Source organism: Myxococcus sp. CA033 (assembly GCF_013336625.1).
In the GTDB taxonomy this organism is placed as follows: Bacteria; Myxococcota; Myxococcia; order Myxococcales; family Myxococcaceae; genus Myxococcus; species Myxococcus llanfairpwllgwyngyllgogerychwyrndrobwllllantysiliogogogochensis.
This window is the reverse complement of the sequence record NZ_JABUMU010000001.1, coordinates 173,015-229,682: the sequence shown is the minus strand read 5'-3', so window position 1 is coordinate 229,682 and position 56,668 is coordinate 173,015. Positions and strand designations below refer to the sequence as shown.

The following is a 56,668-nucleotide window of genomic DNA, read 5'->3' as shown; positions in this document are numbered from 1 at the left end:
CGGACGAGGCGCTGTGGGCGGTGCCCCTGCGTCCCGCCTGGCCCTGCGCCACCGGGGCGGCTTCGGACGCGCGAGGCTGCTGACGTCAGGCCGCGCGCCGGCTGGCGGGCGTGGGCCGCACGTCGCCGAAGTTGGGCGCGGGCAGGACGATGGTGGGGGCAAGCCCCGGCGAGAGCAGGTGCGAGGTCAGGAGCGAGGAGGGGTGGAAGTTGATGAACGCCCCCTCCACCGCGGAGTGCCCGGCGAAGAGCTTCTCCACCACCATGGACGAGTACTGCGAAAGCGAGTCCTCGCGCGTGTTGCCGTTGAGCACCACTTCCCAGCCCATGTGCTCGGCGAAGCGGCGCACGCCGGGGATGGCGGACAGGAGCGGCGTGTAGCTCTCCGTGGCCACGCCGTTCTCGCTGACGACGAACACCTCGCGCGAGGTGGCCACCGCCAGCGACATGTTGCCGCGCGTGTGGCCCGGCGTGCTGAGGATGGCCGCGCCCACGCCCAGCCACGTGTCCCCGTCGAGCAGCACCACGCGGTCGGCGGGGATGTCGGAGCCACCGGGGACGAACCACACCGCCTGCATGGGGTGCAGGTCCTTCACCATCTCCCACTCCGCGCGCTGCACCAGCAGCTTCGCCCGGGGGAAGTACGCCGACACGCCGTCGCCCCCCAGCCACCCGCGCAGGTCCTGGATGTGCAGATGGTCGAAGGCCAGGTAGTCCACGTCCGCGGGCGTCAGCCCCAGCGAGGCCAGGTGGCTCTGCACCGTGCCGTGCCGGGTGGACATGAGCTTGTCGGAGACGAAGCCGCCGTAGCGCTCGCGCAGCGCGTGGTAGAACGGCGCGGCCACGCCCCGCTCGTAGTCGGACGGGTTGAAGAGCAGCGTGCGTCGCTCGCCCTTCGCGTCGACGAACTGCACCACCTGCATGCGGTTGGTCATCATCACGTACGGCGCGGGTGACAGCGCCGCCCCGCTGAAGGCGAACTGCGCGGGATAGGGAAACGTGACGAGCTCGCAGGTGGCCACCGCCGCCACGGGACCTTCCTGGACGAAGCGCTCGCGGGCCTCGAGCGCCGCGCGGCGCAGCCTCTGCAGACGCAGGCCTGGCAGGGGCTCGGAGTGGGCCTCGGCGAGGAAGGGCAGGGGGCGGAACGCGGGGCTCTGGCTCATGGATTCACCGTGACAGCGAGAGGTCGAAGACCGGCGCGACGAACGGAGCGCACGGGCCATGTTCTCCGGCCCGGCGGCGGGGATGCCAGGCAACGTCGGCGTGTTTCACTCGAGCGTCCGCCAGTCCACACGCCTGCCCAGGCACCAGGGAACGTGGCGTCGAAGCCCGTCATGACGGTGGGTGCTCCCTGGCCTGCTGGGCGTCCCCGAGTCCAGCCCGAGGATGTGGGCGACACGCGCGGCCTTCCTGTATAGGGTCCCATGGTCATGGCGAGGAAGTCCGACACTCTCTCCGAAGAGGTCCTCCCGGAGGACGTCCGGCTCGAGGCCTCCCTGCGTCCGCGCTCGTTCCACGAGTACGTGGGACAGGGGCTCGTCGTCGAGAAGCTCAAGGTGTACGTGCAGGCGGCTCGCAGTCGGGGCGAGGCCCTGGACCACTGCCTGTTCTCCGGCCCTCCGGGCCTGGGCAAGACGTCGCTGGCGCACATCATCGCCAACGAACTGGGCGTGGGCATCCACGTGACGAGCGGTCCCGCGCTGGAGCGCAAGGGCGACCTGGCGGGCCTGCTCACCAACCTGAACGAACGCGACGTCCTCTTCATCGACGAAATCCACCGGCTCAACGCGGCGGTGGAGGAGTACCTCTACCCGGCGATGGAGGACTTCCGGCTGGACATCACCATCGACACGGGGCCGGCCGCCCGGGCGATGAAGATTGATCTGCCGCCCTTCACGCTCATTGGCGCGACGACGCGCACGGGCCTGCTCACCTCGCCCTTGCGTGACAGGTTCCAGATTCAGGAGCGGCTGGAGTACTACGACGCCGCGTCCCTGGAACTCATCCTCCACCGCTCCGCGCGCATCCTCGGCATCCCCCTGGAGAAGGAGGCCGCCCACGAGGTGGCCACCCGCTCGCGCGGCACGCCCCGCATCGTCAACCGGCTCCTGCGCCGGCTGCGCGACTTCGCGGAGGTGGAGGGCAACGGGAAAATCACGCTGGAGCTGGCGAAGAAGTCCCTGGACCGGCTGGGCGTGGACGCCAGCGGCCTGGACTCCATGGACCGCAAAATCCTGCTCACCATCCTGGACAAGTTCGGCGGCGGTCCTGTGGGCGTGGAGACCATCGCCGCCAGCGTGGGCGAACAACGCGATACCATCGAGGACGTGTACGAGCCCTTCCTGATGCAGGAGGGCTTTCTGCAGCGCACGCCCCGGGGCCGGATGGCCACCCACCGCACCTACCAGTATTTCAAGAAGCAGCCACCGCCCACGCCCCAGGGCAGCCTCTTCTGAAACCCGCGAGCCATGAGCCAGGCCACCTCCCCCGCGTCTCCCGCTTCCGGACCCACCACCCTCCGCGTCGCGCGTGACTTCTACGCGGACCTGATGCGGGCCTCCCAGACGTCGCGCGCGGGCTTCCTCGCCGAGCGCGAGCGCTGGCTTCGCGGCGTCCCCGTGGACGGCCGGGAGGAGCTGCTCTTCGAATTCGAGATGCTCCTACGCGCGGTGGAGCGCTACCTCAACCTCACCGCCGTGGTGGACGCCAAGGACCGGCCGCTCGTCACCCGCGACTTCCACGAGGAGCTGGTGGACGTGCGCGACGCCATGGACCGCGCCATCCGTGTCGCACGTCACCTCCAGGACCCGGACAGCGACCAGAAGATGGTCTTCCGCAAGTACGTGGAGACCCAGCTCGCGGATGACCGGGTGCGTCGCGCACTCATCGAGGAGGAGCTGGACCAGGAGACGCCGTCGGAGAGCCTCTTCGTGCTGCGCGAGGACCTGGACGCGCTGCGCAACCTGCTGGACCACCTGCTCCAGCTGCCCACCGCGCGGCTCAACCTCTTCCAGGACCTGGGCAAGCTGGCCCTGAAGGAAATCGTCCTCAACCGCTACTTCCGGCCCTTCCGGCCGTTGGAGTTCCGCGTCGAGTACGACCGGCTGCGCTCGGTGCGCCTGTTGGATCTGCTCGTGGGGATGCCGGAAGAGCAGCGCGCCGGCTTCTCCACCGCGTTCCTGGGGCTGTTCCGGCTGCTGCACTACCTGGCCTACGTGGACGCGGAAGGCACGCCGCCCGTGCCCCGGCGGGTGCGCGTGCTGCTGGCGCTGGTGCGCAGCGAGACGCACGCCTTGGCCACGTGGCTGCACGCGGAACTGTCGCCCAAGGCGGGCTCCAAGGCGCTCCAGGCCGCGGCCCTGCGGACGGCGCGGGATTTGGCCAAGGAGTCAGAGCGCATCGGCCGCGAGGTGCTGGCCCACGTGGACAAGGAGCCGGACGCGCCCGCGCGCGCCACCGCCGCCTTCAGGTCGCTGTTGCGCACCCAGGTCGTCGCGCTGGTGGAGGCCCTGGCCCCCAATGGCGGCCTGTCCGACGACGTCTTCGACGCGCTGGTGAGCCCCCAGGACGCCGCGCTGCGGCTGCGCAAGGACCTGTGGGTGTACGCCCAGCTGTGCCGCTCCGCGGAGGGGTTCCTGCGCGCGGAGGACGTGCCCGCCGCGGAGCGCTCCCTGGACGCGCTGAAGACCTTCCTCGCGTACTTCCACGACGGCGGCTACCAGCTGCTGCGCTACTCGGACTACGACGCCTTCGACCGCTTCACCGCGCTCCTGGTGGAGCTGCCCTGGCCGCCCGAGGGCCCCGGCATCCGCAGCCGGCTCGCCGAGGACCTGCGCCGCTTCAGCCAGACGCTGGAGTCCACCTTCCACTCCGTCAGCCGCCGCACCCTCCTCCAGGGCAGGGGGTTCGACCGCCAGGAAGCCGAGGCGCTCCGCGATCGCTTTGTCGCGGTCCCGACTCGCTGACCCTCACGTGGGGGGAGAAAATCGACCCACGCCCACTCGCCCCGTATGACGCAACCCCCCACGGGGTGTGCTCGTACGGGGCGTGTTTGCTTCCAGCCAGTTCCTTGCGCTATGGACGCCCCCGTGTTGCATGGAAGACACGCTTCGTTGCGAAGCGCGTCACGGGGCAGGGCGGCGGGTGAGGCGGTGAAGAATTCCCGGACACCAATGTCACGGTTTCGGGTGAATTCACCAACCCTCGGACGGGGGGAGGGTGGCTGGCCACGATGGGCACCCACCGCGATGTCAGAAAAAATCCAACCGTTCCAAGGGGTTCGAGTCATTCGACCCCCCCACCACGGAAGGCGGGATGTCACGCTGTCGTGGCATGCCACTTGCTGAATCTGCGCGTCGCGTCAGACCACTGTTGAACGATTCCGGCGCCATCTGGCCAGATGACCGTTCGGAAGTCCCGCAGCACGAGCAGCCACGAGGCGACACCGACATGCCCCCGTCTTCCTACAACCAGCGCACCCTCTCGAAGACCGCCAGCCTCCAGGGCATCGGGCTCCACTCGGGCGCGAAGGTGACGCTCACGCTGCGTCCGGCGCCCGCGGGGCACGGCATCGTCTTCGTGCGCACGGACCTGCCTCGCCCGGTGAGCATCCCCGCGTTGGCGGAGTACGTGGTGGACACGGCGCTGGCGACGACGCTGGGCCGCGACGGCGTGAAGGTGGCGACGGTGGAGCACTTCATGTCCGCCATGGCGGGCCTGGGCATCGACAACGCCCGGGTGGAGCTGGACGGCCCCGAAGTGCCCATCATGGACGGCAGCGCCGCTCCCTTCGCGGCCCTCATCCAGGATGCGGGCATCCGCGAGCTGGACGCGCCCAAGGAGCTGCTCGTCATCCGCAAGCCCGTGTCCGTGGTGGATGGCGACAAGCAGGCCTCGCTCACCCCCTCGCGCCACTTCCGCATCAGCTGCACCATCGACTTCGAGCACCCCGTCATCCAGGGTCAGGCGTTTGATTTGGATTTCAGCGACCGGGACTTCTCCCGGGAGATTTCCCGCGCGCGCACGTTTGGCTTCCTGCGTGACGTGGAGAAGCTGAAGAAGCTGGGCCTGGCTCGCGGCGGCTCGCTGGACAACGCCATCGTCGTGGACGAGGTGTCCATCCTCAACCCGGAAGGGCTGCGCTTCACCGACGAGTTCGTGCGTCACAAGATCCTCGACGCCATCGGTGACGTGTCTCTGTTCGGCCGTCCCGTCATTGGCCACCTCACGGCCTACAAGACGGGCCACGCGCTCAATCACAAGCTGGTTCGCAAGGTCCTTTCAGACCCGAGCTGCTATGAGATTGTCCCCGCGCGTCGTCGCGACGTGGAAGGCTTGGAGCTGGGCCTGCCAGGATTGGCCGGCGCGCTGGAGCTGGAGCCGCTCGTCGCCTGATGTTGGTTTGGCATTTCCTTGCAGGTCGGGGCTGGCTCGACTAAGTCGCGGGCTCATGCCCATGCGTCCAACCAACGTCATCCTCGCCGCGCTGCTGGCGGCTTCGTTCACCGCCGGTTGCAACAAGGAGAAGGCGCCGGTCACCGCGCAGGCTCCCGCCGCCGCCCAGGCCCCCGCGGGTGAGCCCACCCCGGACACCGTGGTCGCCACCTTCGGTGACGGCCAGAAGATCACCTACAAGGAGCTCAACGACCGCGTCCAGGAGCCGATCGCCAACCTGGAGAAGCAGAAGTTCCAGCTTCGCAAGCGCGGCCTCGAGGGCATGGTGACGGAGAAGCTGGTCGATGCGGAGGCCAAGAAGCGCGGCATCACGCAGGACCAGTTCCTCAAGGCGGAGATCGACGACAAGGTTCCCGCGCCGACCGAGGAGAAGATCAAGGAAGTCTTCGACGGCGCCAAGGGCCAGCTGCCGCCCGGCTCGACGTTCGAGCAGATGAAGCCGCAGATCCTCGACTTCCTCACGCAGCAGCCCAAGCAGGAGCGCGCCCAGGCCCTCTTCGCGGAGCTGCGCAAGAACGCCAACGTGCAGATCACCCTGCCGGAGCCGCCGCGTGCTCCCGCCGAGCGCAAGACGGTCTCCGCCGTCGGCCCGTCGAAGGGCCCGGACAACGCGCCCATCACCATCGTCGAGTTCAGCGACTTCCAGTGTCCGTTCTGCAGCCGCGCCATTGGCGCGGTGGACCAGGTGATGAAGGAGTACGACGGGAAGATCAAGCTGGTGTTCCGTCAGTTCCCCCTGGACTTCCACAAGGAGGCGCAGAAGGCCGCCGAGGCGTCGCTGTGCGCCAATGACCAGGGCAAGTTCTGGGAGATGCACGACAAGCTGTTCGCCAGCCAGTCCGCGCTCCAGCTGGAGAACCTCAAGAAGTACGCGGGCGAGCTGAAGCTGGACCAGGCCAAGTTCGACAAGTGCCTGGACTCCGGTGAGAAGGCCGCCACCGTGAAGAGCGACATGGCGGACGCGCAGAAGGTCGGCGTCAGCGGCACGCCGGCGTTCTTCATCAACGGCATCATGCTGTCGGGTGCGCAGCCCGTCGAAGAGTTCAAGAGCATCATCGACGCCGAGCTGAAGCCGACGGCGCAGAAGTAATCACGCGGTTCGGAGGGCACGGGCGGTGGCCCAGAAACCCAAGGCCACGCCCCGTGTCGGTGGTGAGGCGACTTCGCTGGATTTGGAGAAGTCGCTCGCCGCTGGCCTGTCCTCCTCCCGTCCCCTCTCGGCCTGGTTCCATGGGCCGGAGGGGATGGTGCTCCTCCAGGAGCCCATGGGCTTCGCTGGCTTCCTGGCCGGCACGCTCGGGACGCTCTCGGTGGAGGAAGTCTTCGCCCACGTCCTGACGGGGATTCGCAGCGGGTTGCTCGCCGTGCAGCACGGCGCCGTCCGCCGCACGGTGTCCTTCCGGGACGGGCAGGTCGTCTTCGCCACGTCCACGGAGCGCTGGGAGCGGCTGGGCGCGGTGCTGGTGCGGCTGGGGCTGGTGACGCAGGCACAGCTCACGCAGGCGCTCTCACGCGTGATGCCGTCGCGGCGCATCGGCCAGGTGCTCACCTCCGAGGGACTCGTGTCCGAGGCCCATCTCTACAGCGCCATGACGTACGTGGTGCGGGAGGTGGTGCTGAGCCTCTTCGAGTTGACGGAGGGCAGCTTCCTCTTCGTCGAGGGCCCCGCGCCCATGGCGGACGTGGTGAAGCTGCCGGAGCGCACGCGTGATTTGGTGCTCACCGGAATCAAGCGCTCGGAGGAGCTGTCGCGGTGGCGGCGGCGCTATCCGGAGGACATGCGCGCGGAGACCGGGCCGAAGGGGCCTCGCCCGGGTGAGGAGCGCCTCTTCCGGCTGCTGGGCGCGGGCACGACGCTGGGCGAGCTGCGCACGGTGCGCGAGAGCGGACACCACGCGTTCTTCGCGTGGCTGGAGGAGTGCGTGCAGGGCGGCCACCTGACGGTGCGACCCGCCACGCCTCCCGCGCCGCCCGTGCCCGCCGTGGAGGGCATGGCGTGGGAGCTCTTGTCCGCGGAGGAGCGCTACAACCTGCTCTTGTCCCTCATCCACCGCGCGCTGCGCGACGCGGGGGAGGACGTGGACCTGCTGCGTGGCTTCCTCGATGCGCCGCCGTCGGGGCTCGAGGACGCGTATGCCGGCGTGGTGTTGAGCGCGGAGGGCCGGGTGGATGTGGCGCGGCTGCGCGCCAACCTGTCCGGTGGTGGCGAGGCGGTGGCGCGGGCGCTGACGCTGGAGGCGCTGGACGCCATCGTGTCGTACGCGTTGTTCTCCGCGCGAAACGTCCTGCCGTCCGAGGTGGCCGAGCGCTTGTCCAACACCTACCGCACCCTGCAGGGAGGGCTGGCCTAGCAGGCGGCACATGCCCACGTTCGCGGCCACGGCGTTCGTGGTCGGGGGACGATGGTCATGGGTGTGTTGCGGAAGCTGGCGTGGGGGTTCCTGGTCGTGAGCGCGGGGTGTAGCGGCTCGCGTCAGGCCGTGAAGGCGGACGCGGCGCAGCCTGGAACGGGCGGCTCGGGACAGGGACAGGTGGAGGCGATGAAGGCCTCCGTGTCTGGACCGTACGTGGACGAGGAGCTGGGGTTCGAAATCATCCGGCCCAGTGACGACTGGCAGTTGGACGCGACGAACGAGCGCACGCCGGAGGGGCTCGCGATTCCGGTGGTGCTGCGTCACCCTCCGTCAGGTGCGCAGGTGGTGCTCCAGGTGGCGCCCGCGGTGGCCACGCCCACCCAGTTCGCCGAGCGGCTCACGGAGGGACTGCGACAGCAGCCGGGCTTCATCACCACGGACCCCGTGCCCCTGGCACTGTCCGATACGGCGGTGGGCTTCAACTTCCAGGTGGGTGACAACGTGCATGGCCGAGTGGCCGTGCGCGAGGGCCAGGAAGGCCGGGTGCTGATGATGCTGGCCACGTGGCCGGCTCAGGCCGTGGCGGGCGACATCCAGAACGTGGATGCGCTCATCGCTGGCATCCGCCCGCTGCCGAATCGCAAGGCCGTCCCGAGCAAGGTGCCGCAGGCCGTTAGGCCCTGAGCCGGAGGGCCGGTGCTCGGCCACTGGCTCCGAGCGGAACCCTCGGCCCGATACGCGCGGCCAGGGTCCTCTCCTAGAGAAAGGGACGCGGGCCTCGTCCGCGCCCTTGCTCGGCCAGGGTCCTCTCCCAGGGAAGGGGGACGCGGGCCTTGTCCGCGCCCTCTCGCGGCCCGTCGTCGGTGGACGGGCCGCGGAGGCGTGCTGCTCAGCTCCGCGCGGACTTCCGGGCGCCGCGAGCCGCGCGAGCAGGCTTCGCGGGGGCCTCGGCGGCCTCGGTGGCCTGCGTCTCCGTGCGCAGCCGCACCCACTCCACCAGGGTGCGGACGCCCACGCCGGTGGCGCCCTTGGCGTTGTAGCCGCGCTCCTTGGGGCTGTTGGACGGACCGGCGATATCCAGGTGCACCCACGGCGTCTCGCCGACGAACTCCTTGAGGAACAGGGCGGCGTTGATGGAGCCACCCCAGCGCTCGCCGGAGTTCTTCATGTCGGCGACCTCGGAGCGCAGCGCGTCCTTTTGCAGCTCGCTCACCGGCAGGCGCCACATCTCCTCGCCGGCGGTGCGCGCGGCCTGGAGGACCTCGTTCACCGTGCCGTCGTTGTCACCGAATGCGCCGACGATGTAGTTGCCCAGCGCGACGATGCACGCGCCCGTGAGCGTCGCCAGGTCGATGACCGCGGACGGCTGGTGCTCGCAGGCCCAGGTGAGCATGTCACCCAGGACGAGGCGGCCCTCGGCGTCCGTGTTGGTGATTTCGACTGTCTTGCCCAGCCGCGACGTGAGGATGTCGCCCGGCTTGTACGCATTGCCCGCCGGCATGTTCTCGCACGCGCCGATGAAGGCGTGCACGGGGAAGGGCGGCTTGATGGAGGCGATGACCTGCATGGCGCCCAGGACGGCCGCCGAGCCCGCCATGTCCGTCTTCATGTCCACCATGCCCTCGGTGGGCTTGAGCGACAGGCCTCCCGAGTCGAAGGTGATGGCCTTGCCCACCAGCGCCAGCGGCGGGCGCTTCGCGTCGCGCGCGTTCTTCGGCGTGTAGACGACGTGGATGAGCCGCGGCTCCTCGGTGCTCCCGGCCGTGACGCCCAGGAACATGCCCATGTCGAGCTTCTCGATTTCGCGCTTGCCGCCAATCGTGATCTTCAGCCCGTGCTCCCGCGCGGACTTCCGGGCGGCCTCGGCCAGCACCGTGGGCGTCACCGCGTTGGGCGGCTCGTTCACCAGGTCGCGGGCCCAGTTGGAGGCCTCGGCCACGCGCTTGCCCAGGGCCAGGGCGTCCTCCACGTCGCGCGACTTCTCCGTGCCCTCGGGCAGCGCCAGCGCCACCTTGGTGGGCTTGGGCGTGCCCTTCTCCTCGCGCGCGGAGGACTTGTACTTGTCGAAGCGGTAGGCGCCCAGCTCCAGGCCCTCCACCACCGCGCGCACCGCGTCCGCGGGCGCCTTCGTGGCGGGCAGCGCCACGACGAGCGACGTCACCTTGAGCCGCTGGGCCGTCTTCGCCGCGCGACCCGCCGCCAGCCGCAGGACTTCCGGGTGGAAGCGCGCGCGGTTGCCCAGGCCCAGGAGCAACACGCGGCCCGCCGTCGTCCGGCCGAGCGTGTGCATCACCAGGGACTGGTCGGCCTTCGCCTTGAAGCCCTCCTGGGTGGCGGCCCCGCGCAGACGGCCTTCCAGGGACTTGTCCGCCGAAGCCAGACTGGCCGGGGCGCCCTCACCCAGCTCGCCCTCGAAGAGCGGAATGACGAGCAGGTCGCCATTCGCGAGGGTGGCGTCGCCGGAGACGAAGGTGAAATTCATGGGCCGATGAACTCCTGAACGGGAGAGGGGAAATACGGAAGGGCGCGGACTGTAACGCCCACCCTGTTGCACGCAAAGCGTTGGATTTCATTCGAGCGTTGCATTGCAGCAGGGGCCTGGGTAGCAGTCAGGCAATGCCCACCTTGCTGATGCATCTGACCGCCATCGAACGGTTGGCCGCCAACCCCGGAGAGCTGCCGGCGGACTGGGTGCGCGCTCTCTCCGAAGACCTGGCCTACGCGCGCTTCGGAGTGGCGCTGCCGGACCTGCCGCTGTGCGAGGGCGTCCGAGGGGGCCTCTCCGCGTTCCTGCCCGAGCGGGAGATGCCCCTGTTCGCGAGGCTGTATCACGAGCGCGCGCCGGTGGGCTTCGGGCTGAAGATGGCGGAACTGGTGGCCACGGGCGCGCTGGTGGGCACCGAGCCAGGGCTGGCCCTGCTCGCCGGCTACTTCACGCACCTGTGCCTGGACCGACGGCTGCACCCGGTGGTGGACAACCTGGTGGTGCGGCATCGGCGTCGCGGCGAGCGGGCCCTGGCGGCGCACCGTGACATCGAGTGGGCCCAGACGCTCTTCTACCTGCGCGAACTGCACGGCGTGGACCTGCTGGGCACGCCCCGGCTGCGCGAGAAGTGTCAGGTGGTGAAGAGTCCTGGCTTCCCGTGGCGAGGCATCGGCCGGGGCATCTACGAACTGGTGCGGCTGTCCTCGCAGGAGCGCGTGGGGCAGGCGCCGTCCAAGGCGGAGGTGGATGGCTGGGTGCGCGGCCTCTATGTCTCCGGCCTGTTCCTCTCCAGCCCCATGGGGCGCACGCGCGCGCTGCCCGCCTTCGCCCACTTGTCCTTCCAGGAGCTGTACCGCAACGACACGTTCGACTTCTCCCAGGAGGTCGAAGGTGCGCTGGAGTCGGCGCGTGGAGTCCTTCGGAGGTTGCACGGCTACATGGCGAGGGGCACCTTCACACCTCGTACGCGTGCCCGCTTCCTGGAGGCTTTCCCAGAGGGAAACCTGGGCGTACGCGCCGCATAGCGCGCCGCGCATCGCCCTGAAGTGCTGGGCTCTTTCGCGCGCAGAGCAACCGTCCTGCCGAGCCTGTCTCCTAGAGGGGAATGGCGCTGGGCGCGGCGATGGCCCGCTCCTATTCTCGTGAAGGAATGACGGTTCTTCTCCTCATGGTGGTGGGCGGGCTCGCGGGAGCACTGGGTGCGATGCTGGGCATCGGAGGTGGCATCGTCCTGGTGCCCGCGCTGGTGCTGGGCTTCGGGTTGCCGCTGGAGGAGGCGGTTCCGGCCAGCTTGATGTGCGTGGTCGCCAACTCGTGCGCCGCCGCGGCTGGCTACGTCGACAACCACCTGAGTGATATCCGTCTGGGCCTGACGCTGGAGCTGGCCACGGTGCTCGGCGCCATCGCCGGAGGACTGGTGGCGGCGCTCATCGCACCGGCGATGGTGGCGGTGGTGTTCGGCCTGTTCACGCTCTATGTCGCGCTGCAGATGATGCTGCTGCGCTCGCCTCGAGGTGAGCCCGCGACGCTGGACGACTACCAGCCGACGAACTACCCGCTGGGCATTTCCGGCTCGTTCGTGGCGGGTGGCCTCTCCGCGCTCCTGGGCGTGGGCGGTGGGCCGCTGAAGGTGCCGTTGATGAGCTACGGCATGCGGGTGCCCTTCAAGGTGGCCAGCGCCACCAGCAACCTGATGATTGGCGTGACGGGCGCGGCCAGCGTGGCCGCCTACGCGCTGCGCGGACACCTGAAGCTGGCCCTGGTGTCTCCGCTGGTGGTGGGTGTGCTGGCCGGCGCGTATTTCGGGAGCCGGCTGATGCCGAAGGTGCCCACGGCCGTGCTCAAGAAACTCTTCGCATTGGTGCTGCTGTCGGTGGCGGGGCAGATGTTGTGGAAGGGAGGGGCGGGACTGTGGCCGAGCGTGTGGGAGTGAGTGAAGGGGACCCGGACGGCGCCGAACCGCCGCGGGTCTCGGCGGCGATGATGGCGGACCCGGCGGCACTGGGTTCCAACACGATGGTGGCGACCCCGGCGCAACAAGCCGAGGCGCCCGAGCTGGAGGCGGAGCCCGTCACCGCGGGCCTCGCCGAGGCACCGTCCCAAGGCGTCACGCGCGTCCGGGACAGGACGCTCGCGGGAGACCGGTGGATTGCCCGGGTGTTGCGCGTGGGCGCGGTGCTGAGCGGCGGCATGTTCGTGCTGTCGCTGGGCCTGGAGGCGCTGCCAGGCACGGAGAGCACGCACGTGGCCATTGACCAACTGCGCAAGGCCGCGGCGTCGCTGCTGCTGGTGACGCCGGTGGCGCGGCTGGGCGTGGCGGGCACGCTGCTGGGACTGCGCGGTGAATGGCGGTACGCCGTCATCGCCGCGGGAGTGCTGGGGCTCCTGGCCCTGGCGGTGGGCGCCGGCATCCAAGCGTGATGCGGCGCCCGGGGCAGGGCGGTGGGTGGGCGCCTCAGGCGCCTCGCGCGGCGAAGTGGGCGAGGATGTTGCGCACCTTGGCGACCTCGTCCGCGCGGCCCTGCTCCTCGTAGAGCGGCAGCACCGCTTCGAGCTGGGAGCGCGCCGCGGGCAGGTCCTGCGAGTAGTAGCAGGACAGGCCCAAATCCCACCGGGCGCGGGCCTCGTACACGTGGTCGTGCAGCTCCTGGTACAGCTCCACCGCGCGCAAGAGGTGCGTGCGCGCGCCCTCGTGGTCGCCGAGCAGTCCCTCGGACTCGCCCAAGAGCAGGTGGCCCAGCGCGAGTGCCTCCGCGTCGTCGCCCTTCTCCAGCAGGGGAAGGGCTTCCAGGAAGCGCTTGCGAGCCGGCTCGTACTCGGCCTTCTCCATGCGGATGTCGCCGATGTCCAGCAGCAGCCGCGCGGTGCGCTCCGTGTTGCGCGTCTGGCGGTAGAGGATGAGGGCCTCCTGGTACTTCTCCTCGGCGGCCTCCGGCTGTCCCAGCGCGCGCAGGGACTCACCGATGCAGGCGCGGGACAGGGCCTCTCCGTCGCGGTCCTTCGTCTCGTTGAAGAGCCGGGCGGCCTGGGCGATGAGCTCCACCGCGCCCCGGTGGTCCTCGAAGTTCGCCTTCACCACGCCCAGTCCGAAGCAGGCCTGGGCCTGGCCCGGCTTGTAGCCGGCCTCCTGGAACATCGCGAGGGCCTCCTCGTAGCACTGGCGGCTGGCGGCATGGTCTTCCAACATGCCGTGCAGCTCCGCCAGGCTCACCAGCCCCTGGCCCACCTGGGTGGGCGAGCCGGTGATGCGCAGGGTGGCCAGTTCGTTCTTCTGCTTCTGGAGCGCCTGGAGGAAGTGGGCGCGTTCGGTGTCGTCGGGCGGGTGCATGCTCACGCGTCGCCACCCTTGCGGCGCCGGGCCGCCTTGTCCAACGAATCGTGCTTCTCGCTCCGGTCAGTGCCATTGACGTCCGGGGGGACGGCGGCGCCCGCGGGGGGCGGGGCGTGGTGCCGGTCCTTCTCCACCTTGTCGGCCTGCTCGTAGCCGAGCAGCGGGGAGAAGAAGCAGTCCTTCTTGGTGTACTCGTCAAAGGAGAAGGCGAAGCGGTAGCTGGCCGCCGCGCGCTGGTTGCAGTCGGTGCGCTCGCAGAAGCGGCAGGAGATGCCGGAGGGGATGGCATCCTTGCGCAGGTCATTGGTGGGCAGGCCATAGGCCAGGTATTTGGCGTTCTCCGCGTGGGTGCCCAGGCCGATGGAGTACGCGGTGCCCTTGACGATGGAGCCCTCGGTGGGCTGGAGCTGCACCTTGGCGAAGCAGAAGTACGTCGTGCCGTCCGGCATGATGGAGTACTGCCGGGTGAGCTGCGACGGGTTGAGGAAGGCCAGGTGCACGGCCCACTTGCCACAGCTCCCGCCGCCGCTGGCGAAGCGGATGCCGGTGCCGCTGTAGCGCTTGGAGATGTTGCCGGCGATGTCCGAGCGCAGGAAGTGGAAGGGGATGCCCGGGCGCTTGGGGTCCGACAGGTTGCACAGCCGGTGGGCCACCGTCTCGTAGGTGGAGCCGAAGATGCTCGACAAGAGCTCCACGTCGTAGCGCGTGCGCTGCACTTCCTTGAAGAAGTCCCCGTACGGCAGCATCAGCGCGCCGGCGAAGTAGTTGGCCAGGTTCACCTTGATGAGCCGCGTCGTCTCCCCGTGCCGGGTGCGCCCCGCGCCGAGGATGCGCTCCACCAGCTTTTCCTTGTCCAACATCAACAGGCCAATGGACGCGGCGATCTGGAACTTCAGCGGCTGCTCGGTGAGGTCCGGGGACAGGGTGAGCGTCTGCTCCTCCGGGTCCAACCGGCGCACCACGGACGAACCGCTGGGCGAGGCGTCGATGAGCACGCGGTAGCCGAAGCGCTTCTCCAACAGCTGCATCAACTGGCCGCTGGTGAGCTGGCGCTCGATGCTGATGTCCCGCCGCAGCTCCTCGGCCTGCTCCTCCAGCTCCGGGAAGTAGTTGCGGTGCGTCTCCAGGAAATCGCTCACCTCGTCGAAGGGTGAGTAGTCGAAGCGCACACCCGGCACGGTGCCGTTGCCCGCGCTGCCGCCCTGCGTCCGCGTGCGCTCCTCCACGTTGAGCTGCGCGAGCACGTTCTCCAACTGCGTGCGCGTGTTCTTGTAGAGGTTGAAGAGCGCGGCCACGGTGCCCGCGAGCTTCGGCTCCGCGGACAGCGACTGGAGCGACTCCGGGTCGATGTCCAGGCTCTTGAGCAGCGGCTCGTCCAGCAGCTTCGCGAGCGCTTCGTCCACGCGCCCCTCGCCCAGCGTGGACATGAACTGCTCGGGGTCCTGATCGAAATACCGCAGCGCCTTCCAGAGCAGCGGGAAGGGCATCACCCGCTTGCCCTTTTCGATGAGGTTCAAATACGCGGGGGAGACCCCCAAGTCCTTCGCCGCGTCCGCCTGCTTGATGTTGCGGGCGAGTCGCAGGCCCCGGAGCTTCAGGCCCACGTTGGCGTTCAGTGCGTTGTCGTTCATGGCTGAGTCGGGTCCCGTCGGAGTGCGCCTGGCCTCTTGCGCCCTCGCCCCTCTGAACCACTCTGCAAATCGATTTACCGATTTGCAATCAACGTTTTTCTTGAGGCCGCTCCCTGTGTGGCGGGCGACGGAACGGTCGTCGTCCACAGGGCGATTGGCCCCTGAGTATGTGCAACCACATGTAATCGCTGCGCTTTATCCGCGCGCGGATGTGCGTTCCGGGCAGTGTTCGACGCACGTTGTCAAAAGTTTACTGCCGCGGCGCGCCAAGCCCGCTTCACGTGCTGGTAAACCCGCATTCACGGTTTACAGAGCAGAGCCGGCGCCGGTTCAGGCGATCAACCGGTGGAAGATGAGGGAGACGTTGGTGCCGCCGAAGCCGAACGAGTTGCTCATCACCGCGTCGACGTGGGCCTCGCGCGCGGTGTTGGGGACGCAGTCCAGGGTGATGAGCGGGTCCTGGTGCTGGAGGTTGATGGTGGGCGGCAGCACGCCTCGGGTGAGGGCGAGCACGCTGATGACGGCCTCGGCGGCGCCCGCCGCTCCGTTCATGTGGCCCGTCATGGACTTGGTGGAGGAGACGGCCACGGTGCTGGCGGCGTCGCCGAAGATTCGGGCGATTCCTTGAGTCTCCATCAGGTCGCCGACGTCGGTGGAGGTGCCGTGCGCATTCACGTAGCCGATGTCCGACGGGGAAAGCCCCGCGTCCTTGAGGGCGGCACGCATGCTGCGCTGGGCGCCCTCGTGCTCGGGGGCGGGCGTGGTGATGTGGTACGCGTCGGAGCTGGCGCCGTAGCCGGTCAGCTCCGCGAGGATGCGCGCGCCGCGGGCCTTCGCGTGCTCCAACTCCTCGAGGATGAGCATGCCCGCGCCCTCGGCGAGCACGAAGCCGTCGCGGTCCTTGTCGAAGGGGCGGCTTGCGGCCTGGGGCGCGTCGTTGCGCAGGGACAATGCGCGCATGGCCGCGAAGCCGCCGACGCCGAGCAGGGAGATGGGCGCCTCTGCGCCTCCGGCCACCGCCACGTCGAACTCTCCGCGCTGGATGCCGCGCATCGCCTCGCCGATGGCGTGCGCGCTGGTGGAGCACGCGGAGTTGGGGGCCCAGGACGGGCCCTTGAGTCCATGGCGCAGGCTCACGTAGCCGGGCGCCATGTTGATGATCATCTGGAGGATGAAGAACGGGCTGATGCGGTCCGGGCCCTTCTCCAACGTGCGGCGGTGGGTCTCCTCCAGGCTTGCGATGCCGCCGATGCCGGAGCCGATGATGGTGGCGATGCGCTCGGCGTTCTCCGGCGTCACCTTCAGGCCGGAGTCCTCCAGCGCCATGTCCGCCGCCACCACGGCGAAGTGGGCGAAGCGGTCCATGCGCCGCGACTCACGCCGTTCGATGTAGTCGTCGACCTTGAAGTCCTTCACCTCGCCCGCGATTTGACAGTCGAGCGCGCTGGCGTCGAACAGGGTGATGGGCCCCACGCCGCTCTGGCCTCGCACGAGCGCCTCCCAGCTCTTCTCCACGCCCGTTCCCACGGGGCTGATGAGCCCCATTCCCGTCACCACGACGCGCCGCTTCTGCATCCGCCGCTCCCTTGGATGGCACGCCAGGAAGACGAACGGCCCGGCCGCTCGTGCGCCTTCCTTTTCGTGGCGTGCGCTGCATGGCCCTTTGTATTATGGGCATCATCCCATCTGGCAAGCCTGATTGTCAGCAATACGGAATATCTGGAATCCGGATGATGGTGTCCACCACTGCATGAGGGAGGAGCGAGGCCCATGAGCGACGGGAAGGCCGAGACGCGCACGAGGACGGTGACGTGGAGAGATCCTCGGGAGGGCGTGGCGGCGGCGAAGTCGCTGTCGGGACTGGAGTACCTGCGCGCCATCGTCCGGGGCGAGGTGCCTGGGGCGCCCATCGCGGCGTTGATGGGCTTCGCGCCGGTGGAGGTGTCGGAGGGGAGGGCGGTGTTCGTGGTGGAGCCAGGGGAGCACCACTACAACCCGATTGGCACCGTGCACGGGGGCCTGGCGGCCACGCTGCTGGACTCGGCGCTCGGGTGCGCGGTGCACTCCACGCTGCCGGTGGGGGCGGGCTACACCACGCTGGAGTTGCACGTGAACATGGTGCGCGCCATCTCCCATGACACCGGTCTGCTGACGTGTACGGGTGAGGTCATCCACGTGGGAGGCCGCGTGGCGACGGCGCAGGCCCGGTTGACGGACGCGGACGGCAAGCTGTACGCGCACGGCACCACGACGTGCATGGTGTTCCGGCCCCCGGTTCCGGGCGGCCGGGAGTAGAGGGCGCGACGATGCGGTACGCACCCGAGCACAAGCAGGCCACTCGCGAGCGAATCCTCACGGCGGCGCAGACGCTCTTCCGGAAGGAGGGCTTCGCGGGCGCGAGCGTGGAGCGCGTCATGCGGGCCGCGGGCCTGACGGTGGGAGGCTTCTATGCCCACTTCGCCTCGAAGGAGACCCTGCTCGAGGAGTCCGTGCGCGTGTTCTTCCGGAACCAGCAGGTGCGCTGGTTCGGCGGACTGGAGAAACTGCGCGGCGCGGAGTTCCTCGACCTCTTCGTGCGGCGCTACCTCAACCCCCACATCCGCGACAACATGGAGACGGGCTGCATCATGCCGTCGGTGCTGTCGGACCTGACGCGCGGCACACCGGAGGCCCGCGAGGCGCTCGCGCAGGGCCTGGAGACCCTGGCGGAGGAGCTGGGGGACCATGTCCCGGGTGGAGAGGGCGTCACCGACCGACAACGGGCGCTCGCCACGGTGGCGCTGCTGTTCGGCGCGATGACGCTCGCGCGGGTGACGAAGCACCTGCCGCTCTCGGATGAAATCCTGGAGGCCGCGCGAGCCTTCCTGCTGGCGGGGGGCGCGCCGCCTCCGAAAAAGCGACACTGAGGGCGCGGGGGCGCGCGTGGTGCTCGCCTCCCATCACCTTGCCTTCGGGCCGGGGTGGAGGTGGCGATGTCCTTCGCGCGCGGCCGTCCGATGCTGTGGGGGCTCGCCCTCGTGGCGCTGTCCTGCCTGGGTGTTCCGCGCCCGCGCCCCGCGAAGGACCCGGCGGCGCTGCGCTACAACATCACCTACGTGCGCGAGCCCACGCACGCGCTCGATGTCGAGGTGGTGCTGGTGCGAGGCACGCCGCGCGCGTTCCGCTTCACCCAGCCGGGCGGCGTGCACACCGTGAGCGCGTTCCGCGAGGACGGCGAGCGGCTCGAGTTGAGCGTGAGGGATGGACAGGTCCTCCTGCCCTCGAACATCCGCTTCCTGCGCTATCGCTATGAGCTGGATGCGCGCATCGGCGCGCGTGGACCCGACCTGTTCTCGGGAGGGGGAGAGGGCGACGCGCGGCACATCGCCGGACGTGCGTACCTCATCCGCCCCAACCACGCGCCGCCCGACCTTCACGTGGAGCTGGTCGTCGAGGGCACGGAGGCGCTGCTCCCGTGGCAGCCCGATGACACCGGCCTGTATCGGCTGCGCGCCGAGGACCTGGTGGACTCCGGGTTCCATGGCTTCGGGGGGCGCCGCTGTCAGGTGGTGTCGCCGGATGCGGTGCTGGACGTGGCGGTGCTCGGCCACTTCACCTCGGTGGACGACACCCAGGTCTGTGCCTGGTTGAAGCAGGCCGCGGAGGAGGTGCGCACCGTGCGCCGCGCGTTTCCGTATCCGCGCGTCACCGTGCGGGTCATCCCCGTGCCCGGACGCGAAGGTCCGAGCCTCTTCGGCATGGTGCTCTGGAGCTCCCCGCCCAGCATCTCCCTGCTCGTGGGCCAGGACGCGAGCGCGGCCTCCTTCGAACGGGACTGGGTGGTGCTCCACGAGATGCTCCACCTGACGCATCCCGCGTTCCTGCCGCGCGTGCCCTGGCTGTCCGAGGGCCTGGCCACCTACTTCACGGAGCTGGCCCGCGCGCGTTCGGGACGGCAGAGCGCCGAGCGCGCATGGGAGGAACTGGTGGACGGCTTCGCGCGAGCTCGTCGCGTGGCGGGAGCCCGCACGATGGAAGAGGTCGTCACCGACGGTGACTTCGCGCTCGGCACCTATTGGACGGGCGCGCTCTTCGCGCTGCATCTCGATGTGGAAATCCGCCGTGTCACTGGAAACCGGCGCCACCTGGAGGATGTGTTGGAGTTGCTCGCGGAGCGGGGGCCCACTTCCACGTTCGGTGCTTTTGGCGTGGCGGTGGACGCCGTCGCGGGGCAGCCGCTGTTCGACGCGTTGCTCGCGCGGCACCTGCGGCGCGTGGCTTTTGCGGAGCAGGAAGGTCTGCTAGAAGCGCTGGGTGTGACGGCGGGAGCCGAGGGCATCGAGCTGGTGTCTGCCCGGGACAGCTCGTTGCGTGAGGCGATGGAGGGTCGGCGTATCCGCGATGTGTCGCGGTGAGTGGCGCGGCTCGCGGGATGTAACCGGTGGGCAGGATGTTGCGTACCGGATGCATCCGCGAACCCCTGACATCCGTAAATGAGGTCCGCCACATCCAGAGCCCCGTGGGTGCCTGTCGCGCTCCTGGGGTCTGGGGCTTCATGTAGTTCAACCTGTAGTTCCCCCTCAACGCAGCACCGAAAGGAAGCAACACCATGAACGCGAAGGCTCTTGCGGCGATCGTCGGCACCCTGTCCCTGGCCTCCCTCGCCACCGGCTGTGCGTCCACCAAGTCCGCGGAGGCCACGCCGGCCGCCGCCGAGAAGGGCGCCGAGGGCTCCTGTGGCGCGGCGAAGGCCGACGGCAAGGGCGCCGAGGCGGGCTGCGGCGCGCAGAAGCAGGAGGGCACTGCCCCCGCCGCGACCCCTGAGAAGGGCGCCGAGCACGGCTGCGGCGCTGGCGGTTGCAACGGCCAGAAGAAGTAGTCCTCGGCGCACCGGGGGCAGGTGACGACACCTGCCTCCTCGCGCCGACTTCCGGGCGGTGGGAAGAGCACCTCCCGCCGCCCGGTTCATTTGTCTCCCAGGAGGTGGCTGGCCGTGGTGGCGACGTACGCGCGAAGACACGGGCTTCAGCCCCTGGGCGTGGGCATTGGCCTGCGCAGGAGCTTCTACGAGGAGCTGCCGCGCACCGAGCGGGCGCTCGACTGGGTGGAGATCATCCCGGAGAACTTCCTGTCGCTCGGAGGCCGCCCGCAGCGCGCGTTGGACGCGTGCAGGGAGCGCTGGCCGGTGTTGCCGCATGGCGTGGGGCTCGATATCGGCGGGCCGGATGCGCTGGACGTGGACTACGTCACGGGGCTCGCGGCGCTGGTGAAGCGCGTGGACGCGCCGTTCTTCTCGGACCACCTGTGCTACTCGCGGCTGGGCGGCGTGTACCTGCATGACCTGCTGCCGCTGCCCTTCACCGAAGCCGTCGTCGAGCACGTGGTGCCCCGCGTGCGTGAAGTCGTGGCGCGCGTGGGCCGGCCGTTCCTGCTGGAGAACCCGAGCTACTACGCGAACATGCCCGGCGGCACGCTGTCCGAGGCCGACTTCCTGCGGCACGTGGTGGAGGAGGCCGACTGCGGGCTGCTGCTGGACGTGAACAACGTCTACGTCAACGCGCGCAACCACGGCTACGACGCACGCGCCTTCATGGACGCGCTGCCGCTGGAGCGCGTGGCGCAGATCCACCTCGCGGGCCACACCATCTACCCGGACGTCATCATCGACACGCACGGCGACCGCGTCTGCGACGACGTGTGGTCGCTCTATCGCTACGTGCTGGAGCGCACCGGCCCGGTGTCGACACTCATCGAGTGGGACCAGGACATCCCGTCGATGGAGGCGGTGCTGGACGAGGCGGACCTGGCGCGCGCGGCGCTGCGGGAAGGGGCAGGGCGATGAAGCCTTCGCTGAAGCACTTCTTCGACAGCATGGGCACCTACCTGGCGCGCCCGGGCGGCGAGTCGCTGGAGCGGCTGTACACGGCGCATCCGGAGTGGCGCGCGCCCTCCTCGCGCGTGTCCATCTACGGCGACTTCGTGCGAGGCCACGTGCGAAGCGCGCTCGAGAAGCTCTTCCCGATGCTGCGAGGCGCGGTGGGCGCGGAGGCGTGGAACGCGTTGGTGGAGGACTACACGCTGACCCGGCCCGCGCGGCACCACGAGGTGAATCACATGGGCGAGGGCTTCCCGGCCTTCGTCGCGGACGGGGTGTCGTCGCGCGGACTTCCTCCCCATGCCCCCGCGCTGGCGCGGTTCGAGTGGTCGGACTTCGCGGTGTTCTCGTCCCAGGCGGAGTCACCCGAGCGGGTGGAGCGCCTCACGCCGAATCCCACGCTGATGGTGCTGGAGCAGCCGTACCGCATCTGCGCCTACGTGCGCGCGAAGGGCGAAGTCGCGGTGCCCCAACCCGGTGACGAGCTGGCGCTGTTGTGGCGTCATCCGGCGCACCTGGTGACGTACTACCAGGAGGCCACGCCGCACGCGCTGCTGGTGCTGAAGATGGCGGTGGAGGGGCTGTCCGCGCCGGACGTCGCGGTGGCCACGGGGATGCCGGAGGCCGACATCCTGGGCGCGGTGGCACGTCTGTCGCGAGACGGCCTGGTGCTGTCGCCCGACGCGTGACTCCGTCGCGGGGCCTCGGTGCGACTCAGTTGCGGACCGAGCACACCTGTCCGACGGCGGAGTCCTCGCAGCGCGACACCCCCGGGCACTCCTGGTCCTGGGTGCACGCCACGGTGCACTGGCCCTCCAGACACAGCCCGCCTGACAGGCCGAGCTTCTGGCAGCGCACGTCGTCCGCGCACTCCGCGCCCAACTGGAGCAGCGCCCCACAGCCCACGAAGCGCGCGGGGTCCGGCAGGCAACTGCCTTGCTGGCAGGTGAAGCCCGCCTCGCACCGGTTCGCCGCGATGTACTCCTCGTTCACCGACTCACTGCACTGCTTCACGCAGGCGACGCCGCCCTCGGCCAGGGGCTGGCACGCGGCGCCCACCTGGCAGCTCCCGTCGTCCTGGCACGCGCCACAGCGCGGCCCGGCCGCCGCACAGCGGAAGCCCTTGCACATCATCCCCGCGCCACACTGGCCATCCAGCACGCACTCGACGCAGCTGCCGCCCGGGCCACACACCAGGCCGTCAGCGCAGCCCGTCAGGCCGCAGCGGTTGAGCAGCTCCTCGTTGGCCTCCAACTGGACCTTGAGCTCCTTCTTCTCGCCAGCGCCCACGCACGCCTCGGCCTGGACCTCCGGAAAGCCCACCCCGGCGATGCTCAGCGCGTAGCACCCATCCGGCAGGGGGCCCACGCGCAGTCGGCCCGCGCCATCCAGGACGAGCCGCTCGAAGGGCGTGTCCCGCACCGAGACCTGCACGCCGGCCACCCGCTCGCCGTGCGAGGACTTCACCCGCATCTCGAAGAAGCCCGCGTCCCGAGGGGCCACGCGCTGGAGCTTCACGGACTGGCCGCCGGCGACCTTCACCGACACCCGCGTCGCCTTCTCCGCCGTGGCGACCACGAACAGCTCCGCGGGCCCGGTGGGCACGCCTTCCAGCTTGAACCTTCCTTCCGCATCCACTGCCGAGCGCACCTCATGGGCCCCGACGAGGGACACCACGGCGACCTCCGGGTCGAACTCCGTGAGCTGGCCTTCGATGGTCCCCACGCGCAACGGAGCGTTCTCCAGATTGCCGCACGCTCCCAGGCCCAGGACCAGGAAGACACCCAACGCGATGTGTTGTCTCGAGCCCATCAGAAGCGATACCCCACACCGGCCCAGCCGCCGGTGAATCCCACGGCCTGTCCCTCTCCATCCACCACCACGTAGGTCAGCATGAGCTGCGCCTGGGTCATCAGTTCCAGACGTTCACCCACCCTCACCACCATGCCTCCCACCACGCCAGGGCTGACCGTGAAGAAGCGCTGGCCGCCGGGGAAGGTCTCCACATCGAAAGACCGCCCCAGGTACAGGGCGGCCACGCGGGGACCGGCGAACAGCGTCAATCGTTCCCATCTCCACAGGTAGGGCAGGGCCACCCCCGCGGAGAAGGTGGTGTAGCGAAATGGCACCTCGTCCCCGGGTTGGAGCTGGAGCGCGCGCCGGCCCGTGCTGAAGCCCACATCGAACAGCAGTCCGAAATCGCGCAGCGGCCGGTCCTCCAACCGCAGCGACACGGCGACCTCCGGCGCCAGGGGCAGCAGCTCCGCGCGGCTGCGCGCGTCCGCGAAGGTGAACATTCCCCCGAGCAGCGACAGCGAGCGCCGGGGGAACGCCTCCGACAAGAGCTGCTCCAAAGGCAGCCGCTCCCCCGCGCTCACCTCCACGTCGCGGCGCATCAGCACCGCGTCGCCCTTGGTCAGCTCCACCGTGCGCTTGCCGGGCACCACCGCCGCGCCGCCGGGCAGCTCCGTGCGCGCCTCCCCGTCGACCTTCAGCGTGAAGCCGTCCAGCCGGGGGTTGTAGGAGAACAGCTCCGGCCGGCCCGTCCGGGCGATGGTGCCCGACAGCACCACCGGGTCCGCGCCCACTTCCAGGATTTCCGCCGAGGGGCGCTGACGGCCCTCGGTGAAGGCAAAGGTGCGCCGGCGCGCGTAGTCATGGGCCTCCGTCGCGGTGACGGCGCCGTCCGTGTTGCGGTCCGCGCCGCCGCCCAGGCCCTCGACGAGGAAGTGCGTGTAGATGTCGTTGCGCAGCCCCTCGTCCTCGCGCGCCGTCTCGCCCCAGTCGCAGGCGGCGAACACCATGGATGCTCGCGAGGACTCCTCCAGCGGGCGCGCGTAGAAGCCGGACTTGACCCCGGACAGCTCCTTCTCCAGCTCCTTGGGCAACAGCGACTTGCCGTTGCCGCTGTGACAGGAGGCGAGCACCAGCAACCGGCGCCGACTGGAGAGCGCGTCGAACTCCGCTTTCAGCATATCCATGGACAACGCCGTCTGGGCGATGGCGCGATAAGAAGCGTCCCTCGTCACCAGGAAGCGGCGCAATTCGCCCGTGGCATCCCGGGCCAGGGTGCCGTGCGCGGAGAAATAGACCACGACGACGTCGTCCGGCCGGTGGGCCTGCTTTCGCAGCTCCCGCAGCGCCGCGAGGATGGCCGCGCGCGTCGTCTCCTCGGGCCGCGTGAGCACGCGCACCTGGTCGAACCGCCCGCGCGCCGGGTCCAACATCGCCGCCGCCAGGTCCGTCGCGTCCTTGGCGGGGTAGCGCAGGCCGCGCCAGTGGGGGTCGTCGAACTCGGAGATGCCCACCAGCAGCGCCATGCGCCGGGGCGTGTACGCGCTCGACAGCGCCTCCTCGTCGAGCCGCAGCGGCACCAGTCCGCCCTTCTCCGTCCCCAGGGACGAAGGACCCGCGCACGCCGTCAGCGCGGCCAGCAGGATGGGAAGAAGGCGCCTCACATTCACCTGATCAGCGGGGATTCTGGCTGCTTCGGACGCGGACGTCGAACCTCGTCACCGCCAGCGTGCCTTGTTCCCATCGCTCACCTTCTCCCACCAGCACGCGCTTCACCTCGTCGACCGAGGGTTGCAGGCCCGTGGGGGAGGCGGCCAGCCACAGCGTCAGCGGGCCGGACTCGCCCTCCAGGCTGACGCCGGAGAGGCCCTGGGGGTCCTGCAGGTCATGCGTTCCCGCCTCCAGGTCGAACGGTCCGAGCAACTGGGGCTCCTCGCCCGCGCGCTGCTGGAAGAGCAGGGCGGTGCCCGCCTCGGTGGCGTGGTAGCGCAGGAGGAGCACGTCGCGCGAGTCCACCTGGGTGTCCGGGTCCAACCGGCGCAGGCTGCCATCCGCGCCCCGAACCACCACCGCCAGCTCCAGCGCGATGCGCCCCACCTGGCCCTTCACCCCGGGCTCCTGGGACGCGGTCCCCACCTCCACCCCGGTGGTTCCCTGACGCAGCCGGGGCACCACGACCACCGCGAGCAGGCCCGCGGCTACGGCCCCGGCGATGAGGCCCCACTTTCGGGTGTCCAGCCGGGGCGCGCGCAGCCGCCGTCGCACCCGCGCGAAGCCCACCTCGTCCAGCGGCGCGTCGCTCTGGGGCGGGGCCAGGGCGAGGAGCACCGCGTCCACCTGTCCATCCAGGACGTCGGGGCCGGAGTGGGTGGCGAGGAAGCTTTCACACGCCTCACACGCGGTGGCCAGGTGCTCGCGGAAGTACTTCACCGCGTCCGGCTCACGACGGGCAAGAGCGTGTAGCGCCTCGTCATCCAGGTGTCTCATGACCTCTCACTCCCAACGTCCGGCGAGCACTCGCCGCAGCAACTCTCTTTTGATACGGCCCCGGAAGCGCTCGAGTCTCATCGTCACCGCGCTTTTTCCCACACCCAGTTGCTCGGCAATCTCGCGCGCGGACAGCTCTCCTTCGATATAGAAGAGCCGGACTGTCCGCTTCTCTTCGCCCTCGGGCAGCTCGGAAATGAGCTGTCGGACCACCTCGATGTCGCGCTCGAGCTGGAGGGCCTCCGGAAGGGCCGGGACTGTCTCCGGTTCCGGGTCCGCGATGTCGTCTTCCAGGCGCCGCACGCTCGCCTTGCGCTCCAGCCGGGTCCGGGCCCGGTTGCGTGCGATGGACAGGAGCCACGCCTCGAAGGCCCCGGCTTCCTTGAGTCGGGGGAGGGCCCGGAACGCCCGGACGAAGGTCTCCTGGATGACGTCTTCCACCTCGTCGGGGTCCAGCGGGGCGAACCCCGCCATCAGCCTCGCCACGAGGGGGCGAGTGCGCCGGTACAGCTCACTGAAGGCGGAAGCCTCCCCATTCGCCGCGCGCCGCACCCATTCCGCCAGTCCCTCCGTGGAACCCACCTGTCCTCCAAGACCCCCGGCGGTGTCCGGTGGCCACGCGACTGACTCGACCGTCCCCTGACCCCGCGAGGAAGCGGGCGGAGCGGACTGCTTCCTACTGGCTCCCAGGGGGGGCTTGGGGAGAAGAATGCACCCCGCCGTTTCATTTTCGCGAAGGACCCCGCCATGCGCGTCATCAACTTCAACCCTGGCCCCGCCGGCCTGCCCCTGCCCGCCCTGGAGCGCGCCCGGGACGAGCTGCTCGACTTCCAGGGCTCCGGCATGTCCGTGATGGAGCACAGCCACCGGGGCAAGGAATACGAGGCCGTCCACGACGAGGCCATCGCCCTGCTGACCGAGCTGACGGGACTGCCGTCCACCCACCAGGTGCTCTTCCTCACCGGCGGCGCGTCGCAGCAGTTCGCCCAGGTGCCGATGAACTTCCTCACCCCCGACACGAGCGCGGACTACCTCATGACGGGCGTGTGGAGCGAGAAGGCGCTCGACGAGGCGAGGTACTACGGCAAGGCCCGCGTCGCGGTGACGACGGTGCGGCCCGACAAGCACTACACGCGGGTCCCCCGCCAGGACGAGCTGAAGCTGGACCCCCAGGCCTCGTACGTCCACCTGACGAGCAACAACACCATCTACGGCACCCAGTGGCACACGACGCCGGACGTGGGCACCGTCCCGCTGGTGGCCGACATGAGCTCCGACTTCCTATGGAAGAAGATGGACCTGTCGCGCTTCGGGCTCGTCTACGCCGGCGCGCAGAAGAACCTGGGACCTTCCGGCGTGACGCTGGTGGTGGCGGACAAGGGCTTCATCGCGCGAGGGCGCAAGGACATCCCGAAAATCTTCCGCTACTCCGTCCACGCGGAGAACAACTCGCTCTACAACACGCCCCCCACCCTGGCCATCTACCTGGTGCGCAACGTGCTCGCGTGGATGAAGAGCGTGGGCGGCCTGGAGCAGGTTGAAGCGTGGAACCGCCAGAAGGCGGAGCTCTTGTACGGCGCGCTCGACAGGCTCTCCGGCTTCTACCGGGCGCCGGTGGAGCGCGAGTCCCGCTCGGTGATGAACGTCGTGTTCCACCTGCCCACGCCGGAACTCGACGCGGCCTTCGTCGCTGACGCGAAGCAGCAAGGAATGGTGGGGCTGAAGGGGCACCGGACGGCGGGCGGAATCCGGGTTTCCACGTACAACGCCGTGACTGTGGAGAATGTGCGCACCCTTGTCACCTTCATGGAACATTTCGTGAAGACCCGCGGGTAGTCTCCGTCGAACTCGCGGAACAACTCATCTGGAGGGTTTCATGAAAGCCACGCTGCCCGCCGTCGCGCTCTGCCTGCTGTTCGCCGTGCCCGCATTCGCCAAGGAAGTGGCCGGGGTGAACTATCCGGACACCGCGAAGGTGGGCGACAAGGAGCTGAAGCTCAACGGTGTGGGCCTTCGCAAGAAGGTCGTCTTCAAGGTCTACACGGTGGGGCTGTATCTGGAGACGCCGTCGAAGGACGCGGCGCAGATCATCGCCGCGGACGAAACCAAGCGCGTCCGCATGTACATGCTTCGTGACTTGGACAAGAAGACCATCACCGAGGCCATCTCGGACGGCTTCAAGAAGAACGCGGGCGCCAAGCTCCCCGCGCTCCAGCCCAAGCTGGACTCGTTCAACGCGTCCATCCCGGACCTGAAGAAGGGTGACGAGCTCATCCTGACCTACGTGCCGGGCAAGGGCACCGAGGTGAAGAGCACCAAGGGTGGCGAGGACATCTCCGTGGAGGGCAAGGACTTCGCGGACGCGCTCTTCTCGGTGTGGCTGGGCAAGGACCCGGTGGATGGCGGCCTGAAGGACGGGATGCTCGGCAAGGACTGAGCGAGTCGTCACACCTCGCGTCACCTCGGGCGCCCCGTGTCTCGGTGAGAGGCACGGGGCGTCTTCGCGTTTTCGGGCGCCCTGGGTGACGCTTGAAATACGTGGATGCGTGGCGCGTAGTAGGAACGTGCCCGGCTGCACGGCGACGCCGGGTCTGATAGCAACCGGCCGGTCAGGAGGACGACATGGGTGGTATTTGCGCGTGGCTGGTGCTGGGTGGAATCGCCGGCTGGTTGGCGAGCATCATCAAGGGCACGAATGCGAAGATGGGAATCTTCGCCAACATCGCGACCGGTGTGGTCGGTTCGATGATTGGCGGCTGGCTGTTCAGCCTGCTGGGCGGCCGGGGTGTGACGGGGCTCAACCTCTATTCGCTGGCGGTAGCCACGGTGGGGGCGGTCATCCTCATCAGCATCGTCCAGGCGATACGCAAATAGCGGCCGGGGCCCCACACGCCTTCAGAAGAGGCTGAGCTGGGGTGACGGCGGGGGCTTGCGCGGCGGACGCCGGAAGGTGTCCGGCGCGTCCTCGGTGATGTAGGAGGTGCGCAGGCCGACCTTGCGCGCCGTCGTGTCGAAGAGGCGGTGGATGGTCTCCGCGTAGAGGCCTTCGCCGCGCATGCGGTGCTTGAAGCGGGAGTCGTTGAGCTCCCCCCCGCGAATCTCCCGGATGCGGTGCAGGACGCGCTCGGCGCGCAGGGGCAGCTTGGCGCGCAGGCGCTCCTCGAAGACGTCCTTCACGGGCCCGGGCAGGCGCACCAGGGTGAAGTGCGCGCGGCTGGCGCCGGCTTCACGCACGGCGGTGAGCACGCGGTGGATGTCCTCGTCATTGAGCCCCGGGATGATGGGGGCCACGGAGACGGCCACGTTGAGGCCGGCCTCGGCCAGGCGGCGAATCGCGAGCAGCCGCCGCTGGGGGGATGCCGCGTACGGCTCCATGGCGCGTGCGACTTCCGCGTTGTGGAAGGGCAGGCTGATGCTGACCCAGAGCCGGGCGTCGCGCGAGATTTGCTGGAGCACGTCGAGGTCCCGCTCGATGAGCACGCCCTTGGTGATGATGCCCACGGGGTTGCGGTACTCGGCGCAGACCTCCAGGCAGGCGCGGGTGAGGCGCATGGAGGCCTCGAGCGGCTGGTAGCAGTCGGTGACGCCGCTGAAGACGACGGTTTCGCCCTTCCAGGACGGGCGCTCGAAGTGCTCGCGCAGCAATTCCGCCGCGCGGGGCTTCACGACGAGCTTCGTCTCGAAGTCGGTGCCCGCGCCGAAGTCGAGGTACTGGTGCGTGGGCCGCGCGTAGCAGTACGCGCAGGCATGGAGGCAGCCCCGGTAGGGATTGACGCTCCAGCTGAAGCCCACGTCCGGGCTGTCGTTGTGCGAGACGACCTGCTTGCTGTGGTCTTCAAAGACTTCCAGCCGCGAGGGTGGGATTTCGTCCAGGTACTCCACCGCGGTGCTCGCCCACGGGTTGGGCGGATTGTCGATGGGGCGTGCCTTCACGCGCACAGGGTGGGGCTGAAAGCGCGTTCAGTCAAGGGTTAGAGTAGCGAACGATTTTTTCTGGCCGCGGTTGAGGTGGAATGCGCTCCGGGTCCGTTTCCTGTCGGCAGCATCAACGTCAAGCAGGAGCTCTCGAGCATGAAGTCTCTTGGAATGAAGCCGCTTCTGACAGTCCTGTCAGTGCTGGTGGTCTCCCTGGTGGGATGTGGGGTTGCGGAGGAAGCGTCCCACGTCCCTCCTGGTTCCACGTCCCAGGCCCTGGCCGGACCCTATGATGCGTGGGTTGCCCGCCACGCGCTCACCGCCGCCCAATACCAGACGGAGTTCAATACCTGGACCGGGCAAGGCTATCGCCTCTCCTATGTCAGCGGCTACGAAGACGGAGGCAGTGTCCGTTACGCGGCCATCTGGGAGCAGACGAGCGGCCCGGCCTGGCGGGCCTTCCACGGGCTGACCTCCGCGCAGTATCAGACCACCGCCGTCAATCAAAACGCGCAGGGATACCGCCCGGTGGTGGTCAACGGCTACAGCGTCGGAGGCGTCGCCTACTTCGCGGTCATCTTCCATTCGGACGGGGTCGCCGCGTGGGTGGCCCGCCACGACCTGACCGCGGCCCAGTACCAGACGGAGTTCAATACCTGGACCGGGCAGGGCTACCGGCTCGTGCACGTCAGTGGCTACACGTCCGGTGGCGCTGAGCGCTATGCGGCCGTCTGGGAGCAGACCAGCGGGCCGGCGGCGCGGGCCTATCACGGGCTGACCGCGGCCCAGTACCAGTCCACGTTCAATACCAACGCGTCCCAGGGCTACCAGGTCGCGAAGGTCAGCAGCTACAACGTGGGCGGCACGGACCGGTATGCGGCCATCTTCCATGCGTCAGCGGGGATTCCGATTGCCGCGCGCCATGGCCTCACCTCCGCTGGCTACCAACAGGCCGCGACGGACCTCAAGAACCAGGGATACCGCCCCGTCGTGGTGGCGGCGCACAACAATGGGAGCCAGCCCGAGTTCGCGCTGGTCTGGCAGAACCTGACGTTCAGCGCGGCGGACCTGCAGCACATCGACACCACCGTCCAGCAGGCGATGTCCAACACGAACACCGTCGGCCTGTCGCTGGCCATCACGCGCCGCGGGCGTCTCGTGTTCGCCAAGGGGTATGGCCTGGCCGACCAGGCCAACAGCACCCCGGTCAACTCCTCCCACCGCTTCCGCGTCGCCAGTGTGTCCAAGCCGATGACTTCCATCGGCATCATGAAGCTGATTGAGAACGGCCAGATTCAACTGACGGACCGCGTCTTCGGCCGGGGCGGATTGCTCGGTGAGACGTACGGCGCGCAGGGCACCTACCGGGACAGCCGCGTCCTGAACATCACGGTCCAGCAACTGCTGGAGCACACCGCGGGCGGCTGGGACAACGACGGCGCGGATGGGACGGGTGACCCCATGTTCATGAACACGAGCATGACGCACGCGCAGCTCATCCAGTGGGTGTTGCAGAACGTGTCGCTCGAGTTCGCGCCGGGGACGACGTACCAGTATTCGAACTTCGGCTACAGCGTCCTGGGTCGCATCATCGAACGCGTCACGGGGATGACCTATGACGCCTATATGCAAAGCCAGGTGTTCACGCCCAGCGGCGCCACCAGCTTCGCCGTCGGAGGCGATACACTGGCCGCGCGTCTGTCGAACGAGGTCGTCTACTACCAGCTTGGCGCGGGGGCCTTCAATCCATACGGCATGCCGGTGCGTCGCATGGATGCGCACGGCGGCTGGGTCGTCACGCCCATCGACCTGCTGCGCGTCTCCGTTCGAGCGGATGGGTACTCGACCGTCCCGGACCTGCTGAGCACAAGCTCGCTCACCACGATGACCACGCGCACGACGGCACCCGATACCTTGGGCAACCCCGTCAACTATGCGAAGGGCTGGTCCGTGAACAGCCTCCCCAACTGGTGGCACGGCGGCTATGTCCCGGGCACCCTGGCCCTGCTGGTGCGGACCGATGACCGCTATGGGCCGAGCCGCGCCGAGGAGTTCACCTGGTCCGCCATGACCAACTCCAACAACAGGGCCGGCTCGGGCACGTCGGACATCAACCTCGACAGCCTCATGTGGAGCGTCGTGAATGGCGTCAGCGCCTGGCCCGCGCACGACCTGTTCTAATCACGGCGCGTGGGACCGGCGGGGCTCGCAAGCGCCTCCGCCGGTCCGTTGGTGCGCTGTCCCTCGGGAAGGACCTTCCTCCCGTCGGGGCGTCCGATAGTCCGTGGCCAAGGTCAAGACCGGGGAGCAAGAGCCGGCGGCCCGCTCACTCCGAGTGGCCGAGCCCGGTCCATGTCGTCAGCGTGACGCCCGAGTACGCCGAGTACACGCGGAGGCCGACGAAGTACGTGCCCGCCGTCGGCGCCGTCAACGTGCAGGTCTCGGTGTTGCCGCCGAGATAGGGCCGACATTGGTAGGCCGTCGTCGTCGGGGCCGTGCCGAAGTTGACATAGAGGTCCGCGTCACCCGTGCCGCCGCTGAGCGCGAACGTCACGGCCGATTGGCCCGAAGGGACATCGACCGTCCAGTAGTTGAAGTGGCCGACGATGCTGTCCGCGATATTGATGATCGGGTCCCAGGGCGGTGGGGGCGGAGGAGGAGGGACCACGGGGATGGGCCAGGGCCAGGGCCAGCGCCAGGGCGGGCAGAGGGGTGGATCGTCGAACGTGCCGGTCAGGTTGACTCCCGAGAACACTGACCTCCCGTAAAGGCTGACATGGTACCTGCCTGCCTGCGGCAGCGTGAACGTGCACGTCTCGTTGTTGCCGCTGAGGTTCGGACGACAGTGGTAGGTCGTCGTTGTCGGCGGCGCGCCGAATCTGGCGTAGAGGTCCACGTCACCCGTGCCGCCGCTGACCTTGAAGGTCACTTTCGACCTGCCGGCGGGGACATCGAGACTCCAGTGCTGGAAGGAGCCCGCGCTACCCGAAAGGCCGGTCATCGACAGCCAGGGGTTGGGCACGGGGCCCTCCACTTCAACGCCGATACATACCGCCTTCCAGGCGTTGCTCACCGAGGTGATGGTAGCGGCGTCGTAGCCCAGCTGTGCGGCGGCCTGCTCGGTCGCGGTCTTGGCCGCCTCGAAGTTGGAGCTGGCGATGAGGATGTCCCTGTTGGCCTTGTAGAAGATATTCGCGGCCTTCTCGATGCCGATGCCCGCGACCACCGTCGTCGTCTTCGCGCGTGGGTGCGTGCCGCCCTGAGACAGCAGGTAGAACGCCAGATTGGAGATACCCGAGCTGTAGTGCACATCCACGCCGGAGGAGTAGTCGCTGTAGCAGTCGAGTGAGTCGCCATCCTGTGTGGGATTGGCCATGTATCGCAGGGCGTCGTTCGGGATGTGCGGCGTCCAGATGCCGTCGCCGATCTCCCACGTGTGAGGGCTGACGACCTTGCCGTCGCCGTACCACTCGCAGACCGCACCGAAGATGTCCGACAGGGACTCGTTCAGACCGCCGGACTCACCCGAGTAGATGAGCTCGGACTCGTGGTCGGTCACGGCGTGGGTCAGTTCGTGCGCGGTCACGTCCAGCGAGTTCGCCAGGTTGCTGGCGGTCACGCCGTCACCGTCGCCATACACCAACTGCGTGCCGTCCCAGAAGGCGTTCACATAGGCGACACGGTGGTGCACGGTGCTGAGGAGCGCCGCGCCCGCGTTGTCGATGGAGTCACGGCCAAACAGCTCGCTGTAGCAGTCATACACCGTGCCCAGATGGTCGTAGTTGGTGTTGACGACCGGGTCGGGGTGCTCAGCCTGGCCCTCGCCGCGGACCAGCGTACCGGGCAGCGTGGAGGCGTTGTTTCCGTTGTAGATGCGCCGGTTGAGCGCGGAGTGGATGCGCGGATGCACGGCGAGCAATTCGCCATCATGCGCGTCCACATAGACCAGGTCTTTGGAGGGGATGCCCGCGCGCTGGCCTTCGACTGGGACCTGCCATGCCAGATGCATCTCCTCGTCACCTTCGGGACGGAGGAATACCTGCTTCGGGGAACCCACGGCCATGGCGGGCTCCGCACGCGAACCACGTACCGCCACCTGGGCGGCATTCTCGGGCGGTATCACGCCCTCTCTCGAAACGCGGCCACCACCCCGTGCGTTGCCGTTGACCGCGTAGACGGCTCCCTGGGAATCCACGTGGAGCACCAGGGCGCTACCGATGACGGGCAAGCCCCCGTGGAACTGCTGGAAGCGCAAGTGCCGGTGGCCCTGCTCGTCCACGTTCTGCTTGCGGAACACCAGGTCCTCGCCGCGGATGCGGAACTCCGACGCCACGTCATTCAACACTCCACGGACATCCTCCCCCGTGGCCCGTGACTTCTCGGTGAAGACACGCGGGACGCGGCCGAGGTCGCGGCGGACGAAGTAGTGGCCATCTGTCCTGGAGCCGGCGTGTGGCCTGGCCGCGGATGCCGGCGCGGTCGCCTCCACGTGTGTGGCCGCCGAGGGGGCCATGGCAGGTGGCACCTCTCCGGACGGGGCATCGCACGCCGTGATGCTGGCGCAGAGGCAGGTGGTCCATATGACGAACGCAGAGGGAAACTTCATGGCTTCTCCTTGGCTCTCGCCTCGATGGAGGAACTCCGGGTCGGGTCCGGAGCACCTCCCCATGGCAATCCGACTCCGCCGGACGGCCGCCTTGTCACACGCGCTCTGATCCAACCGATGGCATCCGCCAAGCGTGCTCGAGGCCAGGGGTTTTGGGGATTCCCTAAAACGAGGGAGAGGAGTGTCCAGCGTGTCGTGAATCTGAAATTCATTGCTCCAATCGCGCGCGGGAAAGACCTCGCACGACATTGCTGCCCTCCGCTTCGGTGGTGGATTCCCCCTATTTCTCCGGGTTTGTTGTTTTTGTATCTAATGAACGCGCGTCATCCACATCACCGCATTGCAGAAGGGATAGACCATGATGCGTGGCATCCGCTGGCTCGCCGCATGTTTGTCGTTCTCACTCTCTGGTTGTTCCGCCGGAGATCTCGAGCCCTCCGAGGCCTCACAGCCAGAGCAGAGCGTCCTCACGAGCGATGCCCGCCTCCAGGACATCGCGACGGCGCTGAGCGCGCTCCCCGACGTCCAGGTTCTGGGCTCACACGGTGACGGCGTGCCGTACATGATTCATGGAGAGCTGGGATGGGTGGGCCAGAGCCTTGCGGACGTCACGGTCTGGCAGGCCCACGAACTGGTGACCACGGCACTGGAGCGCATCGCCCCGTCTTTCCGCCTCGACGCGCGCGACCTGGTGCCTCGGCGAATCGCTCGTGACACGCAGGGACGTACCCATCTCCGGTACTCGCAGACCAAGGACGGCCTGCCGGTGGTCGGTGGTGAGTTGGTGGTGCACCTGGATGCGTCTGGACGGGTGTACGCGGTGAACGGCTCGGCGCGGGATGGGGAGCAGGTCCCCTCCAGGCCCGGCATCGCGCTGGAGGCCGCCCAGCAGGTGGCCTTGCGGAAAACGCCGGGCGCCAGCGCCTTGGAGGGCATGCCTCGCCTCGTTTACGTCCGTGCGACCGCGAAGGACCCGCTGCGGTTGACCTGGGAGGTGCGGGTGACGGGCACCGCCGCCGCTACGCCCCTGCGGGACCGTGTCTACGTGGACGCCTCGGATGCCTCCATCGTCCTGCGCGCGCCGGAGATCCACGATGCGCTCAACCGCAGGGTGTACAGTGCCAACAACGCCACCAGCCTCCCCGGTACGCTCAGGCGCGGCGAGGGGCAGAGCGCCACGGGCGATGCCCACGTGGACGGCAACTTCGACGTGCTGGGAACCACGTACGACTGCTTCAACACACTGTTCGGGCGTGACTCGATTGACAATGCGGGCCACACGCTCACCAGCACCGTGCATTACTCCACCCACTACGTGAATGCCTTCTGGGACGGCACGCAACTGGTGTGCGGCGATGGAGACGGGGTCAACGCCGGGCCGCTGTGCACGGACCTGGATGTGGTGGCCCACGAGCTGACCCACGCGGTGACGGATTTCGAGTCCGGCCTCATCTATACCGGCGAGTCCGGCGCGCTGAACGAGTCCCTGTCGGACATCTTCGCCTCCGTGTGCGAGAGCTGGTCGAACTCGTGGTCCATGGGCCCGGACATCTGGAAGATTGGCGAGGACATCTGGACGCCCGCCACGCCCGATGACGCCCTCCGATACATGAACGACCCGGTCCTGGACGGCGCCTCGCTGGACTACTACGGGGACTACTCGTCCGACACCGACGTGCATTACGCGTCGGGCATCTCGAACCTGGCGTTCAAGCTGCTGGCCACCGGCGGTGTGCATCCGCGCGGGCGCACCCCGACGGAAGTCCCAGGCATTGGCGTAGAGGCCGCTGCTCGCATCTTCTACAAGGCCAGCACCGACTACTTCACCGCCAGCACCACCTTCGAGCAGGCCAAGACCTATACCCAGTTCGCGGCGCAGGACCTCGGCTTCAGCGCGGCCGTGCTGGAGTCCGTGAGCCTGTCCTGGCAGGTCGTGGGCTTCCCTCTCTACTTCCCGACGTTCTGCACGACCCTTCCTCGCTTCAGCGGTACAGTGACGAACCTCAACGGCGCGGTGGGTTCGAACCGGTACTACTGCGCGGACGTCGGCGCATTCACCTCCCCGTACTTTACCCTGGGCGGAGGCACGGGTGACGCGGACCTTTACGTGCGATACGGCGCTGCTCCAACGAAGAGCGTCTACGACTGCCGCTCCTACTCGACGACCAACACCGAGGTGTGTACCGGCACGTCACGGCCCGTACCGGGCAGGTTCTGGGTCATGATCAACGGGTACCGGGCCTACTCCGGCGTGACGTTCAGCTATTCCTTCTGAGCGGTGCGCGGGCAGGGATGGCGGGCGGCTGCCCGCTCCAGGGACAGGGCCATCCCAGACTGAAGACGAGTACGCGGGACTGAATGCGCGTTCAGTCAGCTGCTGGATGCGTGCGAGGTTGAGGGGAAGGCGCGCCCAGGAGCGTTACACCGCGACATTCCTCCGCATGGAAGGGCCGCGAATGAGATTCCTCCTGCTCCTGCTCTCTTTGTTTCTTTCGAGCTGTGCCTCCCCGGCCCGAGGCGTGGCCGCGCCAGGGGGCGCGGTGGCCTCTGATGCCGACCGGATTGTGCGTGACCTCTGCGACAAGCAGCTCGCGCTGCTTGGCGAGGAGTCCCACCACGGCAATGGCAGGACCATCGCTTTCAAAGCGGAACTGACCCGCAGGCTCGTGGAGGAATGCCAATACGATGCCTTCTTCATCGAGACAGGCATCTATGACTTCCTTCACCTCCAAGCGCTGAGAGAGGCGGGCCAACCCGTCAGCGAGGACCTGGTCGCCACTGCGATTGGTGGGATGTGGGCCAATCAGGAGATGGCGCCCCTGATTCCGTTCCTGTCCGAGCGACTCAAGGCGGGGACCCTCATCGCGGGTGGGATTGATGATCAGATCAACCGAGGCACCTACGCCCAGCGCGAGATGGCGCGCGAACTCATTCCCTTTCTGGAGGGCCCGAGGCAGGCCGCGTGCGGAGAGGAAATCGAGAGGAACATGTCCTGGAAGTACGACGACGCCCACCCATATACGGCGGAGCACATGAAGTTCATCCTGGGCTGCTGGACGGAGCTGGGGGCGGTGCTCTCCAGGCCCGGAGTGGCTGTGACGCCGAGGGCTCGAGGCCAGTTGCAGATGGTCCGCAGCCTTGAGCGGAACTACACCCGTCAGGTCGCCGCGATGTCCCGGGCTCCGGACGCGTCTGGAGGGACCTGGAGCTGGAGCGATTTCGATGACCGCTCCCGCTCCATGTTCATGAATCTGGAATGGCACCTGGCCCAGTCAGCCAGGCCCCGAAAGGCCATTGTCTGGCTTGCCACCGTTCATGCGGCGAAAGACCTCAAGGGCCTGGATGCGGACACCCGGCACGGGACGTCCTTCGGGTCCTACGTCCAGGAGAAGTTCGGGGCGCGGGCCTTCGTGTTGGGCTTCTCCGCGCGCTCCGGGAGCTATTCCATCGGCAGCACCCCTCGCACGAATTCCCTCGCGCCCGCGCGGGACGACTCCCTGGAGGGCTGGGCGTTTTCGGGCCACACCGGGGACACGCGGTATCTGGATGGGAGCCAGCTCCGTGACTTCGGGCCCCGAGTGGCGCGTCCCTTGAACTACGCGTGGATGACGGCTCCCTGGGCCACGGTCATGGATGGGCTGCTCATCTTCCGGGAAGAAGCCCCACCGCGCCCGGTGACCCGGGCGAGCCCAGCGCCGCATTGACCCCACCAGCGAGTCCCGGAGGGGTCAGGGGCGCTCCATCTTCAGTACCACTGTGAGAGTCATTGTCACCCCAGTCATCCAAGGACTGGCGCTCAATCCAAACCGAGACAAGCATGGTGGCGCCGTGCCCCGCTCCTCGACTGGCCCCAGGTCCTGGGGCCCCGGAGTCACCATGCAGCCTCATTCGCTGTTCTCCCGCGTCGCCTGTCTATTTTCACTCGTCACCCTGGGTTGTGGCGCTCCTGATGCAAAGGAGCCCGCGGCCCAGGCGGACCAGCCCTCCGCGGTAGGTCACTACCGCTGCATCCCGCTCTCCGCGGAAGCGCTGCGCGTGACGGCACCGTCCACGGCCCTTGTCGTGGGAGACTCACGGCAGGAAGCCCAGGTCACCACGGCCCGGCTCTGCCCCAGCGGGCAGGTGCCCCAGGCGGTGTACAACCCGGCGCCGCCGCGCCCGCTCGCGTCCTGGCTGCCCGCGATGCCCGGCGCGTCCGAAGACAATCGCCCCGTCCATGCGAGCGCCGACTCCATCTTCTACGTGGGGGTGTACAAGCCGACGTCAGAGACGGGTTACTCGCTGGGGGTGGGCGCGCGTCTTCAGATCAACAACCCCCAGGTTGCCCACACCTTGGACCAGGCCAGCACGGTGGTGTCGATGGTCCGGGGCGCCAGCACGTCGATTGTCGCGACGGGCTACCGCAAGTTCCAGACGTCGTATCCCACCCTGCTCGTCGGCCACACGGTGGGAGGCGTCTTCCAGCACGTCACGGGCTGGGTGCAGGTCCACCCGAGCTACTACCCGGGGATGGACCTGAGCGGCTACATCGGCGCGAAGCCCCGTTTCTTCGTCCTCTATTCGGGAACCGACTGGTGGGTGTATTTCAATGATGCCTGGGTGGGCTACTTCCCCGGCTCACGGTGGGGCGGCGCCTTCACGTCGGGCGACATGGCCCACTGGTACGGTGAGGTGTTCGACGCGGGTGCGCGCCTGCCGCCGGTGACGGACATGGGCAACGGCCTGTTCCCACCGAACGCGGCCTCCGGCGCCATCGACGAGATGTGCACCCACTCGGGCACCAACTGCTACAGCATTGGTGCCGGGCAGACGTATGTCTCCAACGCCGCGTACTACGGCCTGTACTACCCGGGCCTTTCGAACCTCCGTTACGGCGGAAACGGCGGCGGGTAGCCTCCGCTCGGAAGCTTGGGACACGGGCGGGTCCTCGCTCTGGGGGCATCGCCCGGTGTGTAGATTCAAGGGGTTGACGCGCCGCTCGGGCATCGGGCGGCGCGGTCGCGAGAAAATCGTCGAGGTCGCGAATCCGTTCGTCGGGTGCCCGCCTCTTAGTGGGCAAGGCAGGGCATTTTCCCCGCCGCCGTCTTCCAGGGACTCGCATGGCCGCCGCCCACCCGTTGACCGCTGCTCCCGACGCGATGCTGCTCGCGGCCCACGCGGGTGATCGCGACGCGATGCTCCGCCTCCTCCAGGTGCTCCAGCCCAACCTCAGGCGGTACGCGCAGCAGCGCTGCTTCATCAGCGACATCGACGACGCGGTCCAGGAGTCGCTGCTCTTGCTGGCCCACCACCTGGGCTCGGTCCGGAAGCTGGCGTCCCTGTCGGGCTGGTTGTTCCGCATCGTTCAACGCGAGTGCCGCCGCCTGGGGCGCGTGGCCCTCAAGCAGGACCCCTACGAGGAGGCGCGGGCCGACCAGTGGATGGTCTCGCACACGCCGGACTCCGCTCGACTCGATGTGGCCTCAGCGCTGGAGTCATTGCCTCCGCACTACCTCGAGGTTGTGCTGTTGCGCGACTTCGAGGAGCTGTCCATCCGCGAAATCTCGGAGCGCCTGGGCGAGGACGTGCCCGCCGTGAAGAGCCGCCTGCACCGGGCCCGCGCCATGGTGCGCGAGTACCTGCTGGCCTGACCTTTCATCCCCGCCTCATCGACATCCGAAGAAGGAGACCCGTCATGGCCAATCCCATGTCCACCCTCGGCATCATCCACACCGTGCTCAGCCTGCCCCCCATCGTCTTCGGTGTCTGGGGCTTCCTTCGCGACGGACGCATCGACCCCGGCACCCGCGTGGGCCGGCTGTACCTGCTCGGCATGGTGGCGTCGATTCTCACGTCGTTCGGTCTCTCCAGCACGGGCGGCTTCAACCCCGGCCATGGACTGGGCCTGCTCGCGCTCGTGCTCATGGCGGTGGGCGTCGTCGCCTCTCGCGTGGAGGGATTCGGCCGCGCCACGCCCTACGTGGAGACGCTGACGCTGTCCGCCAGCTTCATGGTGCTGCTGGTGCCCGGCATCAACGAGACGCTGACGCGCCTTCCCGCGGGCCAGCCCATCGCCAGCAGTCCGGAGTCGCCGCCCGTGCAGACCGCCCTGCTCGTGCTGGTGGCCTTCTTCTTCCTCGGTGCCACGTACCAGGTGCTGAAGCTGCGGGCGCTCGCGCGAAGGAGCCCGGTGGTCGGCTCGGCGGCGTGACGCGTGCTTCGCCTGGGTCATTCCCCCTGCCGCCGTCGCGGGAATGGGTGACGGCGCCTACGCCTCCAGCCGCTTGCGCAGCACTCCAACACGGCTGCGGCCCACAGGCAGTCGGGTGCCGTCTCGCAGCTCCACCGAGGTGCGCGAGCCCTCCGTGGAGATGAGCTCGCGGATGTCTGTCACTCGGATGAGATAGGAGCGGTGGATGCGGAAGAAGTCGGCGGGGAGCAGTTGCTCGAGCCGCTCCAGGCTCTTCTCGCTCAGCTCGGTGCCGCCTCCACGCAGGACCAGCTCGGTGTAGTCGCCAGCGCCCTGGATGTACGCGACGGAGTCCAGGGGCACGAGGACCACGCCTCCGCCCTTCCTCACCGCGAGAGCCCGCAGGGGAGTGGCCGCGCGGCTTCCCACTCGAGCGAGCGCGAGGGCGAGCCGCTCCGGCGTGTATGGCTTGGGCACGAAGTCCAGCACCCCCAGCTCGAAGGCGCGCAGCGCCTGGTCTGTGTTCGCGGACACCACCACTGTCTGGAACGCGCCCGCGGCCACCTCCTCGAGCAGCGCGAAGCCGTCTTCCCCCGAGAGGTTCAGGTCCAGCAGCAGCACGTCCACGGTGCGCTCGGCCAGCAGCTCGCGTGCCTCGTCCAGACTCGCGCACACGCGCGGGGGCGGAGCGTCCGGCCCCAGTTGCTGCTCGCACAGCCGGGCGAGACGGCGCGCCGCCAGCGGTTCGTCCTCCACGATGAGCAGTCTCACGCCGGCACCTCCACCCGCGTCCTCCATCCCGCATCCGTGGGCCCATCCTCGAGCCTCCACGCGCCAGGGAAGGCCTCCTCCAGGCGCGCGCGCAGGTAGCGCGAGCCGGTGCCCTCACCACCTCCCGGGCGCGTCCCCGTGCCCGGAGGCGCGAGGAAGACGTAACGCCGACGGGGCCCCGTGCCTTCGGCGACGAGGCTGCTTTCGAGTCGGAAGGTGTGGGGCGAGACGTAGCGGTTGTGACTGAAGGCGTTCTCCAAGAGCGTGTGCAGCAGGGCAGGGGGGACGGGGGCCGACAGGTCCACGCCCTCGGTCTCCAACTGGAAGGCCGTGCCCTGTCGGCAGCCCATGACCTCCAGATGGGCGCGACACAACTCCAACTCGCGAGCGAGCGGGATGGTGCGCTCACCGGAGACGGCGAGCAGGTGCCGGTACACCGCGCCCAGGGCCTCGATGAAGCGCACGGCCTGCGCGGGCTCCGTCTCCACCCACTCGCTCAGCGCGCCCAGCGTGTTCATCAGGAAGTGCGGCTGCAGGCTGCGCTTGAGCAACTCCAGTTGCAGGCGCTCCGCGGCGCGCGTCGCACTCTCGAACCGCTCCTGCTGATGGCGCTGCCGCCGGGCATGTATCGCAGTGAGGCAGACCAGGAGCCCTCCGAAGGCGACGAAGAAGCCGCGCTCGGAGAAGCCCCAGGGTTCCAACAGGTAGAGCGTCCCGGCGAAACAGAGCCCCGCCAGCGCGCCCAGGGCTCCCCCCGGTTCCCCTCTCCGCCACGCGCGCACGGCGAGCGCCGTGGAGACGACGAGCGAGGCCCCGAGCGCCACGCTGTTCTTGGCATCGAAGCCCGGAACGAAGACGAGCGCGAGCAGCCCCAGTCCCAGTCCCACCCACCGCAGCCAGCGGAGTGGCTCGCCGAAGGCCGCGTGGACGGTCGCTGGCAGCAGCGCCGCCACCGCCAGCACGGCCGCCGCCTGCAGTCGCAGCCGCAGCGCATGCTGTGGGTAGGGATAGTTGGCGAGCCCGCGCCACGACTCCATCAGGACGAGCGCCGCGGCGGCGAGGCACAGCACGCCGAGCAGGAGCGTGGCGAGCCCACCGTGAGCGAGCCGCACGCGCACGAGGTGGTAGAGCCCCATCAGCACCAGCGCGCCCAGCATGCAAAGGGCTGGCACCAGTCCGAGCATCCGCATCTGAGCGAGTGACGCGGCCTCGCCCACCTGCATGTAGTGGACGGTGCCCACGGGCTGGAAGCCGAGTCGATGCGCGGAGATGCGCATCGTCAGCACGTGAGGGCCCGGCGCGCTGAGTCCGGTCGGAAGCGGGAGCAGGGCATCGACCCGTCCTGGTACCTCCTCCGAGGGCGTCCGCCCCACCTGTCCGTTGCGGCCCAGCAGCCCGCCGTCCCACCACGCCTCCCATGACCCGAGCACCGACAGGGCGAGGGCAGGTGTCGGGGCTCCGGCTTCACGCGGGGGCACGTCCACCTGCGTGCGCAGCCAATAGGGGCCCGTCCCCTCGTTCACCTGGTCGGCCGCCACCGTGCGCCAGCCCCGTGCGTCTCCGGAGAGCGCGACCTCCGGGGAGAGATCCTCCGTGTTCACCTGCACCAGTCCCTGCCGCGCGGAGGGCAGCGCGGCCGAAGCGGTGAGCGAGAGCGCGAAGCATCCCGCGAAGAGGGCGGAGGACATCATGGGCCTCAACATACGCGGCCCGGCGCCGCCCCACGCGCATTCCGGCGACACCGCGAGACGTTGGGCGACCGGCACCCCACGTGCCGTGCAGGCCACCGCATTCTCCTCCCTGAAGCCCTTCTCGGAGGAACGCCATGCGTGCCGTGCTCCTGCTTGCCCTCATCCTTCCGTTGTCCCTCGCCCAGGCCCAGGGCCTCCAACTGCAGCCCCACACCTTCCAGGCCCGCGACGGTCGCACCGTTCAGGCGGAGCTGGGCACCCTCACCGTGCCCCTGCGCCATGCCCACCCCGAGGGCCCGGGCTTGCCCCTGCGCTTCGTGCGCTTCAAGAGCACGAGCGCCTCGCCCGGGGCGCCCATCGTCTACCTCGCGGGAGGCCCGGGAGGCTCCGGCATCGATGCCGCACGGTATGGCCGCTTCGATTTGTTCCTCGCCTTGCGCGAGGTGGCGGACGTCATCGCGCTGGACCAGCGCGGCACCGGCGAGTCGAACCCCCATCCCGAGTTGAAGCAGTCGTGGTCCATCCCGCTCGACCAGCGCATGGACGAGGCGCTGCTCACCTCCACGGTGAAGAAGGCCGCCGCGGAGGCGAGCCGGACCTGGACCGCGGCCGGCGTGGACCTGGGGGCCTTCACCACGGTGGAGAACGCCGACGACCTGGAGATGCTGCGCAAGGCGCTGGGCGCGCCGAAGCTCAACCTCTGGGGCATCAGCTACGGCACCCACCTGGGCCTCGCCTACGTGCGGCGCCACGCGGAGCGGGTGGACCACATCATCCTCGCTGGCATCGAGGGGCCTGATGACACCTGGAAGCGGCCTGCCCACGCGGAGGCGCTGCTCGGGCGCTGGGAGGCCGTGTTGCGCGCCGAGGGTGAGCGCGGGCCCGGCCTGAAGGCACGGCTGGCGAAGCTGGTGAAGTCGTTGCGGAGCAAGCCGCTCACGGTGGAGTTCACGGACGAGGAGAAGGGTGACCGCCGCACCTGGAAGGTCAGCCCCTTCGACCTTCAGTGCCTCGCCTTCGAATCCCTGAGGGACCCGGCCACCTTCCGGCGCTTCCTCCCCCTGCTCACGGCGTTGGAGTCCGGGAACCATGAGGCGATGGCGCCGTTCGCGGGCAGGCTTCGCGAAGGCTTGCTGCGTCCCATGTCGCTCGCGATGGACGCGGCCTCCGGTGTGAGTCCGGCGCGACGCGCCCTCATCGAGCGGGAGGCGGCGAAGGCGGTGCTCGGTGGCAGCGTCAACCCGGGCGCCCTGCTGGCGGAGGATGTGGCCGGCGTGAGCGACCTGGGAGAGTCCTTCCGTGGCCCTCTCAAGGCCGACGTGCCCGTGCTCCTCATCAGCGGCACCCTGGATGGGCGCACGAGCCCTGACAACGCGGAGGCGCTGCGCCCCGGACTCTCCCGGGCCGTGCACCTGGTGCTGGAGGGCGCGGGACACGACGGCCTCTTCCAGTCGGACCCGCGCATCCTGGAGCGGATGAAGTCCTTCCTGAAGGGTGAATCGCTCCGCGACGAGCGAATGGAGATCAAGGCGAAGCCCTGAGGTCTCCCGCTCGCCCCGCGCTCGTGTGGGGGACGGGCCGCCGCCTCGCGGTCGTCGAGGAGGCGGCCTGACCTCCGCCTGCCGCCGGGCCGGTGCACCGCTCTTGCTCCGGCCGCACCTTCAGCGCGCAACGGCACTCGAACGCGGAGGCAGGACGATGAAGCAGCGCAAGCTGGGTCGGCAAGGGCTGGTGGTCTCGGAGCTGGGGCTCGGGTGCATGGGGATGAGCGAGTTCTACGGCGCCGGGGATGAGGCGGAGTCCCTGCGCACCATCCACCGCGCCCTCGAATTGGGCATCACCTTCCTCGACACCGCGGACATGTACGGGCCCTTCACCAACGAGGAGCTCGTGGGCCGCGCCATTCGAGGCCACCGCGAGCAGGTGGTGCTGGCCACGAAGTTCGCCAACGTGCGTGGCGCCAAGGGCGAGTTCCTGGGCATCCGGGGCGACCCGGCCTATGTGAAACAGGCGTGCGAGGCCTCGCTCAAGCGCCTGGGCGTCGACCACATCGACCTCTACTACCAGCACCGCGTGGACCCGAAGGTGCCCATCGAGGACACGGTCGGCGCGATGGCGGAGCTCGTGCGCGCGGGCAAGGTGCGCTACCTCGGCCTGTCCGAGGCCGCGCCCGAGACGATTCGCAAGGCGCACGCCGTCCACCCCATCTCGGCGCTGCAGACCGAGTACTCCCTGTGGACGCGCGACGTGGAGGAGGACGGCGTACTCTCCACGGTGCGCGAGCTGGGCATCGGCTTCGTCTCCTACAGTCCACTGGGGCGCGGCTTCCTCACCGGCCAGTACAAGCGCTTCGAGGACCTGCCCGCGGACGACTTCCGACGACAGAACCCGCGCTTCCAGGGAGACAACTTCCAGAAGAACCTGGACCTCGTGCAGCGCGTGGAGCAGCTCGCGAAGCAGAAGGGCGTGACGTCCGCGCAGCTCGCGCTCGCATGGGTGATGTCCCGAGGCCCGGACGTGGTGCCCATCCCCGGCACCAAGCGCGTGAAGTACCTCGAGCAGAACGCGGGTGCCGCGCGCGTGGAACTCACGGGCGCGGACCTCGCCCAGCTCGACTCGGTGTTCCCGGTGGGAGCGGCGACGGGGCTTCGCTACCTGGACATGAGCAGCGTGCACCGCTGACGCGTTCGCAAGAAGGCGCTCACCGGCGCTGGGGCGCCCTGGAAGTCACGGGCGATGGGATGCCCGCATGACGCCGTGAACGGCTCCGGGGTGGCGCGGCTTGCGCGAAGAATGGCAAGCCGCGCCCGTCCGGCATCAGGGCACGGTGGTGCGCCGGCGCAGATGCGCCACGCCCACGGAGGGGATGCGGCGCGCGTCGCGTCCGGCCTCGGCGATGAAACCTCCCAACCAGATACCGTCGGGTGTCAGCGCCACGGCATCGACGCTGATGGCGTTGACGCCCCCTCCAATGGGCAGCAACCGCTCGCCATTGAAGACATACGCATGGGTGGGGCCCCCGCCTTCGGGAATGATGGTGCCCACGGCGACGAGGTCGCTCCCGCTGGGGACGAGCTTCCGGAAGCTATGGACACCGCCCCGGCTCTCGTTCATGGGCGGCGGCAGCCCGTTTTCAGCCGTCGCCAACTCCACCCAGGCGGTACCGTCCCAGTGTCCGAGTGTGATGCGGTCTGGCACGGGCAGGCCCTCCGGCCCCAATTCCATGTTGGTGCTCGCGAAGATGCCGCGCTCCCCGTAGGCGACGGTGATGACGGAGGTGCTCAGTCCTTCGCCCAGGGGCTCGAAGGCGGTGCCGTTCCAGTGGACGATGCGCCGCGCCGCCAATGTGCCCACGTGCGTGAACTCGCCCGCGGCGACGAAGGCAGGGTGGTCGGGGTCCTCGTTCTCGGGACGAAGGGCCAGCGCGGACACGGGGCTGTCGAAGCCGTCCGCCACCAGCACGAAACGCTCGCCATCCCAGCGGACCACGCGCCCGGTGGTGTCCAGCAGGGTCGACAGCCAGGGTCGTCCGAGCGAGTCCAGGGTCATGTCGAAGATGAAGCCGTGTGCGCTCAGGTCTCCGAGTGACCGCCACGCTTCCCCGGTCCACGTGAGCACGTGCGACTGGAGGGCGTTCCAGTCAGTACACGAGACATAGATGTCGCCCCGGGCATTCACAGCCAGGTCCGAGCACTCCATCTCCGGCAGTGCCGCCAGCGGCTTCCAGCCCGCGTCACTGAATTGCAGCACGGTGCGCGGAACCGCCTCGCCACCCGCATGGGAGATTTCGCCCAGGATGTGGACGGTGCACTGGGGACCTCCCGTCGCCATCACATCGGGTCGCCCGCTCAGTCCGTCGCCGGACTCGCCGCCCTCGGTCCGCCACTGGCCGTCTTCGTAGGAGACGAGGCTCTGGGATGCCGCGCCGTTGACGCTGGGGAAGGTGCCCGCGACATAGAGGCGCTCACCGTCGAGCAGGAATCGCTGGATGGGGACTTCCCACAGGGGGAAGGCGGAAGGGCCCTCATCGCCACAGTAGAGCGGCGCGAACCAGACGGTCCGGTTGGGCAGCGTGGCATTGGGCCACGGCTCCCATCCGGTGGTGGGCGACCACTGCGCCAGGGCATTCGCGGGGATGGCCTTGGGGTCGTTCCAGGCATGGCCGTTGACGTGGGAGAAGCATCCACCCACGTGAAGCTTGCCGTCGTTGAACACCAGGTCCGTCACGACGCCGGGGAACTGCCCGGTGCTGACGCCTTTGTTGAGCATCTCCCACGCGGTGCCATTCCAGCGGGCGATGGAGCCCACGCCATCCATGCTGAAGTCGTAGGCGAACGTGCCACCCGCATAGGGCGTCCCGTCGTCTCCGAGCGCGAGCGCGAAGACGCCGTTGCCGATCAGAGGGAGGTCGTACGCCTCCCACGTGCTCCCATTCCACCGGGCGACCATGTTGCTGGAGATGCCACCCACCTGGGAGAAGCCGCCGCCCACCCAGACGTCATCACCGTCGACGAGCAGCTCGTAGACGGGGCCATTGGCGGGGCCTCCGGTGGGGAACCGCCAGGTGCTCCCATCCCAGATGGCCAGGCCGATGGCCCCGTTCTCCGCGAGCTGGAACTGCCCCGCGACCCAGAGCTCTCCCTTGATGAAGGCCATGGTGCGAACCAGGCCGTCGAACCTGCCGATGACGCGAACACCTTCGGGCGTCGCGAGCCACACCTCACCCGAGCGCGCGCCGAACGTGTCGTTCGTCGCCAGGGCGAGCGTGGTGTCGTCCTTCGCCGCGACGGAAGAGAAGCCCGCGCCGGGAAGCCCTTGCTCCCATGTTCTCTGGAGGGGTTGCCACTTTCCGTCGTGGCGCTGGATGAGTGGAGGCGTGGCCTGCGTGCCGAGCCAGCGGAAGTACCCGGCGGCGACGAGGTCGCCCGAGGGCGTCTTCGCGAAGTCATACACATGGGGCACATGGCCATCCATGCCGGAGACGCCCGCGATGGAGAAGCGGGGGTCCCATTCTCCGTTCTGGAGGACGTCCGTCACCGTCGGCGCGCAGGAGGTCCCCGCATCGGGTTCACCTCCGCCCGCATCGGGCTGGCCTGCGTCAGGAGTGCCGGAGTCAGGCTCGCCAGCATCCGCGGGGCCCGCATCCGGACGAGGGCCTCCGCCAGAATCGGGGATGCCAGCGTCATCAGGGCCCGCATCGGGCGTGGGCTTCGGCGGGTCATCACTACAAGCGGTGAAGAGGAGTGCCACGACGAGGAGCAGGGAAACACGATGCGTCCAGGAGTTGATCAGGGGTGTGCGCATAGGGGGTCACACACGACTGCAATTGCCGGACCTTTTCTCGCCTTATGATGTTTCAAGTATTTCAGCTGACTTCGAGCGACGCCGTCGCACCGAGAGCCTCGAACCCCTGAGGTTCTCTCAGGAATTTGAGGCTCTCGGTGCGCCTGAGTCCGTCATCGGAGACACACGGACAGCGCGTACCCACATCGGCCCTTCATCAGGAACGGTGTTGAGGCCTCAGCGTCCTGGGGGGCCCGCCTTCGCGAGCAGCTCCACGAAAGAGGTGAGGTGGGGTGTGGGGCGCACGGCGCGGGGCCACACGGCGTGCCAGTGCCTGCGCAGTCCCTTGCGTGTCACACGCACCGCGACCAGCGTCCCGCGTGAGAGCTCCGGGGCCACCGCCCAGCGGGCCAGCACCGCGATGCCGAGCCCGGCCTTGGTCAACTCGACGAGCGCCTCGGTCAGCTCCACGTGGGACACGCGCGCGGGGGAGACGCCGGCGGGCGTGAGCACCTGTTGGAACAAGGTGCTCTCGGTGAGAGGGATGCTGTAGAGCAGCACGTGCTCGCGCGCGAAGTCGGCGGCTTGCAGGATGCCGCGGCTCGCCAGGGGATGCTCTGGTGCCATGACGGCGACGAGCTCGTCCTCGAAGAGGGGCGCATGTGCGAGACGCCGGTGCCGCGTCGGCGCGCTGACGATGCCCAGGTCCAGCGTCCCCGCCAGCAGCGCCTCCACCGGGCGGCGCGTGGCCTCCACCGCGATGCGCACCTCCACCTGGGGATGGCGGGTGGAGAACCGCCGGAGGACCGACGGCAGCCAGTGGTAGGCCGTGTAGCACTCCGTGGCGAGCCGGAGGATGCCCTGCGACGTGTGCGCGAGCCGTGCAACGTCCGCTTCGGCGGCTTCCACCTCGGCCATCACCTTGCGTGCGGCTTCGAGGACGCGTTGGCCGGGGCCGGTGAGCACCATGCGTCGGCCCTCGCGCTGGAACAGCTCGGTGCCCAGCCGCTCTTCCACGTCGCGGAGCTGGTGGCTCAGGGCGGGCTGGGACAGGTGCAGCACGCGCGCCGCCGCCGTCACCGAGCCGGTGTCCACCACGGCCGCCACCAGTCGAAGGTGTCTCACGTCCAGGGTCATCCATTCGATTCTCGCATGGATGGATGCGGAGGATGCGTTGGACGCATGGAGGAAACTTCGGGAGAACCCACGCCTGCTCGCTGACGAGAGGTGCCGGGATGGGCTTGAAGACGCTGCGGTTGGCCCCTGAGGTCTGGGTCGTCACGGGGGAGGCGTATGACTCGAATGCCACGCTGTTCCTCCGGGAGGGTGAGGTGCTGATGGTGGACGCGCTCGCGAGCCGGGCGGACGCGGAGGCGCTCCGGGAGTGGGTGGCTGGCTCACTGAGGGCCCGGGTGCGGCAGGTGGTCTGCACGCATGGCTTCAGCGACCACCTGGCGGGGCTCCAGGCGTTCCCCGAGGCGTCGGTGTGGGCTCACGCGCGGTTCGAGGAGACCTTTCGTCTGGAGCGCTTCCGCTCGGACGAGGAGACGGGCTTCTACCGTGCGCCGGACCGGTGCGTGGACGCGCCGTTGTCGCTGGAGTGGGGACGGTACACGCTGGACGTGTTCCCGAATCCCGGGCACACGGCGAGCACGCTGAACCTCGACGTCCCCGCGTTGGACGTGTTGCTCAGCGCGGACATCGCGGTGGGGAACATGGCCTACGTGGCGTATGGCGAGCCGGCCGACATCGATGCCGCGCTGGCCCGGGCCGAGGTGAGGGGCCGCACGAGGGTCATCCAGGGGCACGGCGGGGTGTCCTCCGCGCGCACGCTGGGGGCCGCGCGACACTACCTGCGGGCGCTGGAGGCGGCCGTGCGCGAGACGAGGGGCGTGCCGGAGCGTGTCCGCGCGATTCCGCTCGGAGCCTGTCTGCCGGAGGACGTGGAGGGAGGCGACTTCGAGGCGTTCTTCCACCGGAGGAACCTGGACGAGGTGCTCTCTCGGGGGCTGTGGTCCGCGCGGGCCTCCGCGTCGCCCCTGGGGGAGAGGACAGGACGGAGCGGATGAGCGCGACGGGGGCTGTGCGCGGCCAGTAAGGTGGCTGCATGGCTCTCACCTCCCACCTGCGCGTCGTGCTGCACCAGACGCAGGGCCCGGACAATCTCGGCGCAGTGGCGCGCCTGGCTGCGAACTTTGGCGTGGCGGAGCTCGTGCTCTCCGATCCTCAACTGCAGGAGATGGACGGCGCCCGGCGCATGGCGGTGCACGCCGGTCATGTCCTGGAGGCCGCGCGAATCGTTCCCACCCTGCCCGAGGCGCTGGAGGACGTGGTGCTCGCGGTGGGGACCACCTCGCGGCAGAACCTGCGCGGCATGCCCACCCTTTCTCCCGAGGATGCGGTGGCGCTGCTGGCGCTGCACTCGCAGCGGGGGAAGGTGGCCCTGGTTCTCGGGGGCGAGAAGCGCGGCATGTCCGATGAGGACCTCAGCCACTGCCAGCAGGCGCTCGTCATTCCCACGCGGCCCGAGCAGCCCTCCATGAACCTGGCGCAGGCGGCGGCGGTCCTCCTGTACCTCTGCGCGCGCGAGCAGGTGGAAGTGGCGTCACCGGGCGCGGTGGAGGGCGCGCCGCTGCGGCTGGTGCAGGCGCTTCAGTCCTGGATGCGATTGGTCCTCCTGGAGGTGGGGTTCCTCAATCGGCAGGGGCCGGATGCACTGCTCGCGGAGATGACCCACTCGCTCACCCGCTCGGCCCTGACGAGGCGGGAGGTGGAGCTGTGGCTGACCGCCTTCAAGCAAATCTCGCGTCTCGTGGTGGGCCCGACGGCGCGTCCGGAATCCGACAAGAAGGGCTGAGGCGTGCGGAGGACTCCAGGTCCACGAGCACTGCCCGGGGGCCGTCGTCATCCAGGACGGGTGGGTGGTGTACGGTGCCCGCGGGATTCAGCCCTGGAGCGAAGGAGCGATATGCGCATCACTCGGATGGCCGTCGTGTTGTTGTCCACCCTCGCTGTCCTCTCCTTGGTGGGAGGGGCGGGTGAAGCCGTTGCCCAGACGAGCCCCAAGCTCGTCGCCAATGGCATGAAGATCATCTTCAACCCGGCCTTTCCGGAGGCCTTCTGCACAATGGGCCCGGTCGGAACCGACAGCTACGGCAACCGGGTCGGCATCACCGCGGGACACTGCCTCGACGGTGGCGACACCTACGAAGGTGTCCTGATTCCCTATGGTCTGGCGCCCATCTACGACGCCAACGACGTGGCGTTTGGTCCCATCGGATACATGCGATTCATCAAGCCGAAGGCACTCCAGCCGTTTCTGGACTACGCCATCCTCCAGTTCGTCGAGGACGTGCAGCTCTCGGCCCAGGGCCCGCATCTCAAAATCACCGGGGTGCTCGTGGTCGAAGGCAGCCGGGAGAACCTGCTGGGTGCCGCCTGGTTCAACAACAACGAACTGGTGACGTCGGCGCCGTCCGGCACCTACTACGGCCGTATCACCAACAACAGCAATGGTCTGTACCAGTGCTGGGCCCAGCACGCGGCGGGCGACTCGGGAGGCCCTGTCATCTGGCATGTTCCGGGGAGCGCGTACCCGTCGTCGTCGAACAACTTCCAGTCCGAGGGGCCCTGGGCCGGCATCACCACCCGTCGGTCGATTGCCATTCCGCCGTACGTCTACACCTCATCGGCCAACATCCTGAAGGACCTCCGCCTTCGGGACGTGGCCAGCGGGTTCGACGGCACGGTGATGGGGGCGGGATTCCAGACGACGCCCTGAGCGGAGAGTGTCGCGGCTACATGCCTGGGGCCGTCATTCGCGCAGCCAGGCGAGGATGACGTCCTTGTCGCCCGTCGCCAGCACGTATGGCGTGCCTGGGGCGATGACGCCCTTGCGGGCCGCGACACCTTCCACCGCGTCCTGCGCGTGGGTGAGCTGCACGCCGGCTCCGCCTCCGCCGAGTACGAGGGGCGCACCCATCTTGAGGTCGAGCACCACCACCTGGCGCCGCGCGGGTCGCGGCTCCGCCATGTCCACGATGACGAAGTCACCCGCGAAGCGGCGCTGGTCGCAGCGGAAGACCCACAGGTTCGGCTTGCGGCCGAGCAGCTCTCGCGCGAAGGGCTTCTCGTCACTCTTCATGGCGTAGCGCTCGGAGAGCAGGCTGGCGGTGGAGAGCGGATAGCCCTCCTCTTTCGCGAGGAGCAGCGCCCACGGATTGGCGAGCCGGAGCTGCGACAGCAAGACGGGCAGGACGATGGGAGGCTCGCGAGGCATGGGTGGGCGTGCTCGACGGGCGGGGTTGCTCGTGTCGGACAGTCATTCAAACACGTCGCGGCGCCCCTGGGTTCCAGCGCGCCCCCTGGCTCTGGTAAGGGGACGCGGTTGTCAAACCACACCCTGGAGTCTTCGCATGTCCCGAATTTCCCGCCACGCGCTCGTGCTCGCCCTGATGCTCACTTCCACCTCTGCTCTCGCGGGTTCGCAGTGGGTGCAGGCGCGCACGGTGCTCAACACGTGCGGCTACTTCAGCACCTCCCAGGCGGAAATCACCCTCACGTACCGCAACGATGACCTGCCCTGGGGGACGAGCGTGTTCCTCATCTACGGCTGGGGCGGGAGCACCGGCCCCACCAGCACGTTCGACTGGGCTCCGGCGCCGCAGACCGTCGAGGCGCCGGCGGTGGCTCCGTACCACTGGGGCACCACGGTGACGGGTGTCATCCGCGCGCGGTCGTCCACGCAGTACACGAGCATCAACTACGTCTGGAAGGTGGTCCTCCCGGACGGCCAGGAGTTCTACGAGAAGGGCAATGGCTCCACCTACGGCTACTACGCCGCGGACTTCTCGCAGGTGCCCATGCCGTGCACCAACACCGCTGGCAGCTTCGTCGGAACTCCGACTCCGCTGATCATCACCACCGTCGTCAAGAACTGACGGTCCTTCCGAGCACGGGCGTCCCGTGCATGGCGAGGATGGCCCCTCACCCGTCGGTCATCGATGGGGAAGGGGCCATCGGCGCAACTCTGGAGGAAACGGCGGCCACGGTCACCCGATACAGCCCTCTGCGATACTCAAGGCTTGTTTCAGCCCGCGAGGTCCTCGGGTGTTTGTCTGCGAATGATTGTCAGGGGCCAGGACTGGGGAGTGACGCCAGTTCGCTCACCAGTCGATGCGCGCGCCCCGGAAGTCGAAGAAGCCTCCGCTGTCCTGCGTCGTCACGCGGTCCAGCACCGCGAGCAGCCCCGCGGCTGACTCGGACACCTGCGTCGGTGCGCTCGCGCCGCCCATGTCCGTCTGTACCCAGCCGGGACTGATGGTCACCACGATGAGTCCCTCGTCGCGCAAGTCCGCCGCGAGCGAGCGCGTCGCCATGTTCAGCGCCGCTTTCGACATCCGGTAGCCGTAGCCTCCGCCCGACGTGTTGTCCGTGATGGAACCGAGCCCCGAGCTGAGGCTGGCGATCTTCGCCCCGGGCGTCCCGCGCAGTCGCGGCAGCACCGCGCGAGTCACTCGCAGGGCACCGAGCGCGTTCACCTGCAGCATCTGGAGCGCGTCCTCGAGCGAGACATCCTCGAGGTCGTCTCGCCGGGTGCGCCGGCCCGCGTTGTTGATGAGCAGGTCCACTGGCTCCGTCAGCGCGGCGGCGAACGCGCGCACGCTCTCGTCGCTGGTCACGTCGAGGGCATACACCCGCAGCCGGCCGCCGGAGGCATCCGCGAGGGTGGTGAGTTCGCGGGCCTCCGCCGGTTCTCGGGCTCCCGCGTGCACGGTGTCGCCGCGCGCGAGGTACTGCCGGGTGAGCTCCAGGCCGATGCCACGGTTGGCGCCTGTGATGACGAGATTCATGGCGCCGGACCATAGACCTGGACCTCGTCTGATGGGGGGACTGTGGGGCACGTGGGCCACACGATGGGGGGTTGTCCCCCCTGTCTCCGCGCCAGTGCTCCCGTGTCGCCGAGCGCATCCGTGGAGGAGTTCGTGTGAGCGCCCCATGGCATGTCACTTGCCTGGGCCCACGCGCGGGCGTTCAGCCATCTTGTCTCGGAGCAGTGCATGACCACGGGCCGTCTGAGCCGATGTTTGTCTCCTTGGATTCTCTTCGTGTCGCTCTCACTCGTCGTCGCGGGATGCGACTCGTCGGACCCCTCTCCTGGGGAGCAGCCCTCACCCGACGGCGGGACGACGTCACCGGATGGAGGGGGGCCGCGGCCCGACGGCGGGACGACGTCACCGGATGGAGGAGGGCCGCGGCCCGACGGCGGGACGACTTCACCGGATGGCGGGCAGCAGCCTCCTCCCGAGTTCACCTGGGGCCATGGCACGGAGACCGGCACGCTGGTGGGCAACGTGTGGACGCCGGGGCGCGACGCGACTGGGCTCGTGAACGAGGTGTCGTGGGCGCTCGTCCCGAAGGACCGGTGGATTGAAGTCGCGGGGACTCCGCTCACCACGCTCGATGCGGAGGTCAAGGCGGCGCTTCCTGGCTTCCGGGACCTCGGCTCGCAGGGAATCGCCGGGGTCATCAACGCATACTCGGGGGTCGCGTTGGATGCGCCGCGCGCGCGTTGGTGGGCCTTCGGTGGGGGCCACGCGGACAGCTCCAACAACGGCATCTACCGCTTCGACATGGCGCAGATGCGCTGGAGCATCGAGCAGCTCCCGGACCACTCGGCGAACTGGGCGGAGGTTCCCTGGGGGAACACATACAGCAGCTATCCACCCGCCTCGGAGTACGCCAGGTCGCATCCGGACAGCGACGTCACCGGGGACGAGTTCTTCGACCCGGCCCGGCCCGCTGCCTCGACAGGCAACCCCACGGCCCGTCATACCTACAACGGACTCGTCTACAACCCGGACCTCGATGAGGTTGCCTTTGGCGTCCGGCGCATGTGGCGCTACAGCCTGACGACGCGCAAGTGGACGCGCCACAACCCGTTCAACACCCCGGGCGCCTCCTACAATGGAGAGACGGGTTACGGTGGCGCGGCCGGGTGGACGTTCTGGGACGAGGTGGCGGGCCGTTATGTGTTCGGCCCCACGGAGAACGGCAACTATTCGCGGTGGTGGTCGTTCGGAACCGCGGACAAGTCCTGGAAGTGGGAGGTCATTACTCCTCCCACCTGGTTCTTCGCGCAGATGGCCAGGGTGGGGCGCACGCTGGTGAGCTTCCCGGCTCCAGGGCACGAGGAGTCGCACGTGCACTTTCCCCGACTGATCACCTACGACCTGGACACGACGAAGTGGGGCGAGCTGAAGCTCACGAGCGACCTGGTGCGTGCGCGCTGCTACCCCGAATACTTCGAGGGACAGGTGTTCGCCTACGTGCCTCCGCTCAATCGCTACATCGCCGCGTTCCGGTATGACCGCGATGGCGATGGGAGCTTCGAGTACCGGACCTACGAAGTGGACCCGGTGGCCCTCACGCTGCGCGAGGCCCCCGAGTACGAGGCTGGCGCCTTCGGCGGGTGGCATGAGCTGGTCAAGAACCGCTTCTTCTACCTGGCGACGCACCACGCCCTCGTCTACGTGCGCAGGGGCGAAGAGAACCTGCGGGTCTTCAGGCTCCCCTGAGCCAGGGCAGACTCCTGGCGCATGTGAACATGTGCTGGGGGTGCCGCCATCGCCCAACGCGGCACAGCGCCCTGTCATGGGGACTTCCTCCCCAACTTGCGTCAATAGCTGGAAAGCACGTAAATCGACAGAAAGCCGGGAGGGCCCGCATGCGTCGATCAATCCAGCGCCTCATCGCTGTCACACTCTTCCTGCTCGCCATGGATGTGCTGGCGAGCAATGACGTGAGAGGCAATCTCGAGGGCGTGTATTGGAGGGGCACGACCTACTTCGTGGAGGGGTGGGCGTGTGCGTACGGGTTCTCCGAGTCGGTCGACGTCGACGTGTACGCCGGAGCGCCGTGGCCCACGGGCACGATGCTGGGCGGCACCCGGGCGGATGTGCTGTCGGAGCCGGGGGTGTCCACGGCCTGTGGCAGCACCCTCAACCGGCACCGCTTCCGGTTCCAGCTCCCCCAGTATCTGCTCAAGCAGCACGCGGGGAAGCCGCTCTATGCGCATGCCCATCTGGCCGCCCACGGCATCAACAACCTCGTCCCGGGCTCGGGAAACATCTCCATCCCCGCGGCCCCCTACAATGGACAGGTCAAGGGCTCCGTCGAGGGAGTGTACTTGCGGAGTGATGGCTATTACCTGGAAGGATGGACCTGCGCGTATGGCATCAACCAGTCCGTTGAGCTGAACGTCTACGCGGGCGGGCCCTGGACCACGGGAACCATCTTCTACGGGGGGCTGGCGGACATCGCTTCCGAGCCCGCGGTGAGCTCCCTTTGCAACACCACGCTGGCCCGACACCGCTTCAAGATTCGCCTGTCAGATTCGGTCCTCGCCCAGTTCCAGGGTCAGCCCCTGTATGTGTATGCCATGTTGTCCGGCACGGATGTCTCGGACCAGGTCGCCGGAACGCCGACAGTGCCCACCGTCGCGACGGTGCAGGCTCCCGTCCTGTCCCCGTCGGGAGGCACCCATGCCAGCCCCATCAACGTGGCGCTGACCTCCGGCACCAGCTCGGCGAGCATCTACTACACGCTCAATGGCTCGGCTCCGACGTGTGGCGGTGGGAACCTCTACGGCACGCCCTTCGCGCTCTCCTCGGCGACCACCGTCCAGGCCATCGCCTGCAAGAGTGGCATGACGCAGAGTTCCGTTATTTCGGCCCAGTACAGCTTCGTCGCCGCGCCGCCCCAGTTCTCGCCACCGGGAGGGATCTACAGCAGCGCGCGGAGCGTGACGCTGACGACCACGACCCCTGGCGCGACGCTCTA

Annotated in this window: 50 protein-coding genes (2 of these 50 cut by a window edge); 33 read left to right on the top strand and 17 right to left on the bottom strand. The window is 68.6% G+C overall.

Features of this window, described 5'->3' with window-relative positions; translation table 11 throughout:
• Positions 1-83 carry the 3' end of an ELWxxDGT repeat protein gene (locus HUA78_RS00810; protein WP_174453555.1) on the top strand. It extends 1,426 nt beyond the left edge of the window, so the window shows 83 of its 1,509 coding nt (coding positions 1,427-1,509); the start codon falls outside the window, past its left edge; its stop codon occupies positions 81-83.
• Positions 84-85: 2 nt separating this feature from the next.
• On the opposite strand, the gene HUA78_RS00805 is transcribed toward HUA78_RS00810, so the two are convergent.
• Positions 86-1,165 carry a hypothetical protein gene (locus HUA78_RS00805; RefSeq protein WP_174475460.1) on the bottom strand — a complete coding sequence of 360 codons (1,080 nt, stop codon included), beginning with the start codon at positions 1,163-1,165 and terminating at the stop codon, positions 86-88.
• Positions 1,166-1,426: 261 nt separating this feature from the next.
• On the opposite strand from HUA78_RS00805, the gene ruvB reads away from it, so the two are divergent.
• From ruvB to HUA78_RS00775, 6 genes are all read left to right on the top strand, one after another.
• Complete coding sequence (gene ruvB / locus HUA78_RS00800) at positions 1,427-2,458, top strand: Holliday junction branch migration DNA helicase RuvB (RefSeq protein ID WP_141643505.1); 1,032 nt, start codon at positions 1,427-1,429, stop codon at positions 2,456-2,458.
• 12 nt (positions 2,459-2,470) lie between these two features.
• Positions 2,471-3,967, top strand: a complete 1,497-nt coding sequence (locus HUA78_RS00795) for a hypothetical protein (protein ID WP_141643506.1) — start codon at positions 2,471-2,473, stop codon at positions 3,965-3,967.
• A gap of 484 nt (positions 3,968-4,451) precedes the next feature.
• The gene (gene lpxC / locus HUA78_RS00790; protein WP_141643507.1) at positions 4,452-5,396 is read left to right on the top strand and encodes a UDP-3-O-acyl-N-acetylglucosamine deacetylase; all 945 of its coding nucleotides are present in this window, start codon (positions 4,452-4,454) and stop codon (positions 5,394-5,396) included.
• 61 nt (positions 5,397-5,457) lie between these two features.
• The gene (locus tag HUA78_RS00785; RefSeq protein ID WP_371745506.1) at positions 5,458-6,546 is read left to right on the top strand and encodes a thioredoxin domain-containing protein; all 1,089 of its coding nucleotides are present in this window, start codon (positions 5,458-5,460) and stop codon (positions 6,544-6,546) included.
• Positions 6,547-6,571: 25 nt separating this feature from the next.
• Positions 6,572-7,807, top strand: a complete 1,236-nt coding sequence (locus HUA78_RS00780; protein WP_174453556.1) for a DUF4388 domain-containing protein — start codon at positions 6,572-6,574, stop codon at positions 7,805-7,807.
• A gap of 57 nt (positions 7,808-7,864) precedes the next feature.
• The gene (locus HUA78_RS00775; RefSeq protein WP_141643510.1) at positions 7,865-8,494 is read left to right on the top strand and encodes a hypothetical protein; all 630 of its coding nucleotides are present in this window, start codon (positions 7,865-7,867) and stop codon (positions 8,492-8,494) included.
• Positions 8,495-8,699: 205 nt separating this feature from the next.
• Here HUA78_RS00775 and HUA78_RS00770 read toward each other — a convergent pair whose 3' ends face one another.
• Entirely contained in the window at positions 8,700-10,292 is a 1,593-nt protein-coding gene (locus HUA78_RS00770; protein WP_174453557.1) for a leucyl aminopeptidase, read from the bottom strand.
• 134 nt (positions 10,293-10,426) lie between these two features.
• Here HUA78_RS00770 and HUA78_RS00765 point away from each other — a divergent pair, with 134 nt between their 5' ends.
• The 3 genes from HUA78_RS00765 (at position 10,427) to HUA78_RS00755 (ending at position 12,716) form a co-directional block, all read left to right on the top strand.
• A complete protein-coding gene (locus HUA78_RS00765) occupies positions 10,427-11,320 on the top strand; it encodes a hypothetical protein (RefSeq protein ID WP_141643512.1) in 894 nt (297 codons plus the stop codon).
• 125 nt (positions 11,321-11,445) lie between these two features.
• The gene (locus HUA78_RS00760) at positions 11,446-12,228 is read left to right on the top strand and encodes a sulfite exporter TauE/SafE family protein (RefSeq protein ID WP_174453558.1); all 783 of its coding nucleotides are present in this window, start codon (positions 11,446-11,448) and stop codon (positions 12,226-12,228) included.
• A complete protein-coding gene (locus tag HUA78_RS00755; RefSeq protein ID WP_306440885.1) occupies positions 12,207-12,716 on the top strand; it encodes a hypothetical protein in 510 nt (169 codons plus the stop codon). Before HUA78_RS00760 ends, HUA78_RS00755 begins: the two co-directional genes overlap by 22 nt.
• A gap of 34 nt (positions 12,717-12,750) precedes the next feature.
• On the opposite strand, the gene HUA78_RS00750 is transcribed toward HUA78_RS00755, so the two are convergent.
• From HUA78_RS00750 to fabF, 3 genes are all read right to left on the bottom strand, one after another.
• Positions 12,751-13,623, bottom strand: a complete 873-nt coding sequence (locus HUA78_RS00750) for a tetratricopeptide repeat protein (protein ID WP_141643533.1) — start codon at positions 13,621-13,623, stop codon at positions 12,751-12,753.
• A 2-nt stretch (positions 13,624-13,625) separates the two neighbouring features.
• Positions 13,626-15,257 carry a short-chain fatty acyl-CoA regulator family protein gene (locus HUA78_RS00745; protein WP_141643514.1) on the bottom strand — a complete coding sequence of 544 codons (1,632 nt, stop codon included), beginning with the start codon at positions 15,255-15,257 and terminating at the stop codon, positions 13,626-13,628.
• A gap of 330 nt (positions 15,258-15,587) precedes the next feature.
• Positions 15,588-16,832 (bottom strand): beta-ketoacyl-ACP synthase II, encoded by a 1,245-nt coding sequence (fabF, locus tag HUA78_RS00740; protein ID WP_141643515.1) that lies wholly within the window; start codon positions 16,830-16,832, stop codon positions 15,588-15,590.
• Positions 16,833-17,027: 195 nt separating this feature from the next.
• Between fabF and HUA78_RS00735 the strand changes: the two genes are divergently transcribed.
• From HUA78_RS00735 to HUA78_RS00710, 6 genes are all read left to right on the top strand, one after another.
• On the top strand, positions 17,028-17,552 hold the full coding sequence (locus HUA78_RS00735) for a PaaI family thioesterase (protein WP_174453560.1): 525 nt from the start codon (positions 17,028-17,030) through the stop codon (positions 17,550-17,552).
• Between the two features lie 11 nt (positions 17,553-17,563).
• A complete protein-coding gene (locus HUA78_RS00730; protein ID WP_174475459.1) occupies positions 17,564-18,163 on the top strand; it encodes a TetR/AcrR family transcriptional regulator in 600 nt (199 codons plus the stop codon).
• A 66-nt stretch (positions 18,164-18,229) separates the two neighbouring features.
• A complete protein-coding gene (locus tag HUA78_RS00725; protein WP_174463103.1) occupies positions 18,230-19,651 on the top strand; it encodes a hypothetical protein in 1,422 nt (473 codons plus the stop codon).
• Positions 19,652-19,845: 194 nt separating this feature from the next.
• On the top strand, positions 19,846-20,115 hold the full coding sequence (locus HUA78_RS00720; protein ID WP_141643519.1) for a hypothetical protein: 270 nt from the start codon (positions 19,846-19,848) through the stop codon (positions 20,113-20,115).
• 117 nt (positions 20,116-20,232) lie between these two features.
• Positions 20,233-21,078, top strand: coding sequence for a DUF692 domain-containing protein (locus HUA78_RS00715; RefSeq protein WP_371745505.1), 846 nt, complete (start codon positions 20,233-20,235; stop codon positions 21,076-21,078).
• Positions 21,075-21,800: a DUF2063 domain-containing protein gene (locus HUA78_RS00710; protein WP_174475458.1), complete on the top strand. Its 726-nt coding sequence runs from the start codon at positions 21,075-21,077 to the stop codon at positions 21,798-21,800. Before HUA78_RS00715 ends, HUA78_RS00710 begins: the two co-directional genes overlap by 4 nt.
• Before the next feature lie 25 nt (positions 21,801-21,825).
• Here HUA78_RS00710 and HUA78_RS00705 read toward each other — a convergent pair whose 3' ends face one another.
• Genes HUA78_RS00705 through HUA78_RS00690 form a run of 4 tightly spaced genes read right to left on the bottom strand, consistent with a single transcriptional unit; the run spans position 21,826 to position 25,974 of the window.
• A complete protein-coding gene (locus tag HUA78_RS00705) occupies positions 21,826-22,923 on the bottom strand; it encodes a carboxypeptidase-like regulatory domain-containing protein (protein ID WP_174464623.1) in 1,098 nt (365 codons plus the stop codon).
• Complete coding sequence (locus HUA78_RS00700) at positions 22,923-24,569, bottom strand: caspase family protein (protein ID WP_141643523.1); 1,647 nt, start codon at positions 24,567-24,569, stop codon at positions 22,923-22,925. Before HUA78_RS00700 ends, HUA78_RS00705 begins: the two co-directional genes overlap by 1 nt.
• A 10-nt stretch (positions 24,570-24,579) precedes the next feature.
• Complete coding sequence (locus HUA78_RS00695) at positions 24,580-25,392, bottom strand: hypothetical protein (RefSeq protein WP_174464624.1); 813 nt, start codon at positions 25,390-25,392, stop codon at positions 24,580-24,582.
• A gap of 6 nt (positions 25,393-25,398) precedes the next feature.
• Positions 25,399-25,974, bottom strand: a complete 576-nt coding sequence (locus tag HUA78_RS00690) for a sigma-70 family RNA polymerase sigma factor (RefSeq protein WP_174453567.1) — start codon at positions 25,972-25,974, stop codon at positions 25,399-25,401.
• Positions 25,975-26,139: 165 nt separating this feature from the next.
• On the opposite strand from HUA78_RS00690, the gene serC reads away from it, so the two are divergent.
• From serC to HUA78_RS00675, 3 genes are all read left to right on the top strand, one after another.
• Entirely contained in the window at positions 26,140-27,228 is a 1,089-nt protein-coding gene (gene serC / locus HUA78_RS00685) for a 3-phosphoserine/phosphohydroxythreonine transaminase (protein ID WP_174475457.1), read from the top strand.
• Positions 27,229-27,268: 40 nt separating this feature from the next.
• Positions 27,269-27,829, top strand: coding sequence for a chalcone isomerase family protein (locus HUA78_RS00680; RefSeq protein WP_141643527.1), 561 nt, complete (start codon positions 27,269-27,271; stop codon positions 27,827-27,829).
• 185 nt (positions 27,830-28,014) lie between these two features.
• Positions 28,015-28,266: a GlsB/YeaQ/YmgE family stress response membrane protein gene (locus tag HUA78_RS00675; RefSeq protein ID WP_141643528.1), complete on the top strand. Its 252-nt coding sequence runs from the start codon at positions 28,015-28,017 to the stop codon at positions 28,264-28,266.
• 21 nt (positions 28,267-28,287) lie between these two features.
• Here HUA78_RS00675 and HUA78_RS00670 read toward each other — a convergent pair whose 3' ends face one another.
• On the bottom strand, positions 28,288-29,325 hold the full coding sequence (locus HUA78_RS00670; protein WP_141643529.1) for a PA0069 family radical SAM protein: 1,038 nt from the start codon (positions 29,323-29,325) through the stop codon (positions 28,288-28,290).
• 138 nt (positions 29,326-29,463) lie between these two features.
• Here HUA78_RS00670 and HUA78_RS00665 point away from each other — a divergent pair, with 138 nt between their 5' ends.
• A complete protein-coding gene (locus HUA78_RS00665) occupies positions 29,464-31,488 on the top strand; it encodes a serine hydrolase (RefSeq protein WP_254623514.1) in 2,025 nt (674 codons plus the stop codon).
• A gap of 145 nt (positions 31,489-31,633) precedes the next feature.
• Here the strand turns inward: HUA78_RS00665 and HUA78_RS00660 are convergent, their stop codons facing one another.
• Positions 31,634-33,820, bottom strand: a complete 2,187-nt coding sequence (locus HUA78_RS00660; protein ID WP_217442316.1) for a M4 family metallopeptidase — start codon at positions 33,818-33,820, stop codon at positions 31,634-31,636.
• Between the two features lie 451 nt (positions 33,821-34,271).
• On the opposite strand from HUA78_RS00660, the gene HUA78_RS00655 reads away from it, so the two are divergent.
• The 5 genes from HUA78_RS00655 (at position 34,272) to HUA78_RS00635 (ending at position 40,103) form a co-directional block, all read left to right on the top strand.
• Complete coding sequence (locus HUA78_RS00655; RefSeq protein WP_254623513.1) at positions 34,272-36,188, top strand: M4 family metallopeptidase; 1,917 nt, start codon at positions 34,272-34,274, stop codon at positions 36,186-36,188.
• A gap of 181 nt (positions 36,189-36,369) precedes the next feature.
• Positions 36,370-37,617 (top strand): erythromycin esterase family protein, encoded by a 1,248-nt coding sequence (locus HUA78_RS00650; protein ID WP_174475455.1) that lies wholly within the window; start codon positions 36,370-36,372, stop codon positions 37,615-37,617.
• A gap of 172 nt (positions 37,618-37,789) precedes the next feature.
• On the top strand, positions 37,790-38,806 hold the full coding sequence (locus HUA78_RS00645; RefSeq protein WP_174475454.1) for a neprosin family prolyl endopeptidase: 1,017 nt from the start codon (positions 37,790-37,792) through the stop codon (positions 38,804-38,806).
• Positions 38,807-39,012: 206 nt separating this feature from the next.
• Positions 39,013-39,543, top strand: coding sequence for an RNA polymerase sigma factor (locus HUA78_RS00640; protein ID WP_217442315.1), 531 nt, complete (start codon positions 39,013-39,015; stop codon positions 39,541-39,543).
• Positions 39,544-39,587: 44 nt separating this feature from the next.
• A complete protein-coding gene (locus HUA78_RS00635) occupies positions 39,588-40,103 on the top strand; it encodes a hypothetical protein (protein ID WP_174475453.1) in 516 nt (171 codons plus the stop codon).
• Between the two features lie 57 nt (positions 40,104-40,160).
• Here HUA78_RS00635 and HUA78_RS00630 read toward each other — a convergent pair whose 3' ends face one another.
• A complete protein-coding gene (locus tag HUA78_RS00630) occupies positions 40,161-40,853 on the bottom strand; it encodes a LytTR family DNA-binding domain-containing protein (RefSeq protein ID WP_141645347.1) in 693 nt (230 codons plus the stop codon).
• On the bottom strand, positions 40,850-42,544 hold the full coding sequence (locus HUA78_RS00625; protein WP_141645348.1) for a histidine kinase: 1,695 nt from the start codon (positions 42,542-42,544) through the stop codon (positions 40,850-40,852). The genes HUA78_RS00630 and HUA78_RS00625 overlap by 4 nt, the downstream gene beginning before the upstream one ends.
• A gap of 134 nt (positions 42,545-42,678) precedes the next feature.
• Between HUA78_RS00625 and HUA78_RS00620 the strand changes: the two genes are divergently transcribed.
• Both HUA78_RS00620 and HUA78_RS00615 read left to right on the top strand, forming a co-directional pair.
• Positions 42,679-44,085 (top strand): alpha/beta fold hydrolase, encoded by a 1,407-nt coding sequence (locus tag HUA78_RS00620; protein ID WP_174475452.1) that lies wholly within the window; start codon positions 42,679-42,681, stop codon positions 44,083-44,085.
• A 157-nt stretch (positions 44,086-44,242) separates the two neighbouring features.
• The gene (locus tag HUA78_RS00615) at positions 44,243-45,226 is read left to right on the top strand and encodes an aldo/keto reductase (RefSeq protein WP_174453573.1); all 984 of its coding nucleotides are present in this window, start codon (positions 44,243-44,245) and stop codon (positions 45,224-45,226) included.
• A 135-nt stretch (positions 45,227-45,361) separates the two neighbouring features.
• Here HUA78_RS00615 and HUA78_RS47420 read toward each other — a convergent pair whose 3' ends face one another.
• Both HUA78_RS47420 and HUA78_RS00605 read right to left on the bottom strand, forming a co-directional pair.
• Complete coding sequence (locus tag HUA78_RS47420) at positions 45,362-47,848, bottom strand: hypothetical protein (RefSeq protein WP_174475451.1); 2,487 nt, start codon at positions 47,846-47,848, stop codon at positions 45,362-45,364.
• Positions 47,849-48,064: 216 nt separating this feature from the next.
• Positions 48,065-48,964, bottom strand: a complete 900-nt coding sequence (locus tag HUA78_RS00605; RefSeq protein WP_174475450.1) for a LysR family transcriptional regulator — start codon at positions 48,962-48,964, stop codon at positions 48,065-48,067.
• 98 nt (positions 48,965-49,062) lie between these two features.
• On the opposite strand from HUA78_RS00605, the gene HUA78_RS00600 reads away from it, so the two are divergent.
• The 3 genes from HUA78_RS00600 (at position 49,063) to HUA78_RS00590 (ending at position 51,608) form a co-directional block, all read left to right on the top strand.
• A complete protein-coding gene (locus HUA78_RS00600; protein ID WP_174475449.1) occupies positions 49,063-49,896 on the top strand; it encodes an MBL fold metallo-hydrolase in 834 nt (277 codons plus the stop codon).
• 38 nt (positions 49,897-49,934) lie between these two features.
• The gene (locus tag HUA78_RS00595) at positions 49,935-50,684 is read left to right on the top strand and encodes an RNA methyltransferase (protein WP_174453577.1); all 750 of its coding nucleotides are present in this window, start codon (positions 49,935-49,937) and stop codon (positions 50,682-50,684) included.
• A 111-nt stretch (positions 50,685-50,795) separates the two neighbouring features.
• A complete protein-coding gene (locus tag HUA78_RS00590) occupies positions 50,796-51,608 on the top strand; it encodes a S1 family peptidase (protein ID WP_217442314.1) in 813 nt (270 codons plus the stop codon).
• A gap of 33 nt (positions 51,609-51,641) precedes the next feature.
• On the opposite strand, the gene HUA78_RS00585 is transcribed toward HUA78_RS00590, so the two are convergent.
• Positions 51,642-52,106 carry a hypothetical protein gene (locus HUA78_RS00585; RefSeq protein WP_174475448.1) on the bottom strand — a complete coding sequence of 155 codons (465 nt, stop codon included), beginning with the start codon at positions 52,104-52,106 and terminating at the stop codon, positions 51,642-51,644.
• 136 nt (positions 52,107-52,242) lie between these two features.
• On the opposite strand from HUA78_RS00585, the gene HUA78_RS00580 reads away from it, so the two are divergent.
• A complete protein-coding gene (locus HUA78_RS00580) occupies positions 52,243-52,767 on the top strand; it encodes a hypothetical protein (protein ID WP_174475447.1) in 525 nt (174 codons plus the stop codon).
• Positions 52,768-52,992: 225 nt separating this feature from the next.
• On the opposite strand, the gene HUA78_RS00575 is transcribed toward HUA78_RS00580, so the two are convergent.
• On the bottom strand, positions 52,993-53,679 hold the full coding sequence (locus HUA78_RS00575) for an SDR family oxidoreductase (RefSeq protein ID WP_174475446.1): 687 nt from the start codon (positions 53,677-53,679) through the stop codon (positions 52,993-52,995).
• A 207-nt stretch (positions 53,680-53,886) separates the two neighbouring features.
• On the opposite strand from HUA78_RS00575, the gene HUA78_RS00570 reads away from it, so the two are divergent.
• Both HUA78_RS00570 and HUA78_RS00565 read left to right on the top strand, forming a co-directional pair.
• A complete protein-coding gene (locus tag HUA78_RS00570) occupies positions 53,887-55,404 on the top strand; it encodes a hypothetical protein (protein ID WP_174475445.1) in 1,518 nt (505 codons plus the stop codon).
• A 149-nt stretch (positions 55,405-55,553) separates the two neighbouring features.
• Positions 55,554-56,668, top strand: partial view of a chitobiase/beta-hexosaminidase C-terminal domain-containing protein gene (locus HUA78_RS00565; protein WP_174475444.1) — the 5' portion only. Its footprint extends 730 nt past the window's final position; 1,115 of the gene's 1,845 nt are visible here — the first part of the coding sequence; its start codon is at positions 55,554-55,556; its stop codon lies beyond the right edge, outside the window.

Excerpts from the sequence above, each read along its gene's own strand:
- HUA78_RS00655 (WP_254623513.1), top strand. The coding sequence starts at position 34,272 with ATGATGCGTGGCATCCGCTGGCTCGCCGCATGTTTGTCGTTCTCACTC.
- HUA78_RS00760 (WP_174453558.1), top strand. The coding sequence starts at position 11,446 with ATGACGGTTCTTCTCCTCATGGTGGTGGGCGGGCTCGCGGGAGCACTG.
- HUA78_RS00710 (WP_174475458.1), top strand. The coding sequence starts at position 21,075 with ATGAAGCCTTCGCTGAAGCACTTCTTCGACAGCATGGGCACCTACCTG.
- HUA78_RS00775 (WP_141643510.1), top strand. The coding sequence starts at position 7,865 with ATGGGTGTGTTGCGGAAGCTGGCGTGGGGGTTCCTGGTCGTGAGCGCG.
- HUA78_RS00675 (WP_141643528.1), top strand. The coding sequence starts at position 28,015 with ATGGGTGGTATTTGCGCGTGGCTGGTGCTGGGTGGAATCGCCGGCTGG.
- HUA78_RS00725 (WP_174463103.1), top strand. The coding sequence starts at position 18,230 with ATGTCCTTCGCGCGCGGCCGTCCGATGCTGTGGGGGCTCGCCCTCGTG.
- HUA78_RS00730 (WP_174475459.1), top strand. The coding sequence starts at position 17,564 with ATGCGGTACGCACCCGAGCACAAGCAGGCCACTCGCGAGCGAATCCTC.
- HUA78_RS00735 (WP_174453560.1), top strand. The coding sequence starts at position 17,028 with ATGAGCGACGGGAAGGCCGAGACGCGCACGAGGACGGTGACGTGGAGA.
- HUA78_RS00665 (WP_254623514.1), top strand. The coding sequence starts at position 29,464 with ATGAAGTCTCTTGGAATGAAGCCGCTTCTGACAGTCCTGTCAGTGCTG.
- HUA78_RS00680 (WP_141643527.1), top strand. The coding sequence starts at position 27,269 with ATGAAAGCCACGCTGCCCGCCGTCGCGCTCTGCCTGCTGTTCGCCGTG.
- HUA78_RS00785 (WP_371745506.1), top strand. The coding sequence starts at position 5,458 with ATGCGTCCAACCAACGTCATCCTCGCCGCGCTGCTGGCGGCTTCGTTC.
- HUA78_RS00650 (WP_174475455.1), top strand. The coding sequence starts at position 36,370 with ATGAGATTCCTCCTGCTCCTGCTCTCTTTGTTTCTTTCGAGCTGTGCC.
- HUA78_RS00640 (WP_217442315.1), top strand. The coding sequence starts at position 39,013 with ATGGCCGCCGCCCACCCGTTGACCGCTGCTCCCGACGCGATGCTGCTC.
- HUA78_RS00765 (WP_141643512.1), top strand. The coding sequence starts at position 10,427 with ATGCCCACCTTGCTGATGCATCTGACCGCCATCGAACGGTTGGCCGCC.
- HUA78_RS00660 (WP_217442316.1), bottom strand. The coding sequence starts at position 33,820 with ATGGCCCCCTCGGCGGCCACACACGTGGAGGCGACCGCGCCGGCATCC.
- HUA78_RS00770 (WP_174453557.1), bottom strand. The coding sequence starts at position 10,292 with ATGAATTTCACCTTCGTCTCCGGCGACGCCACCCTCGCGAATGGCGAC.
- HUA78_RS00695 (WP_174464624.1), bottom strand. The coding sequence starts at position 25,392 with ATGAGACACCTGGATGACGAGGCGCTACACGCTCTTGCCCGTCGTGAG.
- HUA78_RS00625 (WP_141645348.1), bottom strand. The coding sequence starts at position 42,544 with ATGATGTCCTCCGCCCTCTTCGCGGGATGCTTCGCGCTCTCGCTCACC.
- HUA78_RS00615 (WP_174453573.1), top strand. The coding sequence starts at position 44,243 with ATGAAGCAGCGCAAGCTGGGTCGGCAAGGGCTGGTGGTCTCGGAGCTG.
- HUA78_RS00705 (WP_174464623.1), bottom strand. The coding sequence starts at position 22,923 with ATGGGCTCGAGACAACACATCGCGTTGGGTGTCTTCCTGGTCCTGGGC.
- HUA78_RS00600 (WP_174475449.1), top strand. The coding sequence starts at position 49,063 with ATGGGCTTGAAGACGCTGCGGTTGGCCCCTGAGGTCTGGGTCGTCACG.
- fabF (WP_141643515.1), bottom strand. The coding sequence starts at position 16,832 with ATGCAGAAGCGGCGCGTCGTGGTGACGGGAATGGGGCTCATCAGCCCC.
- HUA78_RS00595 (WP_174453577.1), top strand. The coding sequence starts at position 49,935 with ATGGCTCTCACCTCCCACCTGCGCGTCGTGCTGCACCAGACGCAGGGC.
- HUA78_RS00645 (WP_174475454.1), top strand. The coding sequence starts at position 37,790 with ATGCAGCCTCATTCGCTGTTCTCCCGCGTCGCCTGTCTATTTTCACTC.
- serC (WP_174475457.1), top strand. The coding sequence starts at position 26,140 with ATGCGCGTCATCAACTTCAACCCTGGCCCCGCCGGCCTGCCCCTGCCC.
- HUA78_RS00745 (WP_141643514.1), bottom strand. The coding sequence starts at position 15,257 with ATGAACGACAACGCACTGAACGCCAACGTGGGCCTGAAGCTCCGGGGC.
- HUA78_RS00585 (WP_174475448.1), bottom strand. The coding sequence starts at position 52,106 with ATGCCTCGCGAGCCTCCCATCGTCCTGCCCGTCTTGCTGTCGCAGCTC.
- lpxC (WP_141643507.1), top strand. The coding sequence starts at position 4,452 with ATGCCCCCGTCTTCCTACAACCAGCGCACCCTCTCGAAGACCGCCAGC.
- HUA78_RS00720 (WP_141643519.1), top strand. The coding sequence starts at position 19,846 with ATGAACGCGAAGGCTCTTGCGGCGATCGTCGGCACCCTGTCCCTGGCC.
- HUA78_RS00750 (WP_141643533.1), bottom strand. The coding sequence starts at position 13,623 with ATGCACCCGCCCGACGACACCGAACGCGCCCACTTCCTCCAGGCGCTC.
- HUA78_RS00575 (WP_174475446.1), bottom strand. The coding sequence starts at position 53,679 with ATGAATCTCGTCATCACAGGCGCCAACCGTGGCATCGGCCTGGAGCTC.
- HUA78_RS00805 (WP_174475460.1), bottom strand. The coding sequence starts at position 1,165 with ATGAGCCAGAGCCCCGCGTTCCGCCCCCTGCCCTTCCTCGCCGAGGCC.
- HUA78_RS00635 (WP_174475453.1), top strand. The coding sequence starts at position 39,588 with ATGGCCAATCCCATGTCCACCCTCGGCATCATCCACACCGTGCTCAGC.
- ruvB (WP_141643505.1), top strand. The coding sequence starts at position 1,427 with ATGGTCATGGCGAGGAAGTCCGACACTCTCTCCGAAGAGGTCCTCCCG.
- HUA78_RS00605 (WP_174475450.1), bottom strand. The coding sequence starts at position 48,964 with ATGACCCTGGACGTGAGACACCTTCGACTGGTGGCGGCCGTGGTGGAC.
- HUA78_RS00795 (WP_141643506.1), top strand. The coding sequence starts at position 2,471 with ATGAGCCAGGCCACCTCCCCCGCGTCTCCCGCTTCCGGACCCACCACC.
- HUA78_RS00570 (WP_174475445.1), top strand. The coding sequence starts at position 53,887 with ATGACCACGGGCCGTCTGAGCCGATGTTTGTCTCCTTGGATTCTCTTC.
- HUA78_RS47420 (WP_174475451.1), bottom strand. The coding sequence starts at position 47,848 with ATGCGCACACCCCTGATCAACTCCTGGACGCATCGTGTTTCCCTGCTC.
- HUA78_RS00580 (WP_174475447.1), top strand. The coding sequence starts at position 52,243 with ATGTCCCGAATTTCCCGCCACGCGCTCGTGCTCGCCCTGATGCTCACT.
- HUA78_RS00620 (WP_174475452.1), top strand. The coding sequence starts at position 42,679 with ATGCGTGCCGTGCTCCTGCTTGCCCTCATCCTTCCGTTGTCCCTCGCC.
- HUA78_RS00590 (WP_217442314.1), top strand. The coding sequence starts at position 50,796 with ATGCGCATCACTCGGATGGCCGTCGTGTTGTTGTCCACCCTCGCTGTC.